The sequence below is a fragment of the Cupriavidus sp. FW216-B1 genome (genome assembly GCF_058789195.1).
In genome coordinates this window covers 971071-1025422 of the sequence record NZ_JBYTEL010000001.1, presented here as the reverse complement: position 1 = coordinate 1025422, position 54352 = coordinate 971071, and the positions used below count along the sequence as shown (strand labels likewise).

Annotated in this window: 57 protein-coding genes (2 of these 57 running past the window's edge); 37 read left to right on the top strand and 20 right to left on the bottom strand. The window is 71.7% G+C overall.

Going from position 1 to position 54352, the window contains the following annotated elements:
• The 5 genes in view from AC3WXD_RS04450 to AC3WXD_RS04430 are tightly spaced (at most 24 nt apart) and all read left to right on the top strand, a layout consistent with a single transcriptional unit that may run on beyond the window.
• Nucleotides 1-1521, top strand: the 3' portion of a protein-coding gene (locus AC3WXD_RS04450) for a xanthine dehydrogenase family protein molybdopterin-binding subunit (protein ID WP_454733378.1). 870 nt of this gene lie to the left of the window's left edge; 1521 of the gene's 2391 nt are visible here — the last part of the coding sequence; the start codon falls outside the window, past its left edge; its stop codon occupies nucleotides 1519-1521.
• Nucleotides 1518-2351, top strand: coding sequence for an FAD binding domain-containing protein (locus AC3WXD_RS04445; protein WP_059411552.1), 834 nt, complete (start codon nucleotides 1518-1520; stop codon nucleotides 2349-2351). Before AC3WXD_RS04450 ends, AC3WXD_RS04445 begins: the two co-directional genes overlap by 4 nt.
• Nucleotides 2348-2941, top strand: a complete 594-nt coding sequence (locus tag AC3WXD_RS04440) for a (2Fe-2S)-binding protein (protein ID WP_492323128.1) — start codon at nucleotides 2348-2350, stop codon at nucleotides 2939-2941. The genes AC3WXD_RS04445 and AC3WXD_RS04440 overlap by 4 nt, the downstream gene beginning before the upstream one ends.
• A gap of 24 nt (nucleotides 2942-2965) precedes the next feature.
• Complete coding sequence (locus tag AC3WXD_RS04435) at nucleotides 2966-3628, top strand: SRPBCC family protein (RefSeq protein ID WP_492323355.1); 663 nt, start codon at nucleotides 2966-2968, stop codon at nucleotides 3626-3628.
• A 17-nt stretch (nucleotides 3629-3645) separates the two neighbouring features.
• Nucleotides 3646-4857, top strand: coding sequence for an oxamate carbamoyltransferase subunit AllG family protein (locus AC3WXD_RS04430; protein ID WP_492323127.1), 1212 nt, complete (start codon nucleotides 3646-3648; stop codon nucleotides 4855-4857).
• Nucleotides 4858-4932: 75 nt separating this feature from the next.
• Here the strand turns inward: AC3WXD_RS04430 and AC3WXD_RS04425 are convergent, their stop codons facing one another.
• From AC3WXD_RS04425 to AC3WXD_RS04415, 3 genes are all read right to left on the bottom strand, one after another.
• Nucleotides 4933-5502: a cupin domain-containing protein gene (locus AC3WXD_RS04425; protein ID WP_020201137.1), complete on the bottom strand. Its 570-nt coding sequence runs from the start codon at nucleotides 5500-5502 to the stop codon at nucleotides 4933-4935.
• Between the two features lie 121 nt (nucleotides 5503-5623).
• A complete protein-coding gene (locus tag AC3WXD_RS04420; protein WP_492323126.1) occupies nucleotides 5624-5929 on the bottom strand; it encodes a LysR family transcriptional regulator in 306 nt (101 codons plus the stop codon).
• A gap of 106 nt (nucleotides 5930-6035) precedes the next feature.
• Nucleotides 6036-6995 (bottom strand): LysR family transcriptional regulator, encoded by a 960-nt coding sequence (locus tag AC3WXD_RS04415; protein WP_020201139.1) that lies wholly within the window; start codon nucleotides 6993-6995, stop codon nucleotides 6036-6038.
• 210 nt (nucleotides 6996-7205) lie between these two features.
• On the opposite strand from AC3WXD_RS04415, the gene oxlT (AC3WXD_RS04410) reads away from it, so the two are divergent.
• From oxlT (AC3WXD_RS04410) to oxlT (AC3WXD_RS04395), 4 genes are all read left to right on the top strand, one after another.
• Nucleotides 7206-8549, top strand: a complete 1344-nt coding sequence (gene oxlT, locus AC3WXD_RS04410) for an oxalate/formate MFS antiporter (RefSeq protein WP_492323125.1) — start codon at nucleotides 7206-7208, stop codon at nucleotides 8547-8549.
• A gap of 79 nt (nucleotides 8550-8628) precedes the next feature.
• A complete protein-coding gene (locus AC3WXD_RS04405; protein WP_492323124.1) occupies nucleotides 8629-9540 on the top strand; it encodes a LysR family transcriptional regulator in 912 nt (303 codons plus the stop codon).
• 257 nt (nucleotides 9541-9797) lie between these two features.
• The gene (locus AC3WXD_RS04400; RefSeq protein WP_059411557.1) at nucleotides 9798-10010 is read left to right on the top strand and encodes a hypothetical protein; all 213 of its coding nucleotides are present in this window, start codon (nucleotides 9798-9800) and stop codon (nucleotides 10008-10010) included.
• Between the two features lie 681 nt (nucleotides 10011-10691).
• Nucleotides 10692-12008 carry an oxalate/formate MFS antiporter gene (gene oxlT / locus AC3WXD_RS04395; protein WP_029043213.1) on the top strand — a complete coding sequence of 439 codons (1317 nt, stop codon included), beginning with the start codon at nucleotides 10692-10694 and terminating at the stop codon, nucleotides 12006-12008.
• A gap of 276 nt (nucleotides 12009-12284) precedes the next feature.
• Here oxlT (AC3WXD_RS04395) and AC3WXD_RS04390 read toward each other — a convergent pair whose 3' ends face one another.
• Nucleotides 12285-13193 (bottom strand): alpha/beta fold hydrolase, encoded by a 909-nt coding sequence (locus AC3WXD_RS04390; protein WP_492323354.1) that lies wholly within the window; start codon nucleotides 13191-13193, stop codon nucleotides 12285-12287.
• A 251-nt stretch (nucleotides 13194-13444) separates the two neighbouring features.
• Nucleotides 13445-14053 (bottom strand): TetR family transcriptional regulator C-terminal domain-containing protein, encoded by a 609-nt coding sequence (locus AC3WXD_RS04385; protein WP_020201145.1) that lies wholly within the window; start codon nucleotides 14051-14053, stop codon nucleotides 13445-13447.
• A 266-nt stretch (nucleotides 14054-14319) separates the two neighbouring features.
• Between AC3WXD_RS04385 and AC3WXD_RS04380 the strand changes: the two genes are divergently transcribed.
• The 26 genes from AC3WXD_RS04380 to AC3WXD_RS04255 all read left to right on the top strand — a co-directional run bounded on the left by AC3WXD_RS04380 (nucleotide 14320) and on the right by AC3WXD_RS04255 (nucleotide 39435).
• The gene (locus tag AC3WXD_RS04380) at nucleotides 14320-14712 is read left to right on the top strand and encodes a helix-turn-helix domain-containing protein (RefSeq protein ID WP_029043214.1); all 393 of its coding nucleotides are present in this window, start codon (nucleotides 14320-14322) and stop codon (nucleotides 14710-14712) included.
• A gap of 597 nt (nucleotides 14713-15309) precedes the next feature.
• The gene (locus AC3WXD_RS04375; protein ID WP_020201147.1) at nucleotides 15310-16269 is read left to right on the top strand and encodes an MBL fold metallo-hydrolase; all 960 of its coding nucleotides are present in this window, start codon (nucleotides 15310-15312) and stop codon (nucleotides 16267-16269) included.
• An 89-nt stretch (nucleotides 16270-16358) separates the two neighbouring features.
• The gene (locus tag AC3WXD_RS04370; RefSeq protein WP_492323123.1) at nucleotides 16359-18110 is read left to right on the top strand and encodes an FAD-dependent oxidoreductase; all 1752 of its coding nucleotides are present in this window, start codon (nucleotides 16359-16361) and stop codon (nucleotides 18108-18110) included.
• Nucleotides 18111-18130: 20 nt separating this feature from the next.
• Nucleotides 18131-18370, top strand: coding sequence for a DUF2783 domain-containing protein (locus AC3WXD_RS04365; RefSeq protein WP_454733369.1), 240 nt, complete (start codon nucleotides 18131-18133; stop codon nucleotides 18368-18370).
• A 58-nt stretch (nucleotides 18371-18428) separates the two neighbouring features.
• Nucleotides 18429-19769, top strand: a complete 1341-nt coding sequence (gene hmgA / locus AC3WXD_RS04360) for a homogentisate 1,2-dioxygenase (RefSeq protein ID WP_492323122.1) — start codon at nucleotides 18429-18431, stop codon at nucleotides 19767-19769.
• Nucleotides 19770-19854: 85 nt separating this feature from the next.
• Complete coding sequence (gene fahA, locus AC3WXD_RS04355; protein ID WP_020201151.1) at nucleotides 19855-21117, top strand: fumarylacetoacetase; 1263 nt, start codon at nucleotides 19855-19857, stop codon at nucleotides 21115-21117.
• A gap of 619 nt (nucleotides 21118-21736) precedes the next feature.
• Nucleotides 21737-22465, top strand: coding sequence for a beta-ketoacyl synthase chain length factor (locus tag AC3WXD_RS04350; protein ID WP_492323121.1), 729 nt, complete (start codon nucleotides 21737-21739; stop codon nucleotides 22463-22465).
• On the top strand, nucleotides 22458-23234 hold the full coding sequence (locus AC3WXD_RS04345) for a lysophospholipid acyltransferase family protein (protein WP_492323120.1): 777 nt from the start codon (nucleotides 22458-22460) through the stop codon (nucleotides 23232-23234). Before AC3WXD_RS04350 ends, AC3WXD_RS04345 begins: the two co-directional genes overlap by 8 nt.
• Nucleotides 23221-23493 carry a phosphopantetheine-binding protein gene (locus tag AC3WXD_RS04340; RefSeq protein WP_020201154.1) on the top strand — a complete coding sequence of 91 codons (273 nt, stop codon included), beginning with the start codon at nucleotides 23221-23223 and terminating at the stop codon, nucleotides 23491-23493. Before AC3WXD_RS04345 ends, AC3WXD_RS04340 begins: the two co-directional genes overlap by 14 nt.
• Nucleotides 23494-23547: 54 nt before the next feature.
• Complete coding sequence (locus tag AC3WXD_RS04335) at nucleotides 23548-23805, top strand: acyl carrier protein (RefSeq protein ID WP_020201155.1); 258 nt, start codon at nucleotides 23548-23550, stop codon at nucleotides 23803-23805.
• A 5-nt stretch (nucleotides 23806-23810) separates the two neighbouring features.
• Nucleotides 23811-24359 (top strand): COG4648 family protein, encoded by a 549-nt coding sequence (locus tag AC3WXD_RS04330; protein WP_059411563.1) that lies wholly within the window; start codon nucleotides 23811-23813, stop codon nucleotides 24357-24359.
• Complete coding sequence (locus tag AC3WXD_RS04325; RefSeq protein ID WP_492323119.1) at nucleotides 24352-26061, top strand: ApeI family dehydratase; 1710 nt, start codon at nucleotides 24352-24354, stop codon at nucleotides 26059-26061. The genes AC3WXD_RS04330 and AC3WXD_RS04325 overlap by 8 nt, the downstream gene beginning before the upstream one ends.
• Nucleotides 26054-26797 (top strand): glycosyltransferase family 2 protein, encoded by a 744-nt coding sequence (locus AC3WXD_RS04320; protein ID WP_492323118.1) that lies wholly within the window; start codon nucleotides 26054-26056, stop codon nucleotides 26795-26797. Before AC3WXD_RS04325 ends, AC3WXD_RS04320 begins: the two co-directional genes overlap by 8 nt.
• Entirely contained in the window at nucleotides 26794-27855 is a 1062-nt protein-coding gene (locus tag AC3WXD_RS04315) for a lysophospholipid acyltransferase family protein (protein WP_492323117.1), read from the top strand. The genes AC3WXD_RS04320 and AC3WXD_RS04315 overlap by 4 nt, the downstream gene beginning before the upstream one ends.
• Nucleotides 27856-27881: 26 nt before the next feature.
• Nucleotides 27882-28322 carry an acyl-CoA thioesterase gene (locus AC3WXD_RS04310; protein WP_492323116.1) on the top strand — a complete coding sequence of 147 codons (441 nt, stop codon included), beginning with the start codon at nucleotides 27882-27884 and terminating at the stop codon, nucleotides 28320-28322.
• Complete coding sequence (locus AC3WXD_RS04305) at nucleotides 28319-28945, top strand: LolA family protein (protein WP_492323115.1); 627 nt, start codon at nucleotides 28319-28321, stop codon at nucleotides 28943-28945. The genes AC3WXD_RS04310 and AC3WXD_RS04305 overlap by 4 nt, the downstream gene beginning before the upstream one ends.
• Complete coding sequence (locus AC3WXD_RS04300) at nucleotides 28938-31307, top strand: MMPL family transporter (RefSeq protein WP_492323114.1); 2370 nt, start codon at nucleotides 28938-28940, stop codon at nucleotides 31305-31307. Before AC3WXD_RS04305 ends, AC3WXD_RS04300 begins: the two co-directional genes overlap by 8 nt.
• Nucleotides 31308-31422: 115 nt before the next feature.
• Entirely contained in the window at nucleotides 31423-32649 is a 1227-nt protein-coding gene (locus tag AC3WXD_RS04295) for an NAD(P)/FAD-dependent oxidoreductase (RefSeq protein ID WP_492323113.1), read from the top strand.
• Complete coding sequence (locus AC3WXD_RS04290) at nucleotides 32646-33260, top strand: DUF3261 domain-containing protein (RefSeq protein ID WP_454733362.1); 615 nt, start codon at nucleotides 32646-32648, stop codon at nucleotides 33258-33260. Before AC3WXD_RS04295 ends, AC3WXD_RS04290 begins: the two co-directional genes overlap by 4 nt.
• Nucleotides 33257-34441 carry a beta-ketoacyl-ACP synthase gene (locus AC3WXD_RS04285; protein WP_020202870.1) on the top strand — a complete coding sequence of 395 codons (1185 nt, stop codon included), beginning with the start codon at nucleotides 33257-33259 and terminating at the stop codon, nucleotides 34439-34441. Before AC3WXD_RS04290 ends, AC3WXD_RS04285 begins: the two co-directional genes overlap by 4 nt.
• 2 nt (nucleotides 34442-34443) lie before the next feature.
• Entirely contained in the window at nucleotides 34444-34932 is a 489-nt protein-coding gene (locus tag AC3WXD_RS04280) for a hotdog family protein (protein WP_020202869.1), read from the top strand.
• Nucleotides 34929-35660 (top strand): 3-oxoacyl-ACP reductase FabG, encoded by a 732-nt coding sequence (gene fabG / locus AC3WXD_RS04275; RefSeq protein ID WP_020202868.1) that lies wholly within the window; start codon nucleotides 34929-34931, stop codon nucleotides 35658-35660. The genes AC3WXD_RS04280 and fabG overlap by 4 nt, the downstream gene beginning before the upstream one ends.
• Complete coding sequence (locus AC3WXD_RS04270) at nucleotides 35657-36886, top strand: beta-ketoacyl-ACP synthase (protein ID WP_492323112.1); 1230 nt, start codon at nucleotides 35657-35659, stop codon at nucleotides 36884-36886. Before fabG ends, AC3WXD_RS04270 begins: the two co-directional genes overlap by 4 nt.
• Before the next feature lie 73 nt (nucleotides 36887-36959).
• On the top strand, nucleotides 36960-37412 hold the full coding sequence (locus AC3WXD_RS04265) for a hypothetical protein (protein WP_020202866.1): 453 nt from the start codon (nucleotides 36960-36962) through the stop codon (nucleotides 37410-37412).
• A gap of 31 nt (nucleotides 37413-37443) precedes the next feature.
• Nucleotides 37444-38187, top strand: a complete 744-nt coding sequence (locus AC3WXD_RS04260; protein WP_492323111.1) for a 4'-phosphopantetheinyl transferase family protein — start codon at nucleotides 37444-37446, stop codon at nucleotides 38185-38187.
• A gap of 159 nt (nucleotides 38188-38346) precedes the next feature.
• Nucleotides 38347-39435 carry a Rieske 2Fe-2S domain-containing protein gene (locus tag AC3WXD_RS04255; protein ID WP_029043577.1) on the top strand — a complete coding sequence of 363 codons (1089 nt, stop codon included), beginning with the start codon at nucleotides 38347-38349 and terminating at the stop codon, nucleotides 39433-39435.
• A 9-nt stretch (nucleotides 39436-39444) separates the two neighbouring features.
• Here AC3WXD_RS04255 and AC3WXD_RS04250 read toward each other — a convergent pair whose 3' ends face one another.
• The 4 genes from AC3WXD_RS04250 to AC3WXD_RS04235 form a co-directional block, all read right to left on the bottom strand.
• On the bottom strand, nucleotides 39445-40200 hold the full coding sequence (locus tag AC3WXD_RS04250; protein WP_029043576.1) for an IclR family transcriptional regulator: 756 nt from the start codon (nucleotides 40198-40200) through the stop codon (nucleotides 39445-39447).
• Nucleotides 40201-40322: 122 nt separating this feature from the next.
• On the bottom strand, nucleotides 40323-40727 hold the full coding sequence (locus AC3WXD_RS04245) for a hypothetical protein (RefSeq protein ID WP_492323110.1): 405 nt from the start codon (nucleotides 40725-40727) through the stop codon (nucleotides 40323-40325).
• A gap of 151 nt (nucleotides 40728-40878) precedes the next feature.
• On the bottom strand, nucleotides 40879-41736 hold the full coding sequence (fghA, locus tag AC3WXD_RS04240) for an S-formylglutathione hydrolase (protein WP_492323109.1): 858 nt from the start codon (nucleotides 41734-41736) through the stop codon (nucleotides 40879-40881).
• A gap of 8 nt (nucleotides 41737-41744) precedes the next feature.
• Complete coding sequence (locus tag AC3WXD_RS04235) at nucleotides 41745-42851, bottom strand: S-(hydroxymethyl)glutathione dehydrogenase/class III alcohol dehydrogenase (RefSeq protein WP_020202860.1); 1107 nt, start codon at nucleotides 42849-42851, stop codon at nucleotides 41745-41747.
• A gap of 275 nt (nucleotides 42852-43126) precedes the next feature.
• Between AC3WXD_RS04235 and AC3WXD_RS04230 the strand changes: the two genes are divergently transcribed.
• Nucleotides 43127-43924, top strand: a complete 798-nt coding sequence (locus AC3WXD_RS04230; RefSeq protein WP_492323108.1) for an IclR family transcriptional regulator — start codon at nucleotides 43127-43129, stop codon at nucleotides 43922-43924.
• 14 nt (nucleotides 43925-43938) lie between these two features.
• Here AC3WXD_RS04230 and AC3WXD_RS04225 read toward each other — a convergent pair whose 3' ends face one another.
• From AC3WXD_RS04225 to AC3WXD_RS04190, 8 genes are all read right to left on the bottom strand, one after another.
• Nucleotides 43939-44289, bottom strand: coding sequence for an AtuA-related protein (locus AC3WXD_RS04225; protein ID WP_492323107.1), 351 nt, complete (start codon nucleotides 44287-44289; stop codon nucleotides 43939-43941).
• An 11-nt stretch (nucleotides 44290-44300) separates the two neighbouring features.
• Nucleotides 44301-45653: an acyclic terpene utilization AtuA family protein gene (locus tag AC3WXD_RS04220; protein ID WP_492323106.1), complete on the bottom strand. Its 1353-nt coding sequence runs from the start codon at nucleotides 45651-45653 to the stop codon at nucleotides 44301-44303.
• Nucleotides 45654-45682: 29 nt separating this feature from the next.
• Nucleotides 45683-46687, bottom strand: coding sequence for a Bug family tripartite tricarboxylate transporter substrate binding protein (locus tag AC3WXD_RS04215; RefSeq protein WP_454733355.1), 1005 nt, complete (start codon nucleotides 46685-46687; stop codon nucleotides 45683-45685).
• 287 nt (nucleotides 46688-46974) lie between these two features.
• On the bottom strand, nucleotides 46975-47340 hold the full coding sequence (locus AC3WXD_RS04210; protein ID WP_020202855.1) for a hypothetical protein: 366 nt from the start codon (nucleotides 47338-47340) through the stop codon (nucleotides 46975-46977).
• 146 nt (nucleotides 47341-47486) lie between these two features.
• On the bottom strand, nucleotides 47487-47780 hold the full coding sequence (locus AC3WXD_RS04205; RefSeq protein WP_063826836.1) for a hypothetical protein: 294 nt from the start codon (nucleotides 47778-47780) through the stop codon (nucleotides 47487-47489).
• A 144-nt stretch (nucleotides 47781-47924) separates the two neighbouring features.
• Nucleotides 47925-49103, bottom strand: coding sequence for an esterase-like activity of phytase family protein (locus AC3WXD_RS04200; RefSeq protein WP_492323105.1), 1179 nt, complete (start codon nucleotides 49101-49103; stop codon nucleotides 47925-47927).
• Between the two features lie 11 nt (nucleotides 49104-49114).
• Nucleotides 49115-50458: an NTP/NDP exchange transporter gene (locus AC3WXD_RS04195; RefSeq protein ID WP_492323104.1), complete on the bottom strand. Its 1344-nt coding sequence runs from the start codon at nucleotides 50456-50458 to the stop codon at nucleotides 49115-49117.
• Nucleotides 50459-50465: 7 nt separating this feature from the next.
• Nucleotides 50466-51392: an aldo/keto reductase gene (locus AC3WXD_RS04190; protein ID WP_059411577.1), complete on the bottom strand. Its 927-nt coding sequence runs from the start codon at nucleotides 51390-51392 to the stop codon at nucleotides 50466-50468.
• Between the two features lie 475 nt (nucleotides 51393-51867).
• Here AC3WXD_RS04190 and AC3WXD_RS04185 point away from each other — a divergent pair, with 475 nt between their 5' ends.
• Nucleotides 51868-52518 (top strand): DUF6869 domain-containing protein, encoded by a 651-nt coding sequence (locus tag AC3WXD_RS04185; protein ID WP_020202850.1) that lies wholly within the window; start codon nucleotides 51868-51870, stop codon nucleotides 52516-52518.
• A gap of 220 nt (nucleotides 52519-52738) precedes the next feature.
• Here the strand turns inward: AC3WXD_RS04185 and AC3WXD_RS04180 are convergent, their stop codons facing one another.
• From AC3WXD_RS04180 to AC3WXD_RS04170, 3 genes are all read right to left on the bottom strand, one after another.
• Complete coding sequence (locus AC3WXD_RS04180) at nucleotides 52739-53068, bottom strand: hypothetical protein (RefSeq protein ID WP_020202849.1); 330 nt, start codon at nucleotides 53066-53068, stop codon at nucleotides 52739-52741.
• 252 nt (nucleotides 53069-53320) lie between these two features.
• Nucleotides 53321-53884, bottom strand: coding sequence for a cysteine hydrolase family protein (locus tag AC3WXD_RS04175; RefSeq protein WP_492323103.1), 564 nt, complete (start codon nucleotides 53882-53884; stop codon nucleotides 53321-53323).
• A 58-nt stretch (nucleotides 53885-53942) separates the two neighbouring features.
• On the bottom strand, nucleotides 53943-54352 hold the 3' portion of the coding sequence (locus tag AC3WXD_RS04170; protein ID WP_492323102.1) for a MarR family winged helix-turn-helix transcriptional regulator. The gene runs 37 nt beyond the window's last position; only the last 410 of its 447 coding nucleotides appear in the window; its start codon lies beyond the right edge, outside the window; its stop codon occupies nucleotides 53943-53945.

The following is a 54352-nucleotide window of genomic DNA, read 5'->3' as shown; positions in this document are numbered from 1 at the left end:
ACGGCCAACGCCAATTGCCGCGAGCACGCCTACGACATCGCCGCCTACGCCGACCGCGACGGCCGCCTGCTGGCGGTGGAATGCGAGGCGCACGTGGACTCGGGCGCCTATTCGTCCTACCCGTTCTCGGCCTGCCTGGAGGCCGCGCAGGTCGGCAGCATCCTGCCGGGGCCGTACAAGATGGAGCGCTACCGCTGCCGCACGTGGTCGGTGGCCACCAACAAGCCGCCCATCCTGCCGTACCGCGGGGTGGCGCGCACCGGGGTCTGCTACGCCATCGAGACCATGATGGACGCGATCGCCGTGCAGGCCGGCATCGAGCCTTACGAAGTGCGGCTGCGCAACCTCGTGCAGCCGCACGAGATGCCCTACGACAACATCACCAACAAGCATTTCGACAGCGGCGACTATCCCGAGGCGGTGCGGCGCGCCATGCGCGCCATCGACCTGCCCGCGGTGCGCGCGCGCCAGCAGCGCGGCGAGGCCGACGGCAGGCGCATCGGCTTCGGCATGGCGGTGTTCTGCGAGCAGGGCGCGCACGGCACCTCGGTCTACCACGGCTGGGGCATCCCGATGGTGCCCGGCTACGAGCCGGCCGTGATCCGGCTGACGCCGGACGGCGTGCTCGAAGTGCGCGCCGGCGTGCACTCGCACGGGCAGAGCATGGAGACCACGCTGGCGCAGATCGCCCACGAGGTGCTCGGCATCGACACCGGGCGCGTGCGCATCGTGCTGGGCGACACCGGTGTCACGCCGTATTCCACCGGCACCTGGGGCTCGCGCTCGATCGTCATGGCGGGCGGCGCGGTGGGCCAGGCGGCCAAGGAACTCAGGCAGCGCCTGCTCAAGATCGGCGCGTGGCTGCTCGGCGCGGCGCCGCAGGACGTGCGCTGGGAGGATGGCGCGGTGGTGGGCGCCGGCGGGCGGCGCACGCTGGCGGAAATCGCGCGCACCTGGTATCTGGCGCCGCAGTTGCTGCCGCCTGACGTGGACCCGCGCGGCCTGGAGGTGTCCACCTCCTACCAGGCGCGGCGCGACACCGGCACCTTCAGCTACGCCTGCCACGCGGTGGTGGTGGCGGTGGATACCGAACTGGGCCACACCGAGATCCTCGACTACGCGATCGTCGAGGACGGCGGCGTGCTGATCAACCCGATGGTGGTCGACGGACAGGTGTTCGGCGGCGCCGCGCAGGGCATCGGCACGGCGCTGTATGAAGCCATGCCGTACAGCGCGGACGGCCAGCCGCTCGCTTCGACGCTGGCCGACTACATGCTGCCGGGCGCCACCGAGGTGCCGGCCATCCGGATCGAACACATGGAAACACCCGCGCCTTACACCGAATTCGGCCAGAAGGGCATCGGCGAGAGCGGTGCCATCGGCTCGCCGGCGGCCATCGCCAACGCCGTCAACGATGCGCTGCGCGCGCTTGGCGCCGAGGTGCTGGAGCTGCCGGTATCGCCGCGCGTGGTGGTCGAGGCGCTCAGCCGTGCCCGCGCCGCGGCGGGAGTCGCAGCATGAAGCCGCCGGTATTCGACTACGCCCGCCCGCTGACCTGCGCGGATGCGTTCGCCCATCCCGACCTGGCCGACGGCATGGCCAAGTTCGCGGCCGGCTGCCAGTCGCTCGGGCCGATGATGAACCTGCGCCTGGCCCAGCCCGGCATGCTGGTGGACCTGCGCGCCATTGCCGCGCTGCGCGAATGCGGCGCGCAGGGCGACGCGGCCGTGCTCGGCGCGTGCATCACCCATGCCGAGATCGAGGACGGCAAGGTCGACGACGGCACGCAGGGGCTGATGCCCCACGTGGCGCGCGGCATCGCCTACCGCGCGGTGCGCAACCGCGGCACGCTGGGCGGCAGCCTGGCCCATGCCGACCCCGCCGCCGACTGGATCAACACCATGTGCGCGCTCGACGCCGAGTTCCTGGTCAGCGGCCCGCGCGGCGCGCGCACGGTGGCCAGCGCCGACTGGATGCTCGGGGCCTTCACCACCGCGCTGGAAGGCGACGAGATCCTGACCGGCGTGCGCTACCGGCGGTTGTCGCCGGCGGCGCGCTGGGCCTACTACAAGTTCAACCGCAAGCCCGGCGAATTCGCCGAGGCGATCGCCATCGTGATCGACGATCCGGCCGCCGGCACGTGCCGCGCGGTGATCGGCGCCATCGACGGCGCGCCGCACCGGATCGACGACGCGCGCGCGCTGCTCGCGCCGGGCGCCGATGCCGGCTTGCCCGGGCGCCACGTCGAGGCCGCCGGGCTGGACGCGGACAGCTATGAATTCCAGGTGCACCGCGTGGCGCTCGAGCGCGCCATCGCCATCGTGCAGCGCCACGGCAGGAACCCGCTATGAACGACCTCACCGATCTTTCCGACCTCACCGACCCCGCTGCCTCTGGCGGCCACGACGCCGTGACCGTGCCCGTGATCGAGCACGCCATCGAGCTGACCGTCAACCGCGCCCGCGTGCGGGCCACGGTGGAGCCGCGCACCAGCCTGGCCGATTTCCTGCGCGAGCAGCAGATGCTGTGCGGCACCAACATCGGCTGCGAGCAGGGTGTGTGCGGCGCCTGCACGCTGCTGGTCGACGGCGCGCCGGCGCGCTCCTGCATCACGCCGGCGGTGGCCTGCGCCGGCGCGAGCGTGCAGAGCATCGAAGGCTTCGACGACGATCCCGCCATGCGCGAGCTGCGCGAGGCCTTCCGCGCCGAGCACGCGCTGCAATGCGGCTACTGCACGCCCGGCATGCTGATGACCGCGCGCGACATCGTGACCCGGCTGCCCGATGCCGACGACGCGCGCGTGCGGCTGGAGCTGTCCGGCAACCTGTGCCGCTGCACCGGCTACGTCGGCATCGTGCGGGCCATCCGGCGCGTGCTGGAGGCGCGCCGCGCGCGTGCCGCCGCGCCGGCCGCGCCGGCTGTGCTACTCGCCGGCGCCTGATTCAGGAATTCACAGGGAACCATGATGGAAATCGAACAAAGCTTCACCGTGCCATACCCGCGCGCCAGCGTGTGGGCCTGCTTCCATGACGCGCCGGGCGTGGTCGGCTGCCTGCCCGGCGCGTCGCTGCTCGCGCCGCCCGAGGGCGGCCTGCTCAAGCTGGCGATGGCGGTCAAGCTGGGCCCGATTGCCGCCTCGTTCAGCGGCGACGGCGAGATGCGGCTCGACGAAGACGCCTTCCGCGGCAGCGTCAGCGGCGGCGGCGTCGACCGCAAGAGCGCCTCGCGCGTCAGGGGCGTGGCGGCCTTCGCGCTGGAAGAGGCGGCGCCGGGCCAGACGCGCGTCGACGTGAAGGTCGACTACACGATCGCCGGCAGCCTCGCGCAGTTCTCGCGCGGCGGCCTGGTGAAGGACCTCGCCACGCGCATGACCGAGGCCTTCGCCGCCAACCTCAAGGCCAGGCTCGACGCCAGCGCGCCGGCGGCGGCCCCCGCGCCGGCGGCGCCCGTGCCCGCCGGCGACGCATCGCTGGCCGCGGCCAGCGTGCCGGCGCCGGCGCCCATGTCCGCGCCCGCCGCGGCCGCGCGCCAGCCGATGCCCGCCAACGCGCCGCTCAACCTCGGCAACCTGTTCTGGAAGATCCTGTGGGCACGGCTGCGCGGCCTGTTCGGCGCGGGAAGCCGCTGATGATGCCCGCGACATCGATGCCGGACACATCCGCCGCGGCCGGCCGCGCCAACGACGCCGCGCTGCAACGGCTTTACGCCGTGCGGCCCCAGTGGCAGGGCGTGCGCAGCGCGCGCGACGCCGTCGGCCTGCCGGACCGCACGCTGCTGCACGCCGGGCCGCCGTTCGCCGACCCGCGCGCGCCGTCGGCGCCGGTGCTGTCGTCGGCGGTGCTGTGCTGCCTGTACGAAGGCTGGGCGGACACCGAAGCCGGGGCCGAGGCGCTGATCGCATCCGGCGCGGTGACGCTGGCCAGCGCGCAGTCGTTCGACGTGGTGACGCCGCTGGCCGCGGTCATCTCGCCGCGCACCGCGCTGGTGGAAGTGGCCGACGCCGGCAACCCCGCCAATCGCGCGTGGTCGCTGCTGGGCAGCGGCGCGGGGCCGCAGATCCGCTTCGGCAGCCGCGATCCGGCCGTGCTGGCGCGCCTCGGCTGGCGCGACGACGTGCTGGCGCCGGCGCTGGCGGCGACGCTGGCGCGCTGCCCGGTCGACCTGATCCCGCTGGCCCGCCACGGCGTGGACGGCGGCGACGACCTGCACGCGCGCACCGCGAGCGCCACCGCCGCGCTGATCCGGCACCTGGCGCCGCGCGTGCACGACGAGGAGGTCATGGCGGTGCTGGCGCGCACGCCGCTGTTCTTCCTCACGTTGTGGATGGCGGCCTGCCACACCATGACGGCGGCGGCGGCGCACGGCGCCGCGCCCGAGGCCACGCTGGTGGTGGCGCTGGCCGGCAACGGCAGCGAGGTCGGCGTGCGGCTGGCGGGCCGCGCGTCGCGCTGGTTCACCGCGCGCGCGGACGCGCCGGACGGCCCGCGCCTCGACGCGGCCTGCACCGTGGCCGCCGCGCCGATGACCGGCGACAGCGGCGTCATCGATGCCGCCGGTTTCGGCGCGCAGGCGCTGGCGCTGGCGCCCGAGCCGGCGGCGGCGTTCTCGGCGTGGCTGCCGCCGCGCTGGCAGGAGAGCCAGGCGCGCCTGTACGCGGGCCGGCATCCGGCCTTCGCCGACCTGCGCTGCGGGCTGGATGCCGCGCGCGTGGCGGCCGGGCAGGCCGCGCCGCTGGCCGCCATCGCGATGATCGGTGCCGATGGCCGCACGGGCCTGCTGGGGCGGGGACTGTTCACGGCGCCGGCGGCGCTGTTCGCGTCGGCATTGCCGGGCGCGGCGGCGCAGCACGGCGCGTAGCGGGGCGGCGCGCCGTCCGGGCCGCGCGACGGCGAAGAGCGCCTTGCGCGGCGCCGCGATGGCGCGGCTGCGCGCTCAGAGCGGCAGCGTCATCAGCAGCGTCAGCGCCGAGGTGTCGCGCAGGCCGGCCCGCGTGGCCAGCCGGCGCAGGGCGGCCAGCGCCGCGCCGCCCGCCTCGCCAAGCCGGCTGGCGAGGTTCAGCCGCGCCAGCGCGCGCGTGGCGAAGCGCAGCATGAAGGGCACCTGCCTGCGGCAGAACGCGACCTTGCGCACGTAGCCGTCGACTTCCCACAGCCACGTGGTGTTGGCCGGGAAGTAGGCGATGTCGCCGGCGCGCAGCGCGTGCGTGCGCCCGTCGGCACTGGTGACCTGGACCTTGCCTTCCAGGATCACCACGGTTTCTTCCCAGCCGTAGTACCACTGGAAGGTGCCGGAAGTGCATTCCCACAGATTGGTGCAAGCCAGCCCGTCGACGGCGCGCGAGTGCAGCGCCGCGCGCGACTGCGGCTCGCCGGCGCGGATCCAGGCCGGGTCGATGGGGCAGCTCTGCATCGGCAGGTCGCGCGTATTGGCGAACGCGCCTGCGCGGCGCCGCGCGGGCGTGCGTTCCGGCGCAGCGGTGCCGGACATCGTTTGCGAGCCCATGTCAGCCTCCCGTTGTCTTGACTGGTAGGCCGAATTTAGCGGGCGGCGGGCGCGCGTTAAGTGCGCAAGCGCACTTTCGGGCGAGCCCGCCCGGCGGACACGCTCGGCGCGGCGGCCCGGCTCAGTTGGCCCGGCCGGCCAGTGCGCGCAGGTACTCGTTCTTCTTGTCGAGAATCAGCTTGCCGAGGAAACCGGCGTCGTAGGCCTTGAGCAGGTGCGCGTGGTATTGCTCGAGATAGCGCGCGATGCGGCTTTGCTCGCATTCGATGCCGCACAGCCAGGCGAACGTCTCGCCGTCCCAGCGGAAACGCAGGCCAAGCTCGGTGAAGGCGGCGTTGTAGGCGGCAAGCTGGGCGTCGTCGGCCGCCGCGGCGGCGCTGGCGGCGGCATGGCTGGCGGGGCGGACTGCGGACTGGACCTGGTTCATGATCGGACTCCTCGGGCGCTTGGCAGTGGTGGGCCTGCACCGAAGCATAGGGTTGCCGATCAATTAACGATAATTAAAGTTAAATCGAGTAACCATAAGTCATTGTTTATGGTTTGGGCGCCGGCCGCCGGCGCGGCCGGATCAGCCCGTCCACGCCGGTGATGCGCTGGATCAGGCTGGCGCCTTCTTCCATCAGGAAATGCTTGAAGGCGAGCGCCACCGGCGGCAGGCGCTTGTTCTTGCGGTGCACCACGTACCAGTTGAGCATCACCGGGAACCCCGCGATGTCGAGCACGGCGAGGTTGCCGGTCTGCAGCTCGAGCCCCACGGTGTGGGCCGACAGGAAGGCGATGCCCATGTTGGCGATCACGGCCTGCTTGATGGTCTCGGTGCTCTTGATCTCCATCGCGATGCGCATGTTCGACAGCCGCCCGGCAAAACCCTCCTGCATGGAGTTCCAGGTGTCGGAGCCTTTCTCGCGCGCGACGAAGGCTTCGTCGGTCAGCGCCGACAGCGGGATGTTGCGCTTGCCCACGAGGTGGTGGCCGGGCGCGGCGACGATGACGTAGGGGTGCGGCGCGAACGGCTCGCTGATGGTGTCCATGCCCTCGGGCGGGCGCACCATCACGGCGAGGTCGGTGAGGTTGCCGGCGAGCTGGTGCAGCAATTCCTCGCGGTTGTGCACCGCAAGGTTGAGCGTCACGCCGTCGTGGCGCTGCATGAACTGCGCGAGCAGGCGCGGGAAGAAGTAGTCGCCGGCGCTGATCACGGCCACGTTGAGGCGTCCGCCGGAGATGCCCTTGAGCTGCGACATGGCATCTTCCGCTTCGCGGAATTGCTGCATGATGCTGCGGCTGTAGTGCAGCATCTCGGTGCCCGCCGGCGTGAGGTAGATCCTCTTGCCCAGCTGCTCGAACAGCGGCAGGCCGACGTGCCCCTCGAGCTGGCGCACCTGCGTGGAGACCGCGGGCTGGGTCAGGTGCAGCTCTTCGGCCGCGCGCGAAAAGCTCAGGTGGCGGGCGACGGTCTCGAAAACCTTCAGCTGGCGCAGCGTGGCGTTCTTCATGCACGGGTCCGCCCGATATATAAGGGATCGTCAATGATCATAATAAAAAACTTTATGTCGTGCCGTACTTAGTTTGAACTAGCATCAGTCCACGGATGCAACGTGCCGCAATGTCAGGCGCGCTCGATCAGTAGTGACCAAGGGCTCCCCCAGCAGAGACGCCCATCCCTCGCGCCGCAGAGCGCGACAGCACTATGCAGGAGACACGACATGACGCACGACAACACGGCGGCCTCCGCCCACGGCCGTTCCGGCTGGCTTCGCAATCGCTGGTTCCAGCTCGCGATCGGCGTGGTCTGCATGGGGCTGGTGGCCAATCTCCAATATGGCTGGACGCTGTTCGTCGGACCGATGAACGCCAGGCATCACTGGGGCGAATCGGCCATCCAGGTCGCCTTTTCCATCTTCATCGTGACCGAGACCTGGCTGGTGCCGCTCGAAGGCTGGCTGGTCGACAAGCTCGGGCCGCGCCCGGTGGTGGCGGCCGGCGCGCTGTGCGCGGGACTCGCCTGGGTCATCAATGCCTATGCCACCAGCCTGCCGCAGCTCTACTTGGCCGCGGTGATCGCCGGCATCGGCGCGGGCGGGGTGTACGGCACCTGCGTGGGCAACGCGCTCAAGTGGTTCCCCGACCGGCGCGGCCTCGCGGCCGGGCTGACCGCGGCCGGCTTCGGCGCGGGCTCGGCGCTCACCGTGATTCCCATCGCCAACATGATCCAGCGCTCGGGCTACGAGCATGCCTTCATCACCTTCGGCATCCTGCAGGGCGTCTGCATCCTGCTGATGGCGCTGCTGCTGGTCAAGCCGCGCCCGCCCGCGGGCGCCACGGCGAGCAAGGCGGTGCTGACCAACCCGCTCGAATTCACGCCGGGGCGCATGGTCAGGACGCCGGTGTTCTGGGTCATCTACGCCTCGTTCGTGGCGGTGGCCGCGGGCGGCATCATGGCCACCGCGCAGCTCGGCCCGATCGCGCGCGATTTCGGCTTTGCCTCGATGCCGGTGACGATGCTGGGCTTCACGCTGCCGCTGCTGACCATGACGCTGTCGATCGACAACCTCTGCAACGGACTGACGCGGCCGCTGTGCGGCTTCATCTCCGACCGCATCGGGCGCGAGAACACCATGTTCTTCATCTTCATCGGCGAAGGGCTGTCGCTGCTCGGGCTGATGGAGCTCGGCCACAACCCGTACTGGTTCATGACGTTCGCCGCGCTGACCTTCCTGTTCTGGGGCGAGATCTTCTCGATCTTCCCGGCGCTGTGCGCCGACACCTTCGGCAGCAAGTTCGCCGCGGCCAACGCCGGCACGCTCTACACCGCGAAGGGCACGGCGGCGATGCTGGTGCCGCTGGCGTCCGTGCTGTCCGCGCGCGGCGGCTGGGACGCGGTGTTCACGGTGGCGGCGGTGGTGACTATCGTCGCCGGCCTGTCCGCCAAGCTGGTGCTGGCGCCGATGCGCCGGCGCTTCATCACCGGCCACGCCGGCGAGGCCGTGCCGGTGGGCACGGACAGCACCGCCTATCTCGCCGCGCTGTCGCCACGCAAGAGCGAATAGGCGAGCCACCCGGGGCACCACCGCACCAGCAGCAGCCCGGCCCTCGCGGCCGGGCATCGCGTATACAGAAGGAGGCATCATGAATATCTCGCTTCCGCAGCTCAAGGCATTTGCCGCCGTGGCGCGCCAGAAAAGCTTTACTCGCGCCGCCGCCGAACTCGGGCTCACGCAGTCGGCCATCAGCCGCAGCGTGCGCGAACTGGAGGACGAGATCGATCAGCGCCTGTTCGACCGCACCACGCGGCAGGTCGAGCTCACCGATGCGGGCGAGCATTTGTCGCAGCGCATCTGCCACCTGATCGAGGAAGTCGAGCAGACCCTGCGCGAAAGCCAGGGCACCGGCAAGGCCTGCCAGGGCACGGTGCAGATCGCCTCCGACCCGGTGCTGTCCTCGATGTCGGTGCCGGGCTGGATGGCGGGCTGCCGCACGGCCTGGCCCGGCATCGGCATCTGCCTCAAGGACCGCGCGCACGATGCCGTGCTGCAGTGCGTGCGCAGCGGCGAGGTGGACTTCGGCATCGCCACCAACCCGGAGCCCGGCGACGATCTCTATTGCGAGGCGCTGTGCGCCGACCCGTTCCATGCGGTGCTGCCGTCGCAGCATCCGCTGGCCATGCGCGAGGCGATCGGGTGGGGCGACCTCAACGACGCGAACGTGCTGATGCTCGACCAGAGCTCGGGTATCCAGCCGGCGGTGGAACAGGCCTTCGGCGTATATCACGTGCGGGCGGGATCGCTCCAGGTGCTGGGCCACTTCGCCGCGATCTTCGGCATGGTGGCGCTGGGGCTGGGTATCGGCATCGTGCCCTCGCGCGCGCATGCGGCCGGCCTCAACCCGGCGGCGGTCATGCGGCCGCTGCGCCCGCAGGTCACGTCGACGGTGATGCTGGTGCGGCGCAAGAGCCGGTCGCTCAAGCCGAATGCGGCCGCCATCTGGGATACGTTGCGTGGCATGGAGTATGAGCAGGCGCGGGTGGTCCGGGCGGGGTAGTGGTTGGGCTCTGGCTCTGAGTTGGTGGCCGGGGCTGGTGGCTTGGCGGCTTGTGCCGTGCTGGTGCTTGGCGCTGAGGGCGAGGGCGAGGGCGAGCGGGATGCTGCCGGCCCCCGAAACGTCCAGGTCTCACGGCTTGTTGCCATGTTGCATCATCACAAAATTTCTTCTGATATATTACATACAGGATATTTACACATAGTGCGACGCAGCATATAATGAAAACTCCTACTCACCATCCATACCGGAGTTTTCTGATGGACAGCGTTCTTCTCCTCGGTCTTGCCCTTGGCCTGATTACCTTCGGCGTCGGCATGACCTTCCTGATCGCCACCCGCGTGCCCACGCCCGTGCTGGCCCGCGCGCAGGAGCATGGCCGTTTCGCGGGGCTGGGCGCTTCGCAGGAAACCACCGGCGTTGGCCGTCCGCGTCCCGCCGCCAGCGTGGCGCCGCAACTGGCCCGTGCGTGATGTGCCGCCGGCAGGGCGGGACCGGCGGGCCATGCGGCCGCCGGCCCGGCCCGCCACGTGCTGCGGCCGATGTTCCCCGGGACGCCTGTCCGGCCATCGCGCATCGATGACGCCTCGCCGGATTCGCGCGGGATGCTGCCCCGGATTCGTGCCTTCGCAACTGCCTTGCCCCTCCATACATTGAGAACATCCGGCGCTTTTGCCGCCTGACTTGTTCTAGGGACTTTCCCCAATGCGGGGAGATGGATCCCGGTTTCCCGACATCCCTGGTTTTTCCGCCGGACGCCGCCTCGCGCGTTTTCGCCCGCGCCATTGATCACGCGCCGCGCCCTAAGTCATTGATCCGACAGCACTGCCGCGCCCGCCGCCGGCCGCGGTTGATGCGTGCCGCGCACCAGTGGATCGGCTCTCGTTTTTTCGGATTTTTCTCGCCGCCCGCGTCGCGTTCCGGGCCGCATCGGTGTGGCCGAAAAGTGGCTTGACTATATTGATATATCACATACTGTATAGCACTGAAACGACCACCCAGGCAGCCGGAATGCCGCGCCGGACAAGGGCGCCCGGGCAGAGGGCGCGGGCCGGCGAGCCGGAACCAGGCATTCCGATGCGTCCCGCAAAGCGGTGTCCCCGGACACCCTTCCCAAAACAAAAGGCGGCACCGCCGCCATCAGGAGACACCACATGGAACATCAGCAAAACGCGCCCGAGTCCCGCTTTGCCTCGCCTTGGGTACAACTCTGTTTTGGCGTCATCTGCATGGCGATGATCGCCAACATGCAGTACGGCTGGACCCTGTTCGTCAATCCCATCGACGACAAGTACCACTGGGGCCGCACGGCGATCCAGGTGGCCTTCACCATCTTCGTGGTGACGGAAACCTGGCTGGTGCCGATCGAGGGCTACCTCGTCGACAAGTACGGCCCGCGCCCGGTGGTGGTGGGCGGCGGCCTGCTGTGTGCGGCGGCATGGGCGCTGAACTCCGTGGCCTCGTCGCTGCCGCTGCTCTACTTCGCCGCCGCCGTGGGCGGGGTGGGGGCGGGCGCGGTGTACGGCACCTGCGTCGGCAACGCGCTCAAGTGGTTCCCCAACCGGCGCGGACTGGCCGCGGGCATCACCGCGGCGGGGTTCGGCGCCGGCTCGGCGCTGACCGTGGTGCCGATCGCCAACATGATCAAGACCAGCGGCTACGAAGCCACCTTCCTGTGGTTCGGCCTGGGCCAGGGGCTGGTCGTGTTCTTCCTCGGCATGGCGCTCTATCCGCCGTCGGCCAGGGTGCTCGGCCAGGTCAAGGACGCGGTCAAGACCGCCGCCTACAACGCCTCGCCGCGCCAGGTGCTGTCGTCGCCGATCTTCTGGGTCATGTACGCCATGTTCGTGATGATGGCGGCGGGCGGGCTGATGGCCACGGCGCAGCTCGGCCCCATCGCCAAGGACTTCGGCCTCGACGGCACGCCGGTGTCGCTGCTCGGGCTGACGCTGCCGGCGCTGACGTTTGCGCTGACCATCGACCGCGTGCTCAATGGCCTGACGCGGCCGTTCTTCGGCTGGATCTCCGACAACATCGGCCGCGAGAACACCATGTTCCTGGCGTTCGCGGTCGAGGCGGTCGGCATCCTGCTGCTCGCCAGGTACGGCCAGAATCCGGTCGCCTTCGTGGTGCTGACCGGCGTGGTGTTCTTCGCCTGGGGCGAGATCTACAGCCTGTTCCCGGCCACCTGCGGCGACACCTTCGGCCCCAAGTTCGCCGCGACCAATGCCGGGCTGCTCTACACGGCCAAAGGCACGGCGGCGCTGCTGGTGCCGTTCTCCAGCGTGATCACCGCCGCCACCGGCGACTGGCACGCGGTGTTCATGCTGGCCTCGGGCATGGCCGCGCTGTCGGCACTGCTGGCCATGTTCGTGCTCAAGCCGATGCGCGAGGCGCATGCGCGCAAGTACGTGCATGCCAATGCCGCCGCGCCGATGGGCTACCGGGCGGTGCCGGAGGATCTGACCTGAAGCCTGCCGGATGGCGGAAGGGCGGAAGGGCGGAAGTCCTTCGGGACTTCGCCGGACATCCTCGCGGTGTTCCTGGCTGGTGCTGCTGCCTTGATGACCGGTGCTGCCCTGGGGAGGGCAGCGCGGGTTCTTCGTAGAGTGTGCAATTAACGGCCGGGAGAGCAAAGCACCTCCGGATTACGGGGTTCGCGGCCACGCCGCGAACCCCGTTTTGCTGGCAGGCAGATGGGCGGGGATTGGAGGGAGCTGCCGGGGTGGCGGATGTCTCCGGGGGATTTAGGCGTGAGCTTCGGCGGCCACGGCGCCGGGCGCGTGCGCGGACCGGGCCGGTTCGCACCGGCCGCGCACGAACGCCACCGCCCGCGCGATCACCGCCGCATCGTGCAGCACGCGCCGGTGCCCCAGGCCCTCGGTCGTCATCAGGCTGGCGCCGGGCCAGGCGCCGGCGATGGCCGCGCCGTTTTCCCAGTCCACTTCCTTGTCCTGCCGGTCGTGGATGACCAGCGTGGCCGGCACCCGCCGTGCATGGCCGAGTGCCGGCACGTTGAAGGCGGACCACGGCATGCCCAGCCAGTCCTCGCTGTTGCGCTGCATGCGGTCCAGCACCGCCGGCGCGATGCCGAGCTGCCACGCGAGCGCCGCCGCCGCGCGGCGCATGTCGGCGGGCGGGCCGATCATCACGGCGGCTTCGAGGTGGAGTCCTTCGCGCATGGCCAGCGCCAGCGCGGCGCCGCCGAGCGAATGGGCGACGGCGGCATGGATCGGGCCGGCATGCCAGGCGGTGGCGAGCAGCGCGCGCGACATCTCCACCACGGAGCTTTGCCGCGGGCCGCGCGCGCCGGCATCCGATTCGCCGTGCGAGAGCGCGTCGAACGCCACCACGCGCAGGCCGGCGGCGAGCAGGGGAGCGACCAGCGCGTGCCATTGCCCGGCATGGCCGCCCCAGCCGTGCGCGAGCAGCACGGTCGGCCCTGCGCTGCCCCAGCGGTACACGCGCACGCGCCGGCTCGCGCCCTGGCCGGTCACGAGCGCCCAATCCGTGCGTGCCTGCGCCAGCACGTCGCGCGCGGCGGCATCGGGGCCGTTGCCGCGCGGCGGGCTGAACCAGGTCCGCTCCAGCGCGCGGGCGGCGCCCGCCGGATGGACCAGGCTGGCGAGCTGCCAGCAGAGGCGCATCCAGCGCATGGCGGGGCGGAATGCCGGCGCGGCACGCCGCCTGGCGGGGGAGGGATTCAACGCTTGTGTCACGGCCCAATCTCCAACGAAGACCTGCATCATGGCCGGCGGTCCCGCTCCGGGCATCCTCGGGTGCCCGGAAAGACCGACCAGTCGTGCTATTTTTAGTCCCGGGAAAAGACGGTCGTTGCCGTCTTTTCCCGGTCGTTTCTTTCGTCAACTGCCGCCGGCAGACCTGGCCGGCGGCGGCAAGGCAGGCGCTACCTGCGCGGCGGCTGCGCCAGTTCGGCGCGCCGCAGCAGCGCTTCGAACGCGCGGCGCGCCATGCTCTCGGTGTCTTCGCGGCCCAGCAACTTGTAGGAGAGCTGGAAAGACATGCCGATGCCGACCATCTCGAAGGCAAACTGGCGCGGGTCCTGCGCCGGCGAGACGTCGCCTTCCTCGATGGCATCGCCGACCGCGCGGGCGATGAGGCGATGCCAGTCCTTGAGCGACTGCACCACCAGGTCGCGCGTGGGCCCGGGCCGGTCGCGGTATTCCTGGCTCAGCGCGATGAACAGGCAGCGGCCTTTGTTGATCGGGCCGCCCAGCCACGCCATGTAGCCGTCGAACAGCGCCTGCAGCCTGCGCGTACCGCGCGGCTGCCGCAGGGCGGGGTGGACGACGATCTCGGCGAAGCGCTCGGCGGCCAGCGCCAGCACGGCCTGCTGCAGGGCTTCCTTCGACTTGAAGTGCGCGTACAGCCCGCTTTTCGACATGCTGGTGTCGGCCGCCAGCGTGGCGAGCGACAACTGCTCGAAACCGACCTGGGCGGCAGTGTCGAGCGCCTGTTCGATGATCGCGGCGCGGGTGATCTGGCCTTTTTGCATCGGTCGAGAATAGCACGACCGGTCGGTTTGTCAATGTCACACTTGTGCGCTCTCGTCAACCTAAACCGGAGTCACCCGTTATGTCAGCACGGAGGCAGTAGATTGTGCTTTATCGGGCCTACGGGCAGGTGCAAATCCGCTTTGGCCGGGCACTCTCAAGAAATCTGCACAAAGTGTTCCCCTGATTACATACGGAACGCTTTGCGTGCTCTATACTCGAATGCACGTCCGCGCACTTTTATTTTCACTGGTGACTGGAGACCGACATGAACAGTACAGCCGTGCCAAGAGGCGCTAGCGAACCGTTCCGGCAACTGCGGGCGTTGCGCCGAGCGCGAAAGCTCAAGCAGGAAGACGTCGCCCGTAAGGCCGGCATTTCCCGGGAGGCTTACCTGCGGGCCGAATCGGGTCAAGCCGACCCCCGCATGTCTACCTTCCTCGCGGCCTGCGAGGCGCTCGGCCTGGAAGTGGTGCTGGCTCCCCAGCATCTCGCTGCCGACGTCAACGCATTCATAGCCAGCCGCAACGGCGGCGTCACGGCCGCCTCGATGGCCGGCCAGGCGCCCGCCGCGCCTTCCGCTCCCGCCAGCCCCGCGCCGTCCAATCCGGTCGGCGCCGGCTTCGCGGCGAGTTCCGGCGAAGGTCACAAGCCCGCCTGACCATGCACGCCGCCCCGGCCTGATCGCAGGCCGGGGCGGCGTTGTCTGTTCCGGCGCAGCAGGCATCCCCCGGCCTGCTGTTCGCGTCTGCGCGGCCGCCTCGAACGGTCTCCCCGCTGGCCGCGCGGCCAGCGCGTGCTGTCGCCGGTGCGCCGGCGTTCCCCGCAGGGACGGCATCCGTCCCGCCTGCCAAGGCTCGTCCGTCTTCGGGCCTTTCGTGCATTTCCTGCGCTTCCTGCGCTTCCTGTCTTTCTCCTCCCGATCTGCCCTCCGGGCCGCGGCGCGATGCCCGCCCGGCGCGTGCGCTGCTGCGTGTTTTTCATCGCCTGTGCCCGCAGCGCGCCTTCAATGGCGGTAGCGCCGGCGGTTTGACAGCCCCAAAGGCTGCGATTACGATATGGTAAATAGATTACGTATTGTGTAATTCCTGGTGGCGGTCCTGTCTCGCCGGTCCGGTCGGACGCGGCAAGGGCAGGGCCGCCGCGGGCGTAATCCCCGGCCGCCACAGTCCCCTGCAGCGCGCACCTGCCTGGCAAGGCGCGAAGTGCTGTGTCCCGTAGGCGGCCGGTCCACCAAGAGAAAGAGAGGAGCACAAGCATGAGCAAGGCCTTTGCATCGCAGGCGGACCTGCAGGACAAGCAGGTCACTTTCACGCGGCTGTCCGAGAATGCCTATGCCTACACGGCCGAAGGCGACCCCAATTCCGGCGTGATCGTCGGCGACGACAGCGTGCTGATCGTCGACACCACCGCCACGCCGGCGATGGCCCAGGACCTGATCGCCCGCATCCGCGCCATCACCGACAAGCCGATCAAGCACGTGGTGCTGTCGCACTACCACGCCGTGCGCGTGCTGGGCGCCTCCGCTTATTTCAAGGAGGGCGCGCAGAACGTGATCGCCAGCCGCGGCACCTACGAGATGATCGTGGAGCGCGGCGAGGCCGACATGAAGTCCGAGATCGAGCGCTTCCCGCGCCTGTTCGCCGGCGTCGAGACCGTGCCCGGCCTGACCTGGCCCAACGTGGTGTTCGAGCGCGAGCTCACGCTGTTCCTCGGCAAGCTCGAGGTCCGCGTCATCCATCCCGGCCCCGGCCACACCAGGGGCGACACCATCGTGTGGATTCCCTCGCAGAAGATCCTGTTCTCCGGCGATCTGGTCGAGTTCGACGCCGCCTGCTACTGCGGCGACGCGCAACTGGAGGAATGGCCGGCCACGCTCGAGGCGCTGCGCGCGCTGGCGCCGGCCGCGCTGGTGCCCGGGCGCGGGCCGGTGCTGACCACGCCCGAGATGGTCGGCCGCGGGCTGGACTACACGCGCGACTTCGTCAGCACGCTGCTGCAGCGGGGCAGGGAAGCGGTGGCGCAGAAGCTGGACCTCAAGGGCGCGATGGCCCACACGCGCGCGGCGATGGACGACAAGTTCGGCCACGTCTTCATCTACGAGCACTGCCTGCCATTCGACGTGGCGCGCGCCTACGACGAGGCCAGCGGCATCAAGCACCCGCGCATCTGGACCGCCGAGCGCGACAAGGCCATGTGGGCCGCGCTGCAGCACTGAAGCCGCGCGGGAGACGGTCCCTGGCGGCGGCGCATGCCGCCGCTTCGCCGCAAGAGCCGCGCCAGCGGCCAAGGCTGGAGGATGGAGACATGACGGAAACGAACTATCAGACGCAGCGCTTCGCGTACCAGCCGTGCGCCGAGCAGCGCGCGCCGCAGCCCGGCGCCGGCGCGCATCCCGTGCATCCGGTGGCGGTGATCGGGGCCGGCCCGGTCGGCCTCGCCGCGGCGATCGACCTGGCCCAGCAAGGCGTGCCGGTGGTGCTGCTGGACGACGACTGCACGCTGTCCGTGGGCTCGCGCGCGATCTGCTTCGCCAAGCGCACGCTCGACATCTTCGACCGCCTCGGCTGCGGCGCGCGCATGGTGGACAAGGGCGTGAGCTGGAACGTCGGCAAGATCTTCTTCGACGAGGAACTGGTCTATAGCTTCGACCTGCTGCCCGAGGCCGGCCACGCCCGGCCGGCCTTCATCAACCTGCAGCAATACTACGTGGAAGGCTACCTGGTGGAGCGCGCGGCCGAGCTGCCCGGCATTGCCATCCGCTGGCAGCACCGCGTGGCGGGCCTCGCGCAGGATGGCGACGCGGTGACGCTCGACGTGGAAACGCCGGACGGCCGCTACGCCCTGCGGGCGCGCTACGTGGTGGTGGCCGACGGCGCGCGCAGCCCGGTGCGGCAGTGCATGGGCCTGGAAAGCAAGGGACGCACGTTCCGCGACCGCTTCCTGATCGCCGACGTGAAGATGAGCGCGCCGTTCCCGAGCGAGCGCTGGTTCTGGTTCGACCCGCCGTTCAACCGCAACCAGTCGGTGCTGCTGCATCGCCAGCCCGACGATGTCTGGCGCATCGACTTCCAGCTCGGCTGGGATGCCGATCCCGAGCTGGAGAAGCAGCCCGAGCGGGTCATCCCGCGCATCCAGGCGCTGCTGGGCGAGGATGCGGCCTTCACGCTGGAATGGGTCAGCGTCTATACCTTCTCCTGCCAGCGCATGGACCGTTTCCGCCACGGCCGTGTGCTGTTCGCGGGCGACGCCGCGCACCGCGTCTCGCCGTTCGGCGCGCGTGGCGCCAACAGCGGCGTGCAGGACGCGGAGAACCTGGCCTGGAAGCTCGCGCTGGTGCTGGCAGGCCACGCGCCCGATGCGCTGCTCGACAGCTACGCCGGCGAGCGCGAATTCGCCGCCGACGAGAACATCCGCCATTCCACGCGCGCGACCGATTTCATCACGCCCAAGACGCCGGTGAGCCGCGTGTTCCGCGACGCGGCGCTGAGCCTCGCGCGCGACCATGCGTTCGCGCGCCGGCTGGTCAACAGCGGGCGCCTGTCGGTGCCCGCCGTGCTGCATGGCTCGGTGCTCAATACGGCCGACGATGCGGACGCTTGGGGCGCGCCGCCATTCGCCGGCTTCATGGTGCCCGGCGCGCCGTGCGCCGACGCGCCGGTGCGCGAGGGCGGCCGCGACACCTGGCTGCTGCCGCGGCTCGGCAACCGCTTCGCCCTGCTGCTGTTCGTGGGGCCGGCGGGCTTGCCGCCGGCCCTGCTCGATGCCCTGCGCGCGCTCGCCGCCGGCCCCGTGCTGCTGGCGCTGGTCTGCGTGGCCACGCCGGCCGACGCGGCGCAAGGCCCGGTGCTGCCCCCCGGCGCCAGCCTGCTGGAGGATACTCAAGGCTGGCTGGCGCGCCGCTACGATGGCCGGCCCGGCACCGCCTACCTGCTGCGCCCCGACCAGCACGTGTGCGCGCGCTGGCGCGCCTTCGAGCCCGCCCGCGTGCAGGCCGCGCTGCGGCGCGCGCTGGGCTGGTCGGAGGGCGCCGGCGCGGCTGCCGAGGCCGCCGCATGACCCGTTCCGGAGATACGCCGATGCCGCTCAACACCGAACCCAATCTCGCCCGTCCGGACGACTTCTACGAGGCCCTGATCGACATGCACTGCGACCTGTCCGACGCCCAGAGCCAGTCCGCCAACGCGCAACTGATCCTGCTGCTCGCCAACCACATCGGCGACCTTGCCATCCTGCAGGAAGCCATGACGCACGCCCGCGCGGGCGTGCTCGCACGGGCTGGCCGACAGCCCGCCGCCGACCCGGCGGCCGCAGCCTGACGCTGCGCGGCCAGCCATTTCCCGTATCCAGAGGAAAGACCCGAGGAAGACCCAGCCCATGACCCAGACCCAATTGAACGTGGCGGCGCGCCCGCACGAGGCAGCCGCACTGGCCTACCAGTCCGGCTTCGCCAACGAATTCGCCACCGAGGCGCTGCCCGGCGCGCTGCCGGAGGGGCGGAACTCGCCCCAGCGCGCGCCCTACGGCCTCTATGCCGAGCAGCTCTCCGGCACCGCCTTCACCGCGCCGCGCGCGCACAACCGCCGCAGCTGGTGCTACCGCATCCGCCCGGCGGCCATGCACGAGCCGTTCACGCCGCTGGCGCAGACGCGCATCGTCAGCCGCTTCGACGCGGTGCCGCCGTCGCCCAACCAGATGCGCTGGAGCCCGCCGCCGATGCCTTCCGCGCCGACCGACTTCATCGACGGCATCGTCACGATGGCCGGCAACGGCGGCCCCGAGGCCATGAGCGGCTGCGGCATCCACCTGTACCTCGCCAACAAGTCGATGGACGGCCGCTTCTTCTACAACGCCGATGGCGAGATGCTGATCGTGCCGCAGCAGGGCCGGCTGCGGCTGGCCACGGAGATGGGCGTGCTCGAGGTCGAGCCGCAGGAGATCGTGGTGGTGCCGCGCGGCGTGCGCTTCCGCGTGGCGCTGCCGGACGGCGAGGCGCGCGGCTATATCTGCGAGAACTACGGCGCGCTGTTCCGCCTGCCCGACCTCGGCGTGCTCGGCGCCAACGGCCTGGCCAACCCGCGCGATTTCCTCACCCCGCACGCCTGGTACGAGGACCGCGAAGGCGATTTCGAGCTGGTGGCCAAGTTCCAGGGCAACCTGTGGCGCGCGCCGATCCGGCATTCGCCGCTCGACGTGGTGGCCTGGCACGGCAACTACGCGCCCTACAAGTACGACCTGCGCCGCTTCAACACCATCGGCTCGATCAGCTACGACCACCCGGACCCATCGATCTTCCTGGTGCTGCAAAGCCCGTCCGACACCCCGGGCGTGGACACCATCGACTTCGTGATCTTCGGCCCGCGCTGGCTGGCGGCGCAGGACACCTTCCGCCCGCCCTGGTTCCACCGCAACATCGCCAGCGAGTTCATGGGCCTGATCGAAGGCGCCTACGACGCCAAGGCCGACGGCTTCTCGCCCGGCGGCGCCAGCCTGCACAACTGCATGAGCGGCCACGGCCCGGACGCCGAGACCTTCGCCAGGGCCAGCGCGGCGGACACCTCGCAGCCGCATCACATCGGCGATACGATGGCGTTCATGTTCGAGACGCCGGCCGTGATCCGGCCGACGCCCTACGCGGCCGAGTCCGCCCAGCTCCAGCATGACTACTACACCTGCTGGCAAGGCCTGAAGAAGCACTTCGACCCGGCCCGCCGCTGATCCCTCGTCCAGTTTTCCCGGGGCGCCCGCGCAGCCTGGCCGCGCGGGCGCCCCGGCGCATCGCCATTTCCTTCCGGAGCCCCCGATGACCACCATCCCGCATAGCTGGATCGAATCCGCCAACGACGGCGTCACCCATTTCCCGCTGCAGAACCTGCCCTACGGCATCTTTTCCACCACCGGCCAGGGCCCGCGCGCGGGCGTCGCCATCGGCGACTTCATCCTCGACCTCGCCGTGCTCGACGGCGCCGGCCTGCTGCCGCCGGCCGTCAGGGGCGTGTTCGGCGGCGCCACGCTCAATGCCTTCATCGCGCTCGGCAAGCCGGCCTGGACCGAGACCCGCCAGCACCTGACCCGCCTGCTGTCGGCCGGCGACGACACCCTGCGCGGCAAGTCGGCCCTGCACGAGCAGGCGCTGGTGCCGATGGCCTGGGCCACGCTGCACCTGCCGGTGGACATTCCCGGCTACACCGATTTCTATTCCTCGCGCGAGCATGCCACCAACGTCGGCCGCATGTTCCGCGACCCCGACAACGCCTTGCTGCCCAACTGGCTCGAAATCCCCATCGGCTACAACGGCCGCGCCAGCTCGGTGGTGGTCAGCGGCACCGCGCTGCACCGCCCCAAGGGCCAGATCAAGCCGCCCGACGCGCCGCGCCCCGTGTTCGCGGCCTGCCGCAAGCTGGACTACGAACTGGAGATGGCCTTCATCGTCGGCAAGCCCTCGGCGCTGGGCGAAGCCATCAGCACCGCCGACGCGCCCGCGCACATCTTCGGCATGGTGATCCTCAACGACTGGAGCGCGCGCGACATCCAGCAGTGGGAATACGTGCCGCTCGGGCCGTTCAACAGCAAGGGCTTCGGCACCTCGATCTCGCCGTGGGTGGTGACGATGGACGCGCTGGAGCCGTTCCGCCGCGACAATCCCGTCCAGTCGCCCGAGCCGCTGCCGTACCTGCGGCAGCCGCGCGGCAACGCCTACGACATCGCGCTCGAAGTGGCGCTGCGCCCCGAAGGTGCCGAGCACGCCACCACGGTCTGCCGCACCAACTTCAAGGCCATGTACTGGACCGTGGCGCAGCAACTGGCCCATCACACCGTTTCCGGCTGCAACGTGCGCGTGGGCGACCTGATGGGCTCCGGCACCATCAGCGGCACCGCGCCGGACGCCTTCGGCAGCCTGCTGGAGTCAACCCGCAACGGCGCCGAGCCGCTAGCGCTGGACGGCGGCGCCCGGCGCGGTTTCCTCGAGGACGGCGACGAGGTGGTGATGACCGGCTGGTGCCAGGGCGACGGCTACCGCGTGGGCTTCGGCGAGGTGAGCGGCAAGATCCTGCCGGCGAACTGAGCGGCGCGCCGCCGCGGGCTTGCCCGGCCCGGGGGCGGTCCGTCCGCCCGCCATCCTGGCGCCGGGCCGCCCCCGGCGGCAGGCTGCCGGGGGCGCGGAAGCGGGAAGGCGCAGCCTCCGTCCCCCCTCGTTCCGGTGGTTACATTTGCGAACTTTCTTAACGCTCTGGCATCCCCCGCGGCTGTTCCTTTGTGCGAGAATTCGGGCCTGACAAAAAATGCGGGCCAAAGTTCGTCCTGTTTTCCGCGTCACCGATGTATTGCCATTCCGGGGTGCTTGTGGCTGCGGCCCCGTCCCGAGGTCAGTTTGGCAAGCCTTTCGCCGTTAATACGGAAATGCGGACCGCGGTCCCCGGCCATGCCGGGGCCGGGCCCGGAAAAACAGGCGGCGAAAAGCACCCACAAAAGCAGAACTCATCGCCGGCGGGCAGATTGCCGGACAGATGGCAAACAGGAGGCAGCCAGCGGCATCTGCCGGCAACGGGGCGTAACGAAGCGTCAACGAGACGTCAACGGAGCGATATGCGCGCTCCGCGCGTCTGGCGCGGTCGCCGACAGCCACCCCGGGCGGGCGGTGTGCCGGCGGGCCATTTTTTCCACCCAACGCGAACGGCAGGGCAATGGAATTCGGTATTCGCGCATGGGCGGCATGTGCAGCACAACTCGACACGCAGCAAGCCTGGCTGGCCTGGAGCCGCGCGCCCTGGCTGCCGGCCGGCGAAGAACTGCCGGCGCTCGGCTCGATGGCGCCGATGCTGCGCCGGCGCGTGACCGCGCTCGGCCGCGCCGCGCTGCACCCGGCCTACGCCTGCCAGCCGGGCGTGGAGGGCATGCCGGTGATCTTCGCCTCGCGCCACGGCGACACCCTGCGCCCGCTGCAGATGCTCGGCAACCTCGCCGACGGCGAGGCGCTCTCGCCCACCGCGTTCGGCCTGTCCGTGCACAACGCCATCGGCGCGCTGTACTCGATCGACCGCGGCGACCCCGCCAACCTGCAAGCGCTGGCCGCCGGCCGCGACACCGTGGAGGCGGCGGTGGTGGAAGCCTGCGGCCTGCTGGCCGACGGCGCCCCCGAAGTCCTGCTGGTCCAGTACGAGGCGCCGCTGCCGGCGCCCTATGCGGTCTTCGCCGACGAGCCCGAGTGCCTGTTCGGCTGGGCCTGGCGCGTGGCCGGCCCGCGCGCCGGCGAAACCGTGTTCAGCCTGGAGGCGACCGACGCCGTGCCGGCCACGCCGCGGGAGCCGCTGTTGCCCCACGGGCTGGACGTGCTGCGCTTCGTGCTGGCCGGCGACGCCGAACTGCACCATGCCGGCGAGCGCGCCGGCTGGAGGTGGCGGCGTCATGGTTGAGCGTCTGGACCGCGCCTGGCGCGTGTGCGCCACCGGCCTGTGCTTCTCCAGCTTCGGCGTGGGCGGGCTGCTGCTGCGCGTGCTGGTGTTCCCGCTGCTGACGGTGCTGCTGTGGTCGCCGGCCAGCCGCCAGCGGGTCTGCAAGCACGTCGTGCGCCATGCCTTCCGCCTGTTCCTGCTGCTGATGCGCGCGGTCGGCGTGATCCGCTACGAAGTGCTGCACCCCGAGCGGCTGCGGCGCAGCGGCCTGCTGATCGTGGCCAACCATCCCTCGCTGATCGACGTCATCTTCCTGGTCGCGCTGACGCGCCAGGCCGACTGCGTGGTCAAGTCAGGGCTGGCGCGCAACCCGTTTACGCGCGGGCCGGTGCGCGCCACCGGCTACGTCTGCAACGATTCCGGCGCCGGCATGGTGGACGACTGCATCGCCTCGCTGCGCGCGGGCAACAACCTCGTCATCTTTCCCGAAGGCACGCGCACCCCGGCGCGCGGCCCGCTGCGGCTGCAGCGCGGGGCGGCCAACATCGCCGTGCGCGGCGGCTTCGCGCTCACCCCGGTGGTGATCCGCTGCGAGCCGCCCACGCTGGCCAAGGGCGACAAGTGGTACCGCGTGCCGGCGCGCCGGCCGCGCTACGTCATCGACGTGCGCGAGGACGTCGGCGTGGAGCGCTGGGCGCGCCCGGGGCTGGACGACGCGCTGGCCGTGCGGCAACTGACACAATCGCTATCCGAGTTTTTCTCCAGGGAGGTCCGCCGTGAAGGCGCTTGAACACGAAATCAAGGAACTGATCATTTCATCGCTGTCGCTCGAAGATATCGGCCCGGCCGACATCGACGCCGGCGCGCCGCTGTTCATCGACGGCCTGGGCCTGGATTCGATCGACGCGCTCGAACTCGGGCTGGCGCTGCAGAAGCGCTACGGCGTGACCATGAACGGCGACAAGGACGAGATGCGCGAGCGCTTCGCCAGTGTCGCGGCGCTGGCCGCCTTCGTGGCATCGCAGCGCGCCGGCCGGACCCCGGCCTGATTCCGCCCGCCCATCCCGTTAGCCCATCAAGCACAACCGACAAGGGAGCCCCTCATGACCCATGATGAAATCTTTGCGCGGGTGGCCACCGTGCTCGAGGAAACCTTCGAGATCGAGCGCGCGCGCATTCGCCCCGAAGCGCGCCTGTACGAAGACCTGGACATCGACAGCATCGACGCGGTCGACCTGCTGGTCAAGCTCAAGCCCATGCTCAACAAGCCGATCAAGCCCGAGCAGTTCAAGGCGGTGCGCACCGTGCAGGACGTGGTGCAGGCGCTGGCCCTGCTGATCGACTCGCCCGCCACGGCCTGAGCCGCATGCGCTGGCGCAAACTGCTGCTCGGCGTGCTCACGCTGTGCTATCCGGTGGCGATCTACGCCGGCCTGCAATACTGGCCGCCGCGCGTGCTGGCGCTGGCGCTGGTGGCGCTGGCGCTGCTGCGCGCGCTGACCAGCCGCCAGGCCGGCTGGCGCTGGCTGGCGGTGCTGGCCGCCGGGCTGGCCGCGGTGGTGGCGGCCTCCAACCACGCCTTGCCGCTCAAGCTCTACCCGGTGCTGGTCAACGCCGCCATGCTGGCCGTGTTCGGCTGGAGCCTGCGCCATCCGCCCAGCCTGGTCGAGCGGCTGGCGCGCCTGCGCGAGCCGGACCTGCCGCCCGCCGGCGTGGCTTACACGCGGCGCGTGACCCAGGCCTGGTGCGTGTTCTTCGTCTGCAACGGCACGGCGGCGGCGCTTACCGCGGTGCTGGCCAGCGACCGCATCTGGGCGCTCTACAACGGCGGCATCGCCTATGGCCTGATGGGCGCGATGTTCGCCGGCGAATGGCTGGTGCGCCAGCGCGTGATGGCGGGAGGGCGGCATGGCTGAGTGGCTTGGCATCGGCGGCCTGATGGCGGCGCTGCCGGCGCGCGCGCACGTGGTGGCGCATGGCGAGGACGGCAGCCTGGACGCGCCCGCCTTCGTGGCGCGCGCGGCGGCCTGGCGCGAAGCCTTCGCGGCGGCGCCCGGCGCGAGCGTGGCGCTCTACGCCGAATCCACCGCCGAGTTCGCCGCCGCGCTGTTCGGCGCGTGGCATGCCGGCAAGCACGTGGTGCTGCCCGGCGACACGCGCGCCGAGACGCTCGCCGCGCTGGACGGGCACGCCGCGGTCCGCGCCGGCGACCTGCCCGGCGGCATCCGCCCGCGGCAGCACGCGGCCTGCGCCGCGCCCGAATGGCCGCGCCTCGATCCGCGCGCGACGCGGGTGACGATGTTCACCTCCGGCTCCACCGGCGCGCCCGGCGCCATCGTCAAGCACCTGTCGCAACTGGAAGCGGAAGTGCAGGCGCTGCAGGCCGCGTTCGGCGCCGCGGTGCCGGCGCGGGCGCGCGTGCTGGCCACGGTCTCGCACCAGCATATCTACGGCCTGCTGTTCTGCGTGCTGTGGCCGCTGGCCGCGGCGCGCGCCATGCCGGCCGCGCGGCTGGCCTTCCACGAGGAAATCGTGCGCGCCTGCGGCGACGGCGCGCCGGCCGTGCTCGTGACCAGCCCGGCGCACCTGCGGCGCATGCCGCCGGCGCTCGGCTGGGCGCCCGCGCGCACCGCGCTGCACGCGGTGTTCTCGTCGGGCGGCCCGCTGCCGCCCGAGGCCGCGGCCGACGCGCTGCGCCATCTCGGCCACGCGCCCGTCGAAGTGTTCGGCAGCTCCGAGACCGGCGGCATCGCCTGGCGCCAGCGCGCGCGCCACGACGAGCGCTGGACGCCGCTGCCGGGCGTGCAGTGGCGCCTGCAGGACGGATTTCTCGCGGTGCGCTCGGCCCATCTGCCGGACGACGGCTGGCATCTGTGCGCCGACCGCGCGCAGCCGGCCGGCGACGGCGGCTTCGCGCTGGCGGGGCGCGCCGACCGCATCGTCAAGATCGAGGAAAAGCGCGTCTCGCTGACGCAGGTCGAGCAGGCCCTGCAGCAGTCCGCGCTGGTGCGCGAAGCGCGCGTGGTGCTGCTCGAGCTCGACAGCGGCATGCGCCTGGGCGCGGTGGTGGTGCCCAGCGAAGGCGGCGCCGCCATGCTGGCCGGCGCCGGCAGGGCGGCGTTGCTGGCCGCGCTGCGCGCGGATCTCGCGCCCGCCGTGGACGCGCTCGCGCTGCCGCGCCGCTGGAGCTTTGCCGAGGCCTTGCCGTGCAACGCGCAGGGCAAGACCACCGAAGCCATGCTGCGCGACGTGTTCCGCCGCGTGCTGCCGGTGGCGCGCTGGCAACCGTCGCCGGACGCGCTGTCGGCCAGCGCCGAGCTGGAGATCGGCGCGGACCTCGCCGTGTTCGACGGCCATTTCCCGGGCAGCCCGATCGCGCCCGGCGTGGCCCAGGTCGACTGGGTCATGGCGCTGGCGCCCGAGCGCCTGCCGGTGCCGCCGCGCGCGCAGTTCCGCCGCCTCGAGACGCTCAAGTTCCAGGCCGTGATCGTGCCCGGCAGCACCGTGCAACTGGCGCTGACCTGGCAGCCCGAGCGCAATGCGCTGGCGTTCCGCCTCAGTTCGGCGCAGGGCCCGCACGCGAGCGGGCGCATCGTGTTCGGAGACGCGCATGTTTAAGCCGGTGGTGCTGGTGCCGGTCTACAACCACGAGCGCGCCATCGGCGCGATGGTGCAGGCCATCCTGCGGCATCCGCTGCCGTGCCTGCTGGTGGACGACGGCAGCAGCCCCGCGTGCGAGCGCGTGCTGCGCGAGATCGCCGCCGCGCATGCCGGGCGCGTGCACCTGATCCGCCTGCCCGAGAACCAGGGCAAGGGCGGCGCCATCATGACCGGCTTCGAGGAAGCCGCCCGCATGGGCTTCACGCACGCGCTGCAGATCGACGCCGACGGCCAGCACGACGCCGGTTGCATCCCGCAGTTCGCGGCGCTGGCGCAGGCGCGCCCCGAGGCGATGGTCTGCGGCTACCCGGTCTACGACGCATCGGTGCCGCGCGTGCGGCTGCTGGCGCGCTACCTGACCCACGTGTGGGTGTGGATCAACACGCTCTCGCTCGCCATCCGCGATTCGATGTGCGGGCTGCGCGTCTATCCGCTCTGCCCGGTGCTGGCGCTGGTGCGCGAGGTGCGGCTGGGCCGGCGCATGCAGTTCGACACCGAGGTGCTGGTCCACCTGGTCTGGCGCGGCGTGCCGATCGTCAACGTGCCCACCCAGGTCACGTATCCGTCCGACGGCGTCTCGCATTTCCAGGTCTGGCGCGACAACGCGCTGATCTCCACCATGCACGCGCGGCTGTTCTGCGGCATGGTGGCGCGGCTGCCGCGGCTGCTGTGGCGCAAGGTGCGGCCGGCATGAGCGCGCCGCGAGACACCGCGCCGCCGGGCCGCATGGCGCGCCACTGGAGCCAGATCCGCGAGTCCACCTGCGTGTGGGGCGTGTGGTGCCTGTACGGGCTCTACCGCCTGTGCGGCCGCGCGCTGTTCCGCGCCGTGCTGTACCCGGTCGTGACCTATTACTGGCTGGCCAGGCCGCTCGCGCGCCGCGCCTCGCTCGACTACCTGCGGCGCGTGCAGGCCGCCACCGGCGCGGTGCTGCCGGCCGGCGCCACGCCGGGCCTGCGCCACAGCCTGCGCCACCTGTTCTCGTTCGCCGACACGCTGCTCGACAAGCTGCTGGCCATCGGCGGCGGCTACCGCTACGGCAACGTGCGGCGCGAAGGCGCCGAGGTGATGCTGCGGCAGATCGCCAGCGGCCAGGGCGGCATCATCGTGACCGCGCACATGGGCTGCCTGGAGTTGTGCCGCGTGCTGGCCAACCAGCGCCAGGGCCTGCGCCTGACGGTGCTGGTGCATACCGCGCACGCGGCGCAGTTCAACCGCATCCTGTCGCGGCTCGATCCGCGCTCGGGGCTGCAACTGTTCCAGGTCGACGACATCTCGCCGGCCACCGCGCTGCAACTGGCCGAGAAGGTGCGCGCCGGCGAGTTCGTCGCCATCGCCGGCGACCGCGTGCCGGTGCACGGCGGCCGCACCGTGACGGTGCCGTTCTTCGGCGCGCCGGCGCGCTTCCCGGTCGGCCCCTACGTGCTGGCCGCGCTGATGGAATGCCCGCTGTTCGCGATGGGCTGCGTGCGTTCGGGCGACGGCCACCTGCTGCGCTTCACCGAACTGGCGCGCGAGGTGCGCCTGCCGCGCGCGCGGCGCGAGGCTGTCCTGAGCGGCCACGCCGCGGACTATGCGCAATGGCTGTCGCGGCTGCTCGCCGAGTCGCCCTACGACTGGTTCAACTTCTACGATTTCTGGGGGCAGGGCGGCGGCGTGGCCGAGGCCGCGCGCGCCGGCGCGCCGCATGCGCCGAACGCACCAAACGCACCAAACGCACCAGGCGCGGCACCGGCGCCGCGCGGCGACTGACGTCCCGCCCCCATCACGCAACCGCCATGTCTCCAGACCTCAGCCACGAGATCACGCTCAGCCCCGCCTTCCACGACCTCGACCCGATGAACGTGGTGTGGCACGGCAACTACGTGCGCTATTTCGAGCAGGCGCGCTGCGCGCTGCTCGAGCGTTTCCATTACGACTACCCGGCCATGCGCGACTCCGGCTACGCCTGGCCGGTGGTGGACATGCGCGTGAAGTACGTCGGCCCGCTGACCTACGGCCAGCCCTTCGTCATCCGCGCCACCATCGTCGAGTGGGAGAACCGCCTGAAGATCGACTATCTGGTGCGCGACGCCGCCACCGGCCGGCGCCTGACCAAGGGCTACACCATCCAGGTGGCGGTGGACATGCGCAGCGCCGAGATGTGCTACGTGTGCCCGCCGGTGCTGTGGGAGCGGCTCGGCTTGCCGGCCGCGCCGGACGGGGAGGGCCAGGCATGAAGCGCCGCGCCTTCCTGCTGGCCCTGTGCGGCGCCATGCTGACCGCCCCGCGCCTGGCCGGCGCGGCCGCCCCCGATCTGCTGGCCGCGGTGGCCGCGCGCCTGTCCGACGCGCCGGTGATCCACGGCCGCTTCGAGCAGACCCGCCGCCTGTCCGGCTTCGCCAACCCGCTGGTGTCGCGCGGCGACTTCGTGCTGGCGCGCGAGCGCGGCGTGGTGTGGAGCACGCGCGAGCCGTTCGCCTCCAGCCTGCTGGTGACGCCGGAGCGGCTGGTCATGCGCGGCGCCGACGGGCGCGTGCAGCAGCAGATGCAGGCCGACGCCCAGCCCGCCATGCGCGTGGTCGGCGAATCGGTGATCGCGGTGCTGCGCGGCGACCTGCAGACCCTGTCGGCGCGCTTCGAGGTGGCCGGCAAGCTGGCCGGCAAGAACGGCTGGTCGCTCACGCTCACGCCGCGCGACGCCGCCATGCGCCGCGTGTTCGCGCGCATCGAGCTGGCCGGCGACCGCTTCGTGCGCGACGTGCGCCTGGAGGAAGCGGGCGGCGACAGCACCCACGTCAAGCTGATCGACCCGAGCGCGGCCACCCGGCTGGCCGCCGACGAGGAGCCGCGCTTTGAGTAATGCCAGCAACGCCAGCATGGCCACCGGCAAGCCCCTGCGCGGCCTCAGCCCCCTGGAGCGGGTGCTGGCCGTGGGCTGGCTGCTGCTGGTGATCGCGCTGGCGGCGCACCAGTTGCAGTTCTGGCGCGCCTCGCGGCTCGACACCGACGTGATGGCGCTGCTGCCCACCAGCCAGCGCACCGCCACCGCCGACCGCGTGCTGCGCCGGCTGGCCGATGGCGTCTCGCGCGAGATCGTGGTGCTGGTCGGCGCGCCGGACTGGCCCGCCGCGCGCGCCGCGGCGCAGCGCTTCAGCGCCGCGACGCAGCCGCGGGCCAGCCTGCTGCAGCCGGTGGACCGCATCGCCAGCTTCGACCTGGACGCGGCGCTGGCCTTCTACCGGCCCTACCGCGACCGGCTGCTGACCGACGGCCAGCGCGCTATGCTCGGCCACGCCGACGCGGACGCGCTGGCCCGGCAGGCGCTGACCCGTCTCTACCAGCTTTCCACCGGCCCGCGCCTGACCGGCTGGGCCGCCGACCCGCTCGGCCTGTGGCAGGACTGGTGGCTGTCGCGCGCGGCCATGACGCGCGTGCACGAGCGCGACGGCCTGGCCGCCCTCAGCGCCGAGGGCAAGGAATGGGTGCTGCTGACCTACCGCATCAGCAAGCCCGCGTTCTCCGTGAGCGGCGACACCGATTACGCCGACCTGCTCAGGCTCGCCACGCGCGCGGCGCAGCAGGGCGGCGGCGTGCAGGTGGTGGCGGCCGGCATCCCGCTGCACGCGGAAGCGGCCGCCGCGCAGGCCAGCGTGGAGATGAACGTGATCGGCTGGGGCTCGCTGGTGGCGGTGCTGCTGCTGGTGTGGCTGGCCTTCCGCTCGCTGCGCCCGATCGTCCTGGTCGGGCTGTCGCTGCTGGTGGGCACGGCGGCGGCGGTGTCCGTCACGGCGCTGGTGTTCGAGCGCGTGCACCTGATCACGCTGGTGTTCGGCGCCAGCCTGGTGGGCGTGGCGGAGGACTACGGCATCCATTATTTCGTCTCGCGCCAGGCCAGCCCGGGCGCCACGCCGCCGCAGGTGATGCGCCGGCTGCTGCCGGGCATGGCGCTGGCGCTGTCGACCAGCGCGGTGGCCTATCTCGCGCTCGGCATCGCGCCGTTCCCGGGGCTGCGCCAGATGGCGCTGTTCTCGGCGGTGGGGCTGGTGGCGGCGTTCCTGACCGTGGTGTTCTGGTTCCCGCTGCTCGACCGCGGCCAGTTGCGCCAGACCCGCCTGTCGTCCTGGCTGACCGCCAGCCTGGCGCGCTGGCCGCGCGTGGGCGCGGAGCGCCGCTCGCTGCTGCTGCTCGGGCTGCTGGCGCTGTTCGTGGTGCCGGGCCTGTGGCAGGTCCGCGTGGCCGACGACGTGCGCCAGCTGCAAAGCTCGCCGCCGGCGCTGATCGAGGCGCAGCGCGCCGCCGGGCGGCTGCTCGGCACGCCCAGCCCGGCGCAGTTCCTGCTGGTGCGCGGCGCCACGCCGGACCAGGTGCTGGCGCGCGAGGAACAGATCAAGCAGGCGCTGGCCGGCGTGGTCGCGCGCGGCGGGCTGGACGGCTTCGTGGCGATTTCCGACTGGGTGCCCTCGGCCGCGCGCCAGCGCGCCGACGCGGCCCTGGCCGACGGCCTGGAAGGCGCCGTGCGCGAGCGCGTGGCGCGCGCGGTCGGCGGCGCCGTGGGCGCGGCCGGCGCGGCGCCGGCCGGGCAGGTGCTGACCTTGCCGGCGTGGCTGGCCGCGCCGGTTTCGGACACGCTGCGCCACCTGTGGCTGGACCGCGAAGGCGACGGCTACGCCAGCGTCATGCTGCTGCGCGGCCTCGACAAGCCGGCCACGCTGGCGCTGATCGAGGCCGCCGCGGCCACCGTGCCGGGCGTGGAGTGGGTCGACCGCGTGGCCGACCTGTCCGCGCTGCTCAAGCATTACCGCGTGCTGATGACGTGGCTGCTGGCCGCCGGCGCCGCCGCGGTGGCGCTGCTGCTGGCGTGGCGCTACGGCCGCGGCGCGTGGCGCGCGCTGGTGCCCACGCTGCTGGCGGCGCTGTTCAGCGTGGCGCTGCTGGGCTGGCTGCACGTGCCGCTGCAATTGTTCTCGGTGCTGGCGCTGGCGCTGCTGCTGGGCGTGGGGGTGGACTACGGCATCTTCCTGCTCGAGCATCCCGGCGACGGCGAATCATGGACGGCGATCGTGCTCGGCGCGGCCAGCACGCTGCTGGCGTTCGGCCTGCTCGCGCTGTCGTCCACGCCGGCGCTGCATGCGTTCGGCATGACCATGCTGTCCGGCGTGGGCGCGGTGTGGCTGCTGTCGCCGTGGTTCCGGCCGCGTGCCGCGCCGCACGGCGGCAGGTAGGGAACAGGCGGGAACGGGAAGCGGCAAGAAGCAGCAAGCAGGAAAGAAGCGGGAAAGAAGCAGGAAAACAGACCAACGAGATCGACAAGATCCAACCACAGGAACAGGGTTACGAATGCATACCGAACAGGTGGACGTCCTTATCATCGGCGCGGGGCCGGCCGGCTCCGTGGCCGCGGGCCTGCTGCGCAAGCGCGGCATCGGCGTGCTGGTGCTGGAGAAGGAAACCTTCCCGCGCTTCTCGATCGGCGAGAGCCTGCTGCCGCAGAGCATGGCGTATATCGAGGAGGCCGGCATGCTGCAGGCCGTGGTGGAGGCGGGCTTCCAGTACAAGAACGGCGCGGCCTTCGCGCGCGGCGAGCGCTACACCGAATTCGATTTCCGCGACAAGTTCTCCGCCGGCTGGGGCACCACCTACCAGGTCCAGCGCGCGCGCTTCGACGACGTGCTGATCCGCGAGGCGCAGAAGCAGGGCGCCGAGGTCCGCTTCCGCCACCAGGTCACGGCGGTGGACGTCGAGGGCGAGCAGCCCCGCGTCACCGTGCGCGGCGCCGACGGCAACGTCTACGGCGTGCAGGCGCGCTTCCTGCTGGACGCCTCCGGCTTCGGCCGCGTGCTGCCGCGCCTGCTGGACCTGGAGTCGCCGTCCAACTTCCCGGTGCGCAGCGCCATCTTCACGCATGTGGAAGACCGCATCCCGCCCGGCACCTCCGACCGCAACAAGATCCGCATCGGCGTGCATCCCGAGCACGTGGACGTGTGGTACTGGACCATCCCGTTCTCGGACGGGCGCTGCTCGCAGGGCGTGGTGGCGGAAAAGCGCTTCCTCGACCAGTACGGCGGCACCGAGACCGAGCGCCTCCAGGCGCTGGTCGGCGAAGAGCCGGGCCTGGCGAAGCTGCTGGCCAACGCCGCGTGGGACACCCCGGCGCGGCAGATCGTCGGCTACTCGGCCAACGTCAAGTCGTTGTGGGGCAAGGGCTACGCGCTGCTCGGCAACGCCGGCGAGTTCCTCGACCCGGTGTTCTCGTCGGGCGTGACCATCGCCTTCAAGTCGGCCAGCCTCGCCACCGCCTGCCTGGCGCGCCAGTTCGCCGGCGAGGCGGTGGACTGGCAGGCCGAATACGGCACGCCGCTCAAGCACGGCGTGGACTGCTTCCGCACCTTCGTCGAGGCGTGGTACGAGGGCAGCTTCCAGAAGCTGATCTTCCACCCCGACGCCACGCCGGACATCCGCCGCATGATCTCGGCCATCCTGGCCGGTTATGCGTGGGACCGCGGCAACCCGTTCGTGACCGAATCGCGCCGCCGCCTGGCCGTGCTGGAGCAGCTTTGCGCGTGACCGTTTTCCGCTTTGCGCCACGCATGGCCGCCGCGCCGCTGGCCGCCGCGGCCGTGCTGCTGGCGGGCTGCGCCGCGCCCGGCCCGGTGCCGCCGGCCGGCATCGAGGCCGCCGGCCGCGCGCCGGTGCCGCTGCTGCGCCTGCCGCCGGCCTCGCTGGGCCGCGCGCTGATGCTGCAACAGCAGATCACGGTGACGTACCGCACGCCGCGCGGCGAGGAGCACCGCGAGATCCAGGCCCTGCTCGAAGCGGACGCCGCCCACACGCGGCTGGCCGCGCTGGCCGGCGGCCAGGTGCTGGCGCGGCTGGACTGGGACGGGCGCGACCTGCGCGTGGCGCGCTCGCCGTGGGCGCCGGCCGAACTGGTGCCGGAGCGTATCCTGAGCGAGATGCAGTTGTCGCTGTGGCCGGTGGCGGCGATCGCGGCGGCCTTGCCGCCCGGCTGGCGGCTCGACGCCGTGGCCGGCCGCCGCGTGCTGCGCGCGGGCGGCGAGACGGTGGCCGAGATCCGCTACCCGGACGCGCAGACCATCGAGTTCGAGCAGTACCGCGACGGCTACCGGCTGACCATCCGCACGCTGCCGGCGGCCACGCAAGGAGGGCCGGAATGAACGATGTCTTTATCCATGCACTTGGCGTCACCTGCGCGCTCGGCGACGGCGCGGACGCCGTGCGCGCCGCGCTCTGGCGCACCGACGCCGCGCCCGGCGGCGAAGTCACCGAGCGCTACAGCGCGGGCCGGCCGCTGCACCTCGGCACGGTCGATGCCGCGCTGGCGCTGCCGCAAGGCACGCCGCTGGTGCACCGCACGCGCAACAACGCGCTGCTGCATCACGCCGCGCTGCAATGCCTGCCGCAGCTGCAGGCGGCCATCGCCCGCTTCGGCCCGGCGCGCGTGGCGGTGGTGATGGGCACCAGCACCTCGGGCATCGCCGAGGGCGGCGAGGCGGTCGACGCGCGCAGCGTCGGCGGCGCGTGGCCCGAGGGCTTTCACTACGGGCAGCAGGAGCTGGGCTCGCCGGCGCAGTTCCTGGCCGGCGCGCTGGGCGTGACCGGGGTGGCGTATACGTTGTCCACGGCCTGCTCGTCGAGCGCCAAGGCGCTGGCCGCGGCGGCGCGGCTGCTGCGCAGCGGCGCCGCCGACGCGGTCATCGCGGGCGGCGCCGACACCTTGTGCGCGTTTACCGTGGCCGGCTTCAGCGCACTGGATTCGGTCTCGGCCGCGCGCTGCAACCCGCTGTCGGTCAACCGCGCCGGCATCAATCTGGGCGAGGGCGCCGCGCTCTTCCTGCTCTCGCGCGAGGCGGGCGAAGTGCGGCTGGCCGGCTGGGGCGAGACCTCCGACGCGCACCACATGTCGGCGCCCGATCCCAGCGGCGCCGGCGCGCAGGCCGCCATGCGGCAGGCGCTGGCGCGCGCCGGCCTCGCCGCCGGCGACATCGACTACCTCAACCTGCACGGCACCGCCACGCCGCAGAACGACGCGATGGAGGCGCTGGCCTGCGCCGCGCTGTTCGGCGAGCGCGTGCCGCTGAGCTCGACCAAGCCGATGACCGGCCACGCGCTCGGCGCCGCCGGCGCCATCGAGGCCGCGCTGATGTGGCTGACGCTGGCCGGCAACCCGCGGGGCCGCCTGCCCGCGCACTGGTGGGACGGCGCCGCCGACCCGGCGTTGCCGCCGCTGCGCGTGGTGGCGCCCGGCGAGGCGCTGGGCCGCGCGCCGCGCTACGTGATGAGCAATTCCTTCGCGTTCGGCGGCAGCAACAGCGCCGTGATCCTGGGGGCGGGCTGAGCATGAGCGAGACCATCGCAAGCCGCCGCGCCGCCTTCCCCGGCCTGCCGCCGATTGCCGACTTGGTGCCGCATGCCGGCGCCATGCGCCTGCTCGACGAGCTGCTCGGCGCCGACGAGGAGCGCGCGGTGGCGCGCGCCACGGTGCGCGCCACGCAACTGTTCGTCGACGAGGCCGGCATGCCGGGCTGGGTCGGCATCGAGTACATGGCGCAGACCATCGCCGCCTGGGCCGGCGCGCGCGACTGGCGCGCGGGCCGCGAGCCGGGCATCGGCTTCCTGCTCGGCTCGCGCCGCTACGAGTGCGACGTGCCGGCGTTCCCGGTGGGCAGCGTGCTGACCGTGCAGGTCAGCGCCGAGCTGATCGGCGACAACGGCCTGGGCATGTTCGCCTGCGCGCTGTCGCTCGACGGCCGCGAAGTGGCGCGCGCCAACGTTTCCGTTTTCCAGCCCGCCGACGCGCGGGCGTTCTTGCAAGGACAACAACCATGACGAACCGGACCGTGCTCGTCACAGGGTCATCGCGCGGCATCGGCCGCGCCATCGCGCTGCGCCTGGCGCGCGAGGGCTGCGATGTGGTGGTGCATTGCCGCGCGCGGCGCGAAGAGGCCGAATCGGTCGCCGACGCGGTGCGCGCGCTCGGCCGCGGCGCGCGCGTGCTGTGCTTCGACGTGCGCCAGCGCGAGCAGGCCGCCGCCGCGCTGCTGGCCGACATCGAGGCGCACGGCTGCTACTACGGCGTGGTGTGCAACGCCGGCATCGCGCGCGATGCCGCCTTCCCGGCCATGACCGGCGAGGAGTGGGACGAGGTGATCCACACCAACCTCGACGCCTTCTACAACGTGCTCAATCCCGTGGTGATGCCGATGGTGCAGCGGCGCAAGCCGGGCCGCATCGTCACGCTGTCCTCGGTCTCCGGGCTGGTGGGCAACCGCGGGCAGGCCAACTACAGCGCGGCCAAGGCCGGCATCATCGGCGCCACCAAGGCGCTGGCCATCGAGCTGGCCAAGCGCAACATCACCGTCAACTGCGTGGCGCCGGGCCTGATCGACACCGAGATGGTGGAGCCGCACGTGCTGGAGGAAGCGCTGCGCATGATCCCGGCGCGCCGCATGGGCACGCCGGACGAGGTGGCCGCCACGGTGGCCTTCCTGATGTCCGCCGACGCCGGCTACATCACGCGCCAGGTGATCTCGGTCAACGGGGGGATGTTCGGATGAAGCGCGTCGTCGTTACCGGAACCGGCGCGGTCAGCGCGCTGGGCAATGACTGGGGCACCGTGCGCGAGCGCCTGGCGCAGGGCCGCAACGCCGTCGTGCACATGCCCGGCTGGCAGGAATACAAGGGCCTGAACACGCAGCTGGCGGCGCCCGTGCCGCCGTTCGCGCTGCCCGCGCACTACACGCGCAAGGCCACGCGCGCGATGGGGCGCGTGGCCGTGATGTCGGTGCTGGCCAGCGAGGCCGCGCTGCGGCAGGCGGGCCTGCTCGGCGATCCGCTGGTCACCGGCGGCAGGCTCGGCATCGCCTACGGCTCGTCGACCGGCACGCCGGCGGCGGTGGCCGACTTCGGCCGCATGATGAACGAGCGCACCACCGAGGGCATCAGCGCCACCACCTACATCCGCATGATGCCGCACACCACGGCGGTCAACATCGGCGTGTTCTTCGGCATCACCGGGCGCATCATCACCACCTCCAGCGCCTGCACCTCGGGCAGCCAGGGCATCGGCTACGCCTACGAGGCCATCCGCAGCGGGCGCCAGGTGGCGATGCTGGCCGGCGGCGCGGAGGAGCTCGACCCGACCGAGGCCGCGGTGTTCGACACGCTGTTCGCCACCAGCACCTGCAACGACGCGCCCCACACCACGCCGCGCCCGTTCGACAGCGAGCGCGACGGCCTGGTGCTGGGCGAGGGCGCCGGCACGCTGCTGCTGGAGGAGCTGGAGCACGCGCAGGCGCGCGGCGCGCGCATCCTGGCGGAGCTGGTCGGCTTCGGCACCAACAGCGACGGCGCGCACGTGACCCAGCCCCAGGCCGGCACGATGGCGCAGGCCATGCGCCTGGCGCTCGAGGACGCCGGGGTGGCGCCGTCGGCCATCGGCTACGTCAATGCCCACGGCACCGCCACCGACCAGGGCGACATCGCCGAGTCGCACGCCACCGCGGAAGTGCTGGGCGGCGCGGTGCCGGTCAGCTCGCTCAAGAGCTACCTGGGCCATACGCTGGGCGCGTGCGGCGCGCTGGAAGCGTGGATGACCATCGAGATGATGCGCGAGGGCTGGTTCGCGCCCACCATCAACCTGGCCACGCCGGACCCGCGCTGCGCGCCGCTCGACCACATCATGGGCGCGGGCCGCCGGCTCGATATCGACTACGCCATGAGCAACAATTTCGCGTTCGGCGGCATCAACACCTCGCTGGTGTTCCGCCGCTGGCGCGGGTAGCCGGACCCGGGCGGCTCCCCGGCGGGGCCGCCCGCGTTTTTTCCTGATCGACAAAACCAACAAAGGAAGGTCAATGAAGCACGCTCTCCCGATCCTGGCCGCGACCGCCGCGGTTGCCATGCTGCTGTCCACGCCCGCCGCGGCGCGCGACACCAGGTACATGCTGCCGTTCAAGGATGTGCTGGACATGCCCGAGGCGCAGGAAAAGCTCGACGGTTCGGTCAAGTTCTTCCTGGCCGGCCAGGGCAAGCCCAAGGTGCTCGAAAGCAAGGAGGAGGACGTGTCCAACCGCAAGACCAACAGCTTCGGCAAGAGCGACGAGGAAGCCTGCCGCTGGGCCGCGCTGTCGGCGCTGATCGCGTTCCAGGACAAGGCCAGGTCGCTCGGCGTCAACGCCGTGGTCAACGTGGTGAGCTACTACAAGAAGACCGAGGTCGCCAGCGCGACCGAGTACGAATGCCACGCCGGCGCCGTGGTGGCCGGCGTCGCGCTCAAGGGCACCTACGCCCGCGTCGCCGCCCGGTGACGGGCGACGCCGCCCGCGGCTGAAGCGCGCCATGCCGCCAATCGTGCAACCTGGGGCAGTCCACGTGCGGGTGGCGGACGTGGACGCCACGGCGGCGCTGGCGCCGCCGCCCGCGCGCTGGATGAGCGCGCAGGAGGCGCGCCGGCTCGGCGAGCTGCGCGCCGGCCCGCGCGCCGCGCAGTTCGTGGCCGGGCGCTGGCTGGCGCGCGCGCTGCTGGCGCAGGCCTGCGGCGGCGCCTGGCAGGACTGGTCGCTCGACGCCGCGCCGGACGGCCCGCCGCGCGCCAGCGGGCCGGTGCCCGCGCATGTCTCGATTTCCCATTCCGGCGGCCTGGTCGCCTGCGCCGCGGGCCATGCGCCGCTCGGGCTCGACCTCGAGTGCGTGCGTCCGCGCCGCGGCCTCGACGCCCTGATCGGGGCGGTCAGCAGCGCCGCCGAGCGCGCCGCCATGCCGGCCCTGCTCGCCGCCGACGAGGCCGCGCGGCTGGCCGCGTTCTTCGAACTCTGGACCCTCAAGGAAGCCTGGCTCAAGCGCGCCGGCGGCGCCCTGTTCCAGACCATGCTGGGCCACGCGGTGGCCGTTTCTCCGGCTGTGTCTCCGGCCGTCTCTGCGGCCATCTCGCCGGACGGCGGCGCCGGCCATGCCGCCAACGCCTGCACCTGGCAGCACGGCGGCGCCATGCTGGCGCTGTGCGCCGGGCCGCCGCCCGCGCTCGCCGGCGCCTTGCCGGCGGGCCTGCGCTACTGGCGCCTCGCCGCCGCGCAAGCGGCCTGACCGTCACGCCGCCGGCAGGGCCGCCGCAGTGGCGTCGGCGACCTTCCTACATCCGGATCGCGTGCCTTCGGGTAGACTGGGCAGTGCGAGCGCCCTCCGCCCATGCAACCGGCTCACCGAGATTCCCGGATTCCCGACTACGCGAGGAGAATGTCCCCCATGCATGCAGTCCCGTTGCTTGACAGCAGTGCCAACGATAGCCCTGCCGAAGCGCCCCTTCGCGACCTGCGCCGCGTCGCGATCCACCCCGATCACTGGTATCCGCTGGCCTGGTCGCGCGAAGTCAAGCGCGGCAAGGCGCACGGCGTGCGTTTCGCCGGCGAGCCCATCGTGCTGGTGCGCACGGAGTCCGGCTCCGTGTTCGCGCTCGAAGACCGCTGCGCGCACCGGCAGGTGCCGCTGCACGAAGGCGTGGTGGCCGGCGAATCGATTCGCTGCTGCTATCACGGCTGGACCTACGATTGCACCGGCAGCTGCATCGACGTGCCCTACCTGGGCCGCGAGCGCCTGCCCAACGGCGTGCGCGCCTATCCGTGCCGCGAGGCCGAGGGCCTGATCTTCGTCTTCCCGGGCAGCGCCGTGCTGGCCGACGAGACCCCGCTGCCCGCGCTCGGCTCGGTCGCCGACAAGGCCTACAAGACCCGCCGCTTCGGCCGCGAGGTCAAGTGCCACTACTCGTTCATGCACGAGAACCTGATGGACATGAACCACCAGTTCCTGCACCGCCGCCAGATGGGGCAGATGCGCGCGCGCTCGCTGGGCCGCCGGCGCGGCGACGGCTGGGTCGAGGTGGACTACACCTTCTCGCGCGAGGAAGGCAAGCAGCCGGTGGGCGAGGCGCTGGTGTTCGGCAGCGGCAAGGGCGGCGGCCAGAACAACAAGGACGTGATGACGGTGCGCACCAGCTATCCCTACCAGACGCTGCAGATCCGCACCGCGGAAGGCACGCTGGTGATGGACCTGTGGATCGTCTACGTGCCGCTCGACGCCGAGCAGCGCACCAACCGCACCTTCGGCCTGCTGTCGATCAAGAAGCCGGGCATTCCCGGCGCGCTGGACCTGGCCTGGCCGCTGCTGGTCTGGTTTACCGAGCGCATCTTCAAGGAAGACCGCGAGATCGTCGAGATGGAGCAGGCCGCGCACGATGCCCAGGGCGCCGACTGGAACCACGAGGTGTTCCCGGTCATCAACGAGCTGCGCGACCTGTTGCGCCAGAACGGCGGGGCGGAGACGCCGCGCGCGGCCTGATCCCGGGCGCTACTTGGAGAAGCGGTTGCGCTCGTCGCGCTCCAGCGTGGAGCAGGCGGTGCGCAGCATGGCCGAGAAGCGCGTGAGCGCCGGCTCGATGCGGTAGGCCGGGCCGGCGATCGAAATCCCGTAGCACTCGCCCGACAGCCGCACCGGCCACGCCAGCGCGCCCACGTCGGGCAGCGACTCGCCCAGGTTGACGAAGCAGCCGCGCTCGGCCGACGCCTTCAGCTCGGCCTCGAGCTGGGCCGCGTCGGCCACCGTGCGCGGCGTGAAGCGCTCGAAGCCCAGTTGCGCGATCAGCGCGCGGCGCTCGTCCTCGGGCATCGCCGACAGCAGCGCCTTGCCGATCGAGTTGGCATGCAGGTCGCGCCGCTCGCCCGCGGTGGCGATGTAGCGGATGGCGTGCGGGGACTCCAGCACGTCCAGGTACACCACCCATTTCCCTTCGTGCAGCTTGCCGATCACCACCGTCTCGCCGGTGGCGGCGCGCAGCTCGTTCATGGTGCCGTGCACGCGGTCCAGCACCGGGTCGTGCCGCGCGATCTGCTGGGCCATCGCCAGCAGGCGCCCGGTCGGGTAATAGCCCTGGCGGCGCCCGGTCTCGTAGAGATAGCCCAGCGAGGTGAGGGTGCGGATCAGCGCCAGGCAGCTCGACGCCGGCACCGCCAGCAGCCGGGCCAGCTCCGAGAGCGAGAGCGCGCGGCGCTCGCGCGCGAACGTTTCGATGATCTCGAGCACGCGCAGCGCCGTCTTCACGTTCATCGGCGGCGCCTTGTTGTCGTTGGCGGTCATGGCGTTGCCCGGTGCGCGCGCCGGGCGGGTCGGAAAAGAAGCGCTAATCATAGTGCATCGGCCGGCCATGCGCGGCCACGGCCGGCGTGCCGTTACTGGGTGGCGGCCGGCGCCGCGCCCGTGCCGGCGGTTCCCGGCAGGCTGGTGTGCAGGCCGCCGCCATCCTGGCTCGCGCCGCTGGTTGCCGGGCTGCTGGTTCCGCTGCCGGCTCCGCCGTTCGCGCCATCCGCGGCGCCGTCCTGCGAACGCTGGCGGCCGCGTCCGCGGCCGCGCATGCCGCCACCGCCGCCGCCCACGGGCGCGGCATGGTTCTGCCGCAGTTCCTGGTTGATGCTGTCCACCGTGCGCGGCCCCGGCGTCATGCGCGCGAAGTTGCTGTTGATCGCGTTGATGGCCTCGTCGCCGGTGGCGGGCGAGCCCTGGGCGAACACGGCGGCCGGCAGCGACAGCGCGGCCGTCAGGCAGATCAGTCGGAGCGGTTGGGCGATGCGGGTCATGGCGGTCCTCCGGGGCGGGCTGGCAAGCGATCCGGCGGATGCTAGCAGCGCGCGCGGACGCGCCGCAACGTCGGCAACGTAGCGTTGCGTTTCAGCGCGCGCCGGCGTGTTTCAACGTATTACGCAGGCGGCGCCAGCTGCCCTTGCGCCGCTAGAGCTGCGCCGCGTGGTGCCGGATGTGATCCTCGATGAAGGTCGAGATGAAGTAGTAGCCGTGATCGTAGCCCGCGTGGCGGCGCAGCGTGAGCGGCTGGCCGGCGGCGGCGCAGGCGGCCTCCAGCGCTTCCGGGTGAAGCTGCTCGGCGAGGAATTTGTCGGCCAGGCCCTGGTCGACCAGGATGCCGCCCGGGAAGGGCGCCGTGCCCTGGCGCGACATCAGCGCCGCGGCATCGTACTGCGCCCAGGCCGCGCGGTCGTCGCCGAGGTAGCGGCTGAAGGCCTTCTCGCCCCACGGGCAGCGCGTGGGCGCGGCGATCGGCGCGAACGCGGACACCGAGCGGAAGCGCTGTGGATGGCGCTGCGCCAGCACCAGCGCGCCGTGCCCGCCCATCGAGTGGCCGAACACGCCGACGCGCCGCGGGTCGGCTGGCAGTTCGCCGGTGACGATGCCGAACAGTTCCTGCGTGACGTAGCTCTCCATGCGCCAGTAGCGGCTCCACGGCGCCTGCGTGGCGTCGAGGTAGAAGCCCGCGCCGGCGCCGAAGTCCCACGACTCGGTCTCGCCGGCGATGCCGGTGTCGCGCGGGCTGGTGTCGGGCGCCACCAGGATCAGGCCGTGCTCGGCGGCGAAGCGCTGTGCGCCGGCCTTGATCATGAAGGTTTCCTCGGTGCAGGTCAGGCCCGCGAGGTAGAACAGCGCGGGCAGGCGCCGCGCCGGCGCGGCCAGCGCCGCCGCCGGCAGGAACACCGAGAAGCGCATCGGCAGGCCGATGGCCTGCGAGGCATGCCGGTAGAAGCGCTGCACGCCGCCGAAGCAGCCGTGCTCCGAGAGCAGTTCGAGCGTGCTCATGGCCGGCCTCAGTACAGCACCACCGAGCGGATCGACTCGCCGCGCTTCATCAGGTCGAAGCCTTCGTTGATGCGCTCCAGCGGCAGCGTGTGGGTGATCAGGTCGTCGATGTTGAGCTTGCCTTCCATGTACCAGTCGACGATCCGGGGCACGTCGGTGCGGCCGCGCGCGCCGCCGAAGGCGGAGCCCTTCCATTCGCGTCCGGTCACGAGCTGGAACGGGCGCGTGGAGATTTCCGCGCCGGCCTCGGCCACGCCGATGATGATCGACTTGCCCCAGCCCTTGTGGCAGCACTCCAGCGCCTGGCGCATGACCTTGGTGTTGCCGATGCACTCGAACGAGTAGTCGGCGCCGCCGTCGGTGAGCTGGATGATGTGGTCGACCACGTTCTCGACCTCGTTCGGGTTGATGAAATGCGTCATGCCGAACTTGCGCGCCATCGCTTCGCGGCCCGGGTTCAGGTCCACGCCGATGATCTTGTCGGCGCCCACCATCTTGGCCGCCTGGATCACGTTCAGGCCGATGCCGCCGAGGCCGAACACCACCACGTTGGCGCCGGCTTCGACCTTGGCCGTGAACAGCACCGCGCCCACGCCGGTGGTCACGCCGCAGCCGATGTAGCAGACCTTGTCGAACGGCGCGTCCGGGCGGATCTTGGCCAGCGCGATCTCCGGCACCACGATGTGGTTGGCGAAGGTGGAGGTGCCCATGTAGTGGAAGATGGGCTTGCCGCCGATGGAAAAGCGCGAGGTGCCGTCCGGCATCAGGCCCTTGCCCTGGGTGGCGCGGATGGCCTGGCACAGGTTGGTCTTGCGCGACAGGCAGAACTTGCACTGGCGGCATTCCGGCGTGTAGAGGGGGATCACGTGGTCGCCGGGCCTGAGCGAGGTCACGCCCGGGCCCACGTCGGTGACGATGCCGGCGCCTTCGTGGCCGAGGATGGCCGGGAAGATGCCTTCGGGGTCGGCGCCCGAGAGCGTGTAGTAGTCGGTATGGCAGATGCCGGTGGCCTTGATCTCCACCAGCACTTCGCCGGCGCGCGGGCCGTCCAGGTCGACGTCTTCCACGGTCAGCGGGGCGCCGGCTTTCCAGGCGATGGCGGCTTTGGTCTTCATGATCGGTTTTCCTTGTCGTGTGGCGGCGGCCGGCTGGCCGGCACGGTGTGTGTCGGGGCGCAACGAGCCCGGCTCCGGCATGGGGAGGCGCGGCGCGGGGGCGATTCGTTCGTCAGGGGAAGACTATACGACCATCCGGCTGGCCGTTGGCGCCCGAGGCGGCGGATTTGGCCCGCGCCGCCCCCAGATTGGCCGGAATCGCGGGCTGGCCGCGGGCGAGGGCCGGAGTGCTCCCGATTGACCGCCGGCGAGGCAACCGCTTAAATGACCGGCTCATGACAGACGATCCGACGCCGCCGCCAGCCATGCCTCCCGCCTCGCGCGCCTCTCCCGTGCAGCGCGCGCTGTGGATCCTGCGCGCCCTGTCCGACCCGCAGGTGCGCCGCCTGTCCGACGTGGCGCGCGCCACCGGCCTCGATCCGGCCACCGCCTCGCGCCTGCTGGAGCTGCTGGTGGCGGAGGGCTTCGTCACGCGCGATGCCGGCCGCCGCTTCGGCATCGGCCCGGAAATCTTCCAGCTGGCCGACGTGGCGCAGCGCCGCGTGGACCTGCGCGCGCTGGCGCGGCCGAGCCTGGAGCGGCTGGTCGAGGTATTCGGGGACACCGCGGTGCTGACGCTGGCCAGCCGCGGCGAATCGGTGGTGGCGGACATCGAGCTGGGCACCTTCCCGATCCGCGCCAACTACGTGGAGATCGGCACGCGGCGTCCGCTCGGCGTGGGCGCCGGCAGCCTGGCGGTGCTGGCGTGGATGCCCGAGGCCGAGCGCGCCGCGCGCTTCCGCCTGGGCAAGAGCCAGCGCGCGCGCTATCCGCGCCTGAACGCCGAGGTGATCGGCGAGCAGATCGACGCGGCGCGCGGCTGCGGCTACGCGCTGTTCCTGGACTGGGTGGTGGACAAGATGGGCGGCATCGCCGTGCCGCTGCTGGACTACGAGGGCCGGCCCATCGGCGCCTTGAGCGTGGCGGCGCTGAGCGAGCGCATCCTGGCGCGCGAGGCGAAGATGGCGCGCGTGCTCAAGGAGGAAGCGCGGCGCGTCACCAGCGCGTGGGCGCGCCGCGTGCTGGTGGACTGAGGCGCGCGGCGCGCTCAGCCGGCCGGCCCGCGCAGCAGCGGCGCCAGTTCTTCCGGCACTTCCACCTCGAAGCGCAGCACCGCGCTCGCCAGCGCCTTGCCGTAGTTGTCGAGCGCCAGGCTGCGCGAGACGCCGCCGCCCAGCGCGCCATGCGCCACGAAGTTCAGCACCTGCAGGCCGTCGGCCTCGAAGCGCTCGACCTTGCCGCTGACCACGCCGCCGTACAGCGCCTTGAAGGCGGCGGCGGTGAGCTGCGCCTTGAGATGGGGATAGAAGGCCGGCTCGTAGGCGATCACCGCCGTGTTGGAAATGTCGCCCTTGTCGCCGGAGCGGGTATGCGCGAGGCGCCTCAGTGAAACCTTCATCGCGGGTTGCCTCAAAGGTAGTGGATGTCGGAGCTGACCTGCTCGCGCGGCACCAGCGCGGACCACACGCCGATGATCTCGCGCGTGCGCTCCTGGTGCGGCACGCGCTTGCCGGTGGAGGCCAGCCCGCACACCGCCATGCTGTCGATCTCGCGGCCGACCTTGGCGGCCTCGGCGCGCGTGCGCGTGCGCGCGGCCACGCGCACGGCGATCTCGTTGGGCTCGCAGGCCGGCGCCGGCGAGGCGTCGCCGTGGATGGCATTGACGCCGAGGAAGTCGATGCGCAGCGCCTCGGCCCGCAGCCCGGCCAGGCGGAAGCGGTGCTCGAGGATGGTCTTGGCCAGGCGCGCCTTTTCCAGGCAGCCGGGACCGGCGTAGAAGAACATGTCCTCGCCGATGAAGCCCTCGGTGCAGCCCAGCGAGACCTTGAGCGTGGGCGTGCGCGGCGCGCCGCCCACGCCGCTGATGCGCACCTGGTCGGGCGCGACCTGCTCCAGCCGCGCCGTGGTGAAGTCCACCACCACGTCCGGCGTGATGTAGCGGCGCGGGTCGTGTACCTCGTAGAACATCTGCTCCTTCACCGTCTGCAGGTCGATGCGCCCGCCGGTGCCGGCCACCTTGGAGATCACGGCGGTGCCCCCGGCGTCCACCTCGGCGATGGGGAAGGCCAGGTTCCACGGCTCGGGCACGTCCTTGTAGCCGGGGTCGCCGAAGTAGCCGCCGGTCACCTGGGCGCCGCATTCGAGCAGGTGGCCGATGGCGCTGCCGCGCGCCAGCAGCGCCGTGTCGTCGGCGCGCCAGCCGAAGCTGTGCATCATCGGCGCGAGGAACAGCGAGGGATCGGCCACGCGCCCCGTGACCACGATCTGCGCGCCGGCTTCGAGCGCGCGCACGATGGGCGCGGCGCCCTCGTAGGGCTCGGCCGAGATCAGCGACTCGCGCAGCGTGGCGATGGGCGCGCCGCTCTCCAGTATCTCCAGCGCCTGGTCGCAGATGGTGCCGGTCAGGTCGGTGGTGGTGATCGCCGCGATCTTCACGCGCGGCAGGCCAAGCTCCTCGCACAGTTGCGCGATGCGCCGCGCCGCGCCGAGCGGGTTGATCCAGCCCTGGTTGCTGACGATGCGCGTGCCCTGCGCGATGCAGTGCGGCAGCACCGCGCGCATGCGCTCGTCGAGATAGGTGTCGTAGCCTTCGAAGCTGGCGTCGCGGCGCTTGCGCACCTGCGCCGCGGAGACCGTGGCTTCCGCCATCGTCTCGAAGCAGAGAAAGTCGAGCCGGCCGTGCTGCGCGCTCAGCGCCGCGGGTTCCACGCGGTCGCCCCACCAGCCCGAGCCCGAGCCGATGCGGATGGTCCTTGTTGCCATGAGGGATTCCTTGTCTGTGGGGCGGCCGGCTATTGCGCCTGGATGCCCGCGTTCTTGATGACGCGCGACCATTTCTCGGTATCGGCGCGGATCACCGCCGCGAAGGCGGCGGGCGTGTCGCCGCCCGGCACCGCGCCAAGCTGCTCGACGCGCTGCCGCACCTCCGGCGTGGCCAGGATGCGCGCCACCGCCTGCTGGATGCGCGCCACCAGCGCGGCCGGCGTGCCGGCCGGCGCCAGCAGGCCGAACCAGGAGTTCACCACGTAGCCGGGCAGGCCCGATTCCGCCACCGTCGGCACGTCCGGCAGCACCGGCGCGCGCTGCGGCGTGGTCACGGCCAGCGCGCGCACCTTGCCGGCCTGGATCTGCGCCAGCGCCGAGGGCAGGTTGTCGTACATGAGGTTGACCTGGCCGGCCAGCAGATCGGTCATGGCGGGCGCGGCGCCCTTGTACGGCACGTGCTGCATCTTCACGCCGGCCATGCTGTCGAGCAGTTCGCCGGAAAGATGCGGCGAGCCGCCGGTGCTGGTGGACGCATAGTTGAGCTTGCCCGGCTGCTGCTTCGCCAGCGCGATCAGCTCGGCCACCGACTTGACCGGCAGCGTGGCGTTGGTCAGCAGCACGTTGGGCGAGTTGGCCACCAGCGTGACCGGCGCGAAATCCTTGCCCGAGTCATAGGGCATGCGCGCGTAGATGAACTGGTTGGTGACCTGCGTGCCGAGCGTGCCCATCAGCAGCGTGTAGCCGTCCGGCGCGGCCTTGGCCACGGCTTCGGCGCCGATGTTGCCGCCGGCGCCGGGCCGGTTGTCCACCACCACGGTCTGGCCCAGCGTCTCGCCGAGCTTGAGCGCGACCAGCCGCGCGAGGATGTCGGTGGTGCCGCCCGGCGTGAACGGCACCACCAGCCGGATCGGCCTGGACGGATAGGCTTCGGCCGCGTGAGCCGCGCTGGTCGGCAGCGCGGTCAGCGCGAGCGGGGCGCACAGGGCGGCACAGGCCAGCGCGGCCAGGCGCAGGGTGGCGCGTCGGTTCATGGTTGTCTCCTCGCAGGCGCCGCCGGGATGGCGGCGCATGGTGGCATTGCCGCGTGCGTCGGTGCGCCGCGGCGTTGTGTTTATTGAAAACTGCTGGCGGTGATCTTATTCACGTGCCGGTTTCAGCGTCAAACAATGGCTGGAAATTTTCATTGAATGAAAATGCCGGACGGAGGCGCGCCGCGCGGGCGGGAGGGGGAGGAACGGGCGGGGAGAGATGTGGCCGGCGGCGGGAAGACGGCGCGCCCGCGCAGCCCCGAGGGCCGCGCGGCGGCGCGTGTGCCAGCTCAGTAGGACGGATACGGCTGCTGGTACTGCTGCGGATAGGGTTGCTGCTGGTAGTACGGCACGGCCTGCACCGGCTGCGGGCCGCACGGCACGTAGGCGCGGTCGTAGTTGCTGTAGCAGTAGCCCGGGGGCGGCGCGTAGGCCGGCGCGGGCGCGGCGGCCATCACCGGCTGGCTGGCCACGGCCGCGCCGACGGCCAGGCCGACCAGCGCGCCGATGGCCAGCACCGCGGCGGCACCGCCGCCGCCGCCACGGCCATGATCGCGCCCGTGCGCCGAGGCGGGACCGGCCGCGAGCAGCGAGGCGGCAAGCAGGCCGGCGCCGATGGCACGGACTGCACGGCTGGCACGAGTGGGATTGCGCATGACTGGCTCCTGATCCTGATGGCGGCCGGCGCAAGCGCGCTGGCCATGAAGTCATGCTAGGCCCAAGGTGTCACTGCAATATTACGGCGCGGTTAGCAGATGTAACGCCGGCCCGACCCGTGCCGCCTCCTGCGCGCGCGCCGGGCTCAGGGCGCCGGGCGCGGCGGCGGGGACGGCTGCGGCCCAGCGGCGGGCGCCGGCACGGCCGACGGCTGGGCGCCCGGCGACGGCTGCGCCTTCTTGTGGTGATGCCGGTGCTTGTGCTTGTGTCGCTTGTGCGGCGCGGGCTGCGCCGGCAGCGGCGTGGCGGTGGCGCGCTCGCCCTGCGGCCTTTGCGGCTGGGGCGGCGGCAGTTGCGCGTGGGCGATGCCGCCCAGGGCGAGGGCGGCGAGGCTGGCGCCGAGCACGGCTGCCCTGGCGAGGATCCGGTGTGTTTTCATGGGGAATCTCATTGGTGCTTGCTGCCGGGTTGGTAATATTCCGTCACCATTATCGGCGTTTGCCGGGGTGGCGGGGAGCGGGAGGAGGCTAAAAGAGGCCAAAAGAAGCCGGTTCGCGGACCAGCCCCCGTGTTCTGGCGATGTTCATGGCGGGCAGATGCCGCTGTCCGGCAGCACGTCGAAGGCCAGCACCTGCATGACCTGCCGCGGGTTGAAGTTGTCGTCCGACACCATCGCCAGCGTGGCGCATCCGCGCCCCGTCTTCGGTCCCCAGGCCAGTCCTTCCAGGTTGTCCAGCCGCGGCAGCGCCAGCTTGCGCAGGCCGGACACCAGCCGCTTGCGCGCCGGCACGTAGTCCGCGCCCGCCAGCGCGGGCAGGTCGCGGATGTCGCTGGCGCCGCGCAGGTCCATCTCGTACAGGCGGATGTCGTTGGCGAAGCTGCCGTCGGGTTGGCGCACCGCGGCCCGCTCGAGCACCAGCAGGCGGTGCGCGTCCACCGCCAGGATCTCGGTGACGCCATTGTTGGCCGGCACGTCCTGCCCGGGCATCGCGGGGATGGCATCGACGGGGTAGGCGACCTGCCGCAGCACGCGGCCGTCGCGCGCGAACTCGGTGACGCGCGCGACGGCGCCGTGGCCGCGCGCGGGTTCCGGGCCGTCCTGCTGCAGCGGGCCTTCCATCGCCACCCACAGCGAGCTGCCATCATGCGAGAAACTCAGGCCCTCGAAGGTCAGGTTGTCGCGCGAGCCGTAGCCCGCCTGCCGGCACATGGCGAACATCGCGGGCGCGGCGATGCGGGACAGGTAGCGGCCGTCGCGCGCCACGTGGATGACGGCCGGGTCTTCCTTGAGCGAGCAGTCGCCCTCGGTGGCCAGCCACAGGCTGCCGTCCTGCGGATCGACGCGCACGGCTTCGAAGTCCGGCACCTCGCCGCGGCCCTCGAGCCATTGCCGGCGGCCCGGAAAAACGGTGCCGTCGGCTTGCCGCGGCACGATCACGCCGTCGAGCGCAAGCGCGTGGAACCCGTTCGCGTCGTAGCGCATCGTGGCGGTGTAGAGGCGCGCCGGGCCGAGCGCCGAGCGGTCGTCGCTGACCAGGAACCACGTGCCGGAGCGGGCGTCGTAGTCGATCCCGGACAGGCCGCCGACGATGGTGTCCCGGAACGGCTGGCGCAGGGCGATGCGCTGCTCGCCGAGCAGCGCCAGCGCGGCCGGGCCCGGCGCGGGAGTGAGTGCGGGGGCGGGCGGACCGGCGCAGCCCGCGGCGGCCAGGACCGTGGCAAGCGCAGCGGCAGGCAGCCACGCGCGCGCGGCCGTGCGCAAGGCCCGCAATCTCATGCGCCGCCGGGCCGCCCGGGCGCCGCTTCCAGCCGCGCGGCCGGCGGCTCGGTGCCGGCGCGGCCTTCGTGCCGGCAGCCCAGCCACCAGCCCAGCCAGGCCCAGCCCAGCGCCAGCACGGCGCCGGTGAGCGCCACCACGGCGGGATGGCCGGAGAAGGCATCGATGGCCGTCTTGATCCATGCGCTGACGGCGTCGCCAGCGCGGTAGACCGCGGTGTCGATGACGTTCTTGGCCTTGTACTTGGTCTCGGCGTCCACCACCGTGAACAGCATCTCGCGCCCCGGACGCAGCAGCGCGTATTCGCCCACGCGGCGCAGGATCATGACCGCCGCCAGCACGCCGAAGGCGGGCCACAGCGCCAGCGCGAGGAAACCCAGGCCGGTGGCCAGCGGCACCGCGCCGAGCAGCATGGTCACGCCGTAGCGCCGGGCGATGCGCCCCGAGAAAAACACCTGGACCAGGATGGTCAGGCCCTGCACCACGGCGTCGATGGCGCTGAACACCTGGGTCTGCTGCGTGCGGCTGGGGAAGGTCTGCGCCACCAGCCGGGCCTGCTCGAAGTACAGGAAGGTGCTGGCGGTGGCCAGCAGGATCACGAACAGGCCGATGCCGAGCAGGTAGCGCGAGCGCGCCACCAGCGTCAGCCCGGCCCACAGGCCGCCGCCGATGGGCCGGGCCGGGTCCTGCGGCAGCACCGGGTCGTCCGCCACCGGCACGCCCGCGCCGGCGCGCCGGCGCCAGCCGAACAGGAAGCCCGCGCCCGGCAGCGTGGCCGCCAGCAGCGCGGCCGACAGCAGCATCAGCCCGGTCAGGCCGATGCGCGGCACCAGCCAGCCGCCCAGCACCGGGCCGGCCAGCCCGCCCGCGCTGGCGCCCGCGGCCAGCAGCGCGAACAGGCGCCGCGCCTGGCCCGGGCGGAACACGTCCGCCATCAGGCTCCACGCCACCGACACCACGAACAGGTTGAACACCGACAGCCACACGTAGAACGCGCGCGCCAGCCACAGGTTGTCGGGCGCGGCGCGCGTGGCCAGCGCGAAGCCCACCAGGTTGGCGACGAAGAACGCGTACACCCACGGCACGAAGCGGCGGCGCGGCAGGCGCGCGCTGCACAGGCCGTAGATGGGAATCGCCACCAGCATCACCACGAAGGTGGCGGTAAACAGCCACTGCAGGTTCCGCACGCCGCCGGCGATGCCCATCGTCTCGCGCACCGGGCGCAGCATGAAATAGCTGGCGAACAGGCAGAAGAAGAACAGGAAGCCGGCTACCACGGCGCTGCCTTCACCGGGCTGGATGCCGAGGCCGCGGCGGGCTGCCAGGGTCGGTGCGCTCATGGCCGGTTCAGGCCAGCAGCGCGGCGATCTGCGCGCGCTGGCCGGCGTCGGGCATGCGGCCGAAGCCGGCGCCGAGATTGTCCTGCATGTTCTTCGGCTTGGAGGTGGCGGGAATGGCCGCCGTCACCGCCGGATGGCTGACGATGAATTTCAGGAACAGCTGGCCCCAGGAGGCGCAGTCGAGCTCGGCCGCCAGCGGCGGCAGCGGCCGGTCCCTGACCGCGCGGAATAGCCGCCCGTCCTGGAACGGGCGGTTGACCAGCACCGCCACACCGCGCTCCTGGCACAGCGGCAGCAGCGTGCGCTCGGCATTGCGCTCGGCCAGCGAGTAGTTGAGCTGGACGAAGTCCAGGCGCTCGGCGCGCACGATCTGGATCAGCGCCTCGTGCGCGTCCTCGCGGTAGTGGGTGATGCCGACATAGCGCGTCTTGCCCTGTTCCTTGAGCTGGCGCAGCAAGCGCAGGTTGTCGCGCCAGTCGATCAGGTTGTGCACCTGGAGCAGGTCCACGCTGTCGCTGCGCAGGTCGCGCAGCGATTGCGCCCACTGCGCCTGCGCCGGACTGCCGGCCGAGGTGGAAATCTTGGTGGCGAGGAACACCTTGGCGCGGGCCTGCGCGCTGCGCAGCAGGTCGCCGGTGACGGCCTCCGCGCTGCCGTAGCTGGGCGCGGTATCGATGACGGCGCCGGGCGTCTGCAGCAGCAGCGCCAGCACCTCGGCCAGCGGGGCGCGCTCGCTCGCCTCGGTGCCCACGTTGAAGGTGTCGGAGGTGCCCATGCCGATCACGGGCAGGGTCTCGCGGCCGCCGGGAATCAGGCGGCGCAGCGGGCCCGGCGCATGCGGCCCCGCGGCGGGCCAGGCGCTGCCGGACAGGCCGGTCAGGGCCGCGGCGAGACAGGTGCTGTGGCGAAGGAACCGGCGTCGATCGGATGACATGGCGATCTCCCTGCTTGCTGGGGCTGGCCGACATCTTCTCACAGATGGCATGGCCGCTGTTGGGCGCGGCGAGCGGGTGGAAGGTGGCCGGCAAGCGGGCAGGATGGCGTGGAAACAGGGCTGGAGCGCGGAGCCGGCGGCGGGGCATTCTCATGGTTAACCCGCCCCGGTCCCCGCTCACTCATCCGGGCGCGGGATTGCCGCCTATCATTGTTCTGGATCCGCCGCAGGGGATCCGCCGCCCGATTGCCGGCGGCGGCATGGTGGCGGTTGTGGCGAGGCAGCCCGCACGGGTGGCTGCCGGGCGGGGCCCGGTACAGAGGGGACAGCCGGGGCAGTACATGAGTCGACCAGCGCGGAGCCGCTGGCGGACAGGGGCAAGCCGGACCGGCTGCCGGCCGTCGCCCGGGACAGGGCGCGGCGGCGGTCGCCGGCCGGACCCATTCGTTTTTCAGGCGGGTAGTCCGGGGGGACGATGGAAACCCATGAGCAAAAGCGCCTGGTCAACGCTTACATCGAGCGTTACAGCCGCTACGATCCGGCCATCGGCCGGCATGAAGTGCGTTCGTTCTGGGTCTGGCAGGCCTGCGACTGGCTCTGCGTCAACGACCCCGACCAGTTGTGGGCGCTGGTGCTGGAGATCCTGACCCGCACCGGCAACGAGCGCGTGCTCGGCGCCCTGGCCGCCGGCGAACTCGAAGACCTCATCGAATATCACGGCCCCGCGTTCATCGGCCGCATCGAGCGGCAGGCCGCGCGCGATCCGCGCTTTCGCCGCCTGCTGTGCGGCGTGTGGCGCAGCTCCACGCCCGAGGTCTGGGCGCGCATCCTCGCCGCCAGCGACGGCAATTTCAACGACGTGCCGCAGCGCGCGATGTGGATCTGCCATGACCGGCGCGCGGGTCCGGAGCCGCTCGGGCCGGCCTCCGGCAGCGCCGCGGCGGCCACGGCCGCCGAGGGGCCGGGCGAGGCGGGCGCGCGCAAGGTGGCGGCGCGTGTCGTGCCGGGCGCGTTCCAGCCCATTTCCGCCGCCGAGGCGCGCGCCGCCGCGCCGGACCCGGTGAAACAGGCGCATGCCGGGACACCCGTGCGCCACGGCGCGCGCGCCATTTCTCCCGATCCTTGATTCCCGACCCCAGGCCCCGGATCCGCCCTGGATCCGGGCGCGCACGATCAGGTTCAGATTCCGGCTGGCCACGCGGCCGTACTGATTTCAATATTTAAATAACTGTCGAAATAACGGCTGAACGATGCTCCGCTGCACCCTGGTCCCGCGCGGCACGGACGTGGATGCGCGCAGGACCAGCCACGGGCCGGGCCGCAAGCCCGCTCCGTGGCGGGGGCGCTCAGGCGCCCGGGGTTTCCGCCGCGCGCTTGTCGGCGTCGCGCAGGCGCTTCACTGCCTTGCCCAGCAGGCCGCCTTCGCTGTCGGCGATGGCGCCTTCCAGCGACTGCAGCGCTGCCGTCACCTGCGCGCCGTGCGCGGCGGAGAATACTTCGTCCGCGACCAGCGCATCGGCTTCCTTGCGGGCCCGCTTGCCCAGCTTGCGGGCGAACTCGGGGTCCAGCTGGCCTTGGGCGGTCGCGTTGGCGATATGGTCGAGCAGGGCGATCAGGCCTTGCGCCGTGGTAGTGGCCGGGATTGACTCCTCGACTTTCCTTGGCTTTTTGGGCATCGTTTTATTCCTCCAGTTAGGGTTCGATTCTATAGCGGGGGAGGGTAACCATCCTGCTTCCCCGTATGAAGAGATTGTGACAACTGTCATAAAAGCATGGGATGGCAGGGCGGGACACCGCAGGCGTGCAGCGTAGCGCATTCCGGCGCGAAGCGCTGCTTTGGCTGGCCGGGCAGGGAAACGCGGCGCCTTCACGCCGCGCCGCGGGTGCCGTCCGTCATGGCGCCCGCGCGCGCCGTGCCGCGGTGGCGCTCATGCGCGGGTCCCGCCGAGCAATTCGGCGATCTCGCGCGTGGTGCCGGTCTCGCCCAGCCGCGGGAAGATCCGCGCGACGCTGTTGGCGTGCGCGTCCGGGTGCATGTCGGTGATGGCGTCCAGCGCGAGCGTGACGTTGTAGCCGAGTTCGTGCGCCTGCCGCGCAGTCGATTCCACGCCGATGCTGGTGGACACGCCGGCAATGACGACCTGCGTGACGCCCAGGCCCTTGAGGTGCGCGTCGAGGCCGGTGCCGGTAAACGCCCCCCAGGTCCGCTTGGTCACGAGGTGGTCGCCCGGCTGGCGGTCCAGTTCGGGCACGAGGTCGGCCCAGCCGGGCGGAAGCTGCCCGAAGTTGCGCGTCTGCTCGGCCCGCCCCGGCGCGCCGCCGGCCACGTTGACCAGCACCACCGGCAGGCCGTGGCCGCGGAAGGCGGCGGCCAGCGCGCCGGCGTTCTTCACCACCTCGCCGATGGGATGGACCGTGGGGTAGGACACGATGCCCTGCTGCAGGTCGATGACGATGAGGGCGGTGCTGGGGTCGAGCGTGGTCGTTGTCATGGCGTTTCCTTGGGAAGGGGGGGGCGGCGAGTGCGGTGTCGTGCGTCGGGCGGCGGCGTCAGGACTCCACCAGCCGCGCCAGCAGCGCGACGGCCGCGGCGAGCGCGTCCTGCTCGGCCGGCGCGAGCCGGGTCTCGATGGCATGGAACAGCCAGTCCTCGCGCGCCGCGCGGCCGGCCCGGACCGCCTCGGCGCAGGCCGGCGTGAGCGACAGGACGGTCTGCCGCCCGTCGCTGGGATCGGGCGCGCCGCTGACGAGCCCGGCCGCCTTGAGCACGGCAACCGTCTCGCCCATCGATTGCGGGCGCATGCCCTCGGCCCGCGCCAGCGCCGATACCGTCGCCGGCCCTTCGCGCTCCAGCCGCAGCAGCACGCGCAACTGGGTCCAGGTGAGATGGCTGAAATGCGACTTCTCGCGCAGCCGCCGGGTCAGCTTGCCCAGCACCACGCGCAGTTCGGCGGCCAGGG

Coding starts and splice junctions, on each gene's coding strand:
- AC3WXD_RS04445 (WP_059411552.1), top strand. CDS start 1,518: ATGAAGCCGCCGGTATTCGACTACGCCCGCCCGCTGACCTGCGCGGAT.
- AC3WXD_RS04440 (WP_492323128.1), top strand. CDS start 2,348: ATGAACGACCTCACCGATCTTTCCGACCTCACCGACCCCGCTGCCTCT.
- AC3WXD_RS04435 (WP_492323355.1), top strand. CDS start 2,966: ATGGAAATCGAACAAAGCTTCACCGTGCCATACCCGCGCGCCAGCGTG.
- AC3WXD_RS04430 (WP_492323127.1), top strand. CDS start 3,646: ATGCCGGACACATCCGCCGCGGCCGGCCGCGCCAACGACGCCGCGCTG.
- AC3WXD_RS04425 (WP_020201137.1), bottom strand. CDS start 5,502: ATGGGCTCGCAAACGATGTCCGGCACCGCTGCGCCGGAACGCACGCCC.
- AC3WXD_RS04420 (WP_492323126.1), bottom strand. CDS start 5,929: ATGAACCAGGTCCAGTCCGCAGTCCGCCCCGCCAGCCATGCCGCCGCC.
- AC3WXD_RS04415 (WP_020201139.1), bottom strand. CDS start 6,995: ATGAAGAACGCCACGCTGCGCCAGCTGAAGGTTTTCGAGACCGTCGCC.
- oxlT (WP_492323125.1), top strand. CDS start 7,206: ATGACGCACGACAACACGGCGGCCTCCGCCCACGGCCGTTCCGGCTGG.
- AC3WXD_RS04405 (WP_492323124.1), top strand. CDS start 8,629: ATGAATATCTCGCTTCCGCAGCTCAAGGCATTTGCCGCCGTGGCGCGC.
- AC3WXD_RS04400 (WP_059411557.1), top strand. CDS start 9,798: ATGGACAGCGTTCTTCTCCTCGGTCTTGCCCTTGGCCTGATTACCTTC.
- oxlT (WP_029043213.1), top strand. CDS start 10,692: ATGGAACATCAGCAAAACGCGCCCGAGTCCCGCTTTGCCTCGCCTTGG.
- AC3WXD_RS04390 (WP_492323354.1), bottom strand. CDS start 13,193: ATGCGCTGGATGCGCCTCTGCTGGCAGCTCGCCAGCCTGGTCCATCCG.
- AC3WXD_RS04385 (WP_020201145.1), bottom strand. CDS start 14,053: ATGCAAAAAGGCCAGATCACCCGCGCCGCGATCATCGAACAGGCGCTC.
- AC3WXD_RS04380 (WP_029043214.1), top strand. CDS start 14,320: ATGAACAGTACAGCCGTGCCAAGAGGCGCTAGCGAACCGTTCCGGCAA.
- AC3WXD_RS04375 (WP_020201147.1), top strand. CDS start 15,310: ATGAGCAAGGCCTTTGCATCGCAGGCGGACCTGCAGGACAAGCAGGTC.
- AC3WXD_RS04370 (WP_492323123.1), top strand. CDS start 16,359: ATGACGGAAACGAACTATCAGACGCAGCGCTTCGCGTACCAGCCGTGC.
- AC3WXD_RS04365 (WP_454733369.1), top strand. CDS start 18,131: ATGCCGCTCAACACCGAACCCAATCTCGCCCGTCCGGACGACTTCTAC.
- hmgA (WP_492323122.1), top strand. CDS start 18,429: ATGACCCAGACCCAATTGAACGTGGCGGCGCGCCCGCACGAGGCAGCC.
- fahA (WP_020201151.1), top strand. CDS start 19,855: ATGACCACCATCCCGCATAGCTGGATCGAATCCGCCAACGACGGCGTC.
- AC3WXD_RS04350 (WP_492323121.1), top strand. CDS start 21,737: ATGGAATTCGGTATTCGCGCATGGGCGGCATGTGCAGCACAACTCGAC.
- AC3WXD_RS04345 (WP_492323120.1), top strand. CDS start 22,458: ATGGTTGAGCGTCTGGACCGCGCCTGGCGCGTGTGCGCCACCGGCCTG.
- AC3WXD_RS04335 (WP_020201155.1), top strand. CDS start 23,548: ATGACCCATGATGAAATCTTTGCGCGGGTGGCCACCGTGCTCGAGGAA.
- AC3WXD_RS04330 (WP_059411563.1), top strand. CDS start 23,811: ATGCGCTGGCGCAAACTGCTGCTCGGCGTGCTCACGCTGTGCTATCCG.
- AC3WXD_RS04325 (WP_492323119.1), top strand. CDS start 24,352: ATGGCTGAGTGGCTTGGCATCGGCGGCCTGATGGCGGCGCTGCCGGCG.
- AC3WXD_RS04320 (WP_492323118.1), top strand. CDS start 26,054: ATGTTTAAGCCGGTGGTGCTGGTGCCGGTCTACAACCACGAGCGCGCC.
- AC3WXD_RS04315 (WP_492323117.1), top strand. CDS start 26,794: ATGAGCGCGCCGCGAGACACCGCGCCGCCGGGCCGCATGGCGCGCCAC.
- AC3WXD_RS04310 (WP_492323116.1), top strand. CDS start 27,882: ATGTCTCCAGACCTCAGCCACGAGATCACGCTCAGCCCCGCCTTCCAC.
- AC3WXD_RS04305 (WP_492323115.1), top strand. CDS start 28,319: ATGAAGCGCCGCGCCTTCCTGCTGGCCCTGTGCGGCGCCATGCTGACC.
- AC3WXD_RS04295 (WP_492323113.1), top strand. CDS start 31,423: ATGCATACCGAACAGGTGGACGTCCTTATCATCGGCGCGGGGCCGGCC.
- AC3WXD_RS04285 (WP_020202870.1), top strand. CDS start 33,257: ATGAACGATGTCTTTATCCATGCACTTGGCGTCACCTGCGCGCTCGGC.
- AC3WXD_RS04280 (WP_020202869.1), top strand. CDS start 34,444: ATGAGCGAGACCATCGCAAGCCGCCGCGCCGCCTTCCCCGGCCTGCCG.
- fabG (WP_020202868.1), top strand. CDS start 34,929: ATGACGAACCGGACCGTGCTCGTCACAGGGTCATCGCGCGGCATCGGC.
- AC3WXD_RS04270 (WP_492323112.1), top strand. CDS start 35,657: ATGAAGCGCGTCGTCGTTACCGGAACCGGCGCGGTCAGCGCGCTGGGC.
- AC3WXD_RS04265 (WP_020202866.1), top strand. CDS start 36,960: ATGAAGCACGCTCTCCCGATCCTGGCCGCGACCGCCGCGGTTGCCATG.
- AC3WXD_RS04260 (WP_492323111.1), top strand. CDS start 37,444: ATGCCGCCAATCGTGCAACCTGGGGCAGTCCACGTGCGGGTGGCGGAC.
- AC3WXD_RS04255 (WP_029043577.1), top strand. CDS start 38,347: ATGCATGCAGTCCCGTTGCTTGACAGCAGTGCCAACGATAGCCCTGCC.
- AC3WXD_RS04250 (WP_029043576.1), bottom strand. CDS start 40,200: ATGAACGTGAAGACGGCGCTGCGCGTGCTCGAGATCATCGAAACGTTC.
- AC3WXD_RS04245 (WP_492323110.1), bottom strand. CDS start 40,727: ATGACCCGCATCGCCCAACCGCTCCGACTGATCTGCCTGACGGCCGCG.
- fghA (WP_492323109.1), bottom strand. CDS start 41,736: ATGAGCACGCTCGAACTGCTCTCGGAGCACGGCTGCTTCGGCGGCGTG.
- AC3WXD_RS04235 (WP_020202860.1), bottom strand. CDS start 42,851: ATGAAGACCAAAGCCGCCATCGCCTGGAAAGCCGGCGCCCCGCTGACC.
- AC3WXD_RS04230 (WP_492323108.1), top strand. CDS start 43,127: ATGACAGACGATCCGACGCCGCCGCCAGCCATGCCTCCCGCCTCGCGC.
- AC3WXD_RS04225 (WP_492323107.1), bottom strand. CDS start 44,289: ATGAAGGTTTCACTGAGGCGCCTCGCGCATACCCGCTCCGGCGACAAG.
- AC3WXD_RS04220 (WP_492323106.1), bottom strand. CDS start 45,653: ATGGCAACAAGGACCATCCGCATCGGCTCGGGCTCGGGCTGGTGGGGC.
- AC3WXD_RS04215 (WP_454733355.1), bottom strand. CDS start 46,687: ATGAACCGACGCGCCACCCTGCGCCTGGCCGCGCTGGCCTGTGCCGCC.
- AC3WXD_RS04210 (WP_020202855.1), bottom strand. CDS start 47,340: ATGCGCAATCCCACTCGTGCCAGCCGTGCAGTCCGTGCCATCGGCGCC.
- AC3WXD_RS04205 (WP_063826836.1), bottom strand. CDS start 47,780: ATGAAAACACACCGGATCCTCGCCAGGGCAGCCGTGCTCGGCGCCAGC.
- AC3WXD_RS04195 (WP_492323104.1), bottom strand. CDS start 50,458: ATGAGCGCACCGACCCTGGCAGCCCGCCGCGGCCTCGGCATCCAGCCC.
- AC3WXD_RS04190 (WP_059411577.1), bottom strand. CDS start 51,392: ATGTCATCCGATCGACGCCGGTTCCTTCGCCACAGCACCTGTCTCGCC.
- AC3WXD_RS04185 (WP_020202850.1), top strand. CDS start 51,868: ATGGAAACCCATGAGCAAAAGCGCCTGGTCAACGCTTACATCGAGCGT.
- AC3WXD_RS04180 (WP_020202849.1), bottom strand. CDS start 53,068: ATGCCCAAAAAGCCAAGGAAAGTCGAGGAGTCAATCCCGGCCACTACC.
- AC3WXD_RS04175 (WP_492323103.1), bottom strand. CDS start 53,884: ATGACAACGACCACGCTCGACCCCAGCACCGCCCTCATCGTCATCGAC.